At 62.1% G+C, this 57,671-nt stretch carries 29 protein-coding genes; 10 read left to right on the forward strand and 19 right to left on the reverse strand.

Annotation, left to right across the window (positions count from 1 at the left end; all coding sequences use genetic code 11):
* Both AC1D1S_RS04180 and AC1D1S_RS04185 read right to left on the reverse strand, forming a co-directional pair.
* The coding region (locus AC1D1S_RS04180) for a thiamine pyrophosphate-binding protein (RefSeq protein WP_476993799.1) at positions 1–336 on the reverse strand (336 nt) is incomplete at its 3' end.
* Between the two features lie 119 nt (positions 337–455).
* Entirely contained in the window at positions 456–959 is a 504-nt protein-coding gene (locus tag AC1D1S_RS04185; RefSeq protein ID WP_476993800.1) for an Lrp/AsnC family transcriptional regulator, read from the reverse strand.
* Positions 960–1,052: 93 nt separating this feature from the next.
* Between AC1D1S_RS04185 and hisC the strand changes: the two genes are divergently transcribed.
* On the forward strand, positions 1,053–2,150 hold the full coding sequence (gene hisC / locus AC1D1S_RS04190) for a histidinol-phosphate transaminase (protein ID WP_476993801.1): 1,098 nt from the start codon (positions 1,053–1,055) through the stop codon (positions 2,148–2,150).
* A gap of 55 nt (positions 2,151–2,205) precedes the next feature.
* On the forward strand, positions 2,206–3,618 hold the full coding sequence (locus AC1D1S_RS04195; RefSeq protein ID WP_476993802.1) for an amino acid permease: 1,413 nt from the start codon (positions 2,206–2,208) through the stop codon (positions 3,616–3,618).
* 271 nt (positions 3,619–3,889) lie between these two features.
* On the opposite strand, the gene AC1D1S_RS04200 is transcribed toward AC1D1S_RS04195, so the two are convergent.
* From AC1D1S_RS04200 to AC1D1S_RS04220, 5 genes are all read right to left on the reverse strand, one after another.
* Entirely contained in the window at positions 3,890–4,966 is a 1,077-nt protein-coding gene (locus tag AC1D1S_RS04200; protein ID WP_476993803.1) for a LacI family DNA-binding transcriptional regulator, read from the reverse strand.
* Positions 4,967–5,449: 483 nt separating this feature from the next.
* Complete coding sequence (locus AC1D1S_RS04205) at positions 5,450–6,349, reverse strand: toll/interleukin-1 receptor domain-containing protein (protein ID WP_476993804.1); 900 nt, start codon at positions 6,347–6,349, stop codon at positions 5,450–5,452.
* A 423-nt stretch (positions 6,350–6,772) separates the two neighbouring features.
* Complete coding sequence (locus tag AC1D1S_RS04210; protein ID WP_476993805.1) at positions 6,773–7,555, reverse strand: hypothetical protein; 783 nt, start codon at positions 7,553–7,555, stop codon at positions 6,773–6,775.
* A gap of 63 nt (positions 7,556–7,618) precedes the next feature.
* Positions 7,619–9,448 carry a GmrSD restriction endonuclease domain-containing protein gene (locus tag AC1D1S_RS04215; RefSeq protein ID WP_476993806.1) on the reverse strand — a complete coding sequence of 610 codons (1,830 nt, stop codon included), beginning with the start codon at positions 9,446–9,448 and terminating at the stop codon, positions 7,619–7,621.
* Positions 9,449–9,553: 105 nt separating this feature from the next.
* Positions 9,554–14,626 carry a DEAD/DEAH box helicase gene (locus AC1D1S_RS04220; protein ID WP_476993807.1) on the reverse strand — a complete coding sequence of 1,691 codons (5,073 nt, stop codon included), beginning with the start codon at positions 14,624–14,626 and terminating at the stop codon, positions 9,554–9,556.
* 256 nt (positions 14,627–14,882) lie between these two features.
* Here AC1D1S_RS04220 and AC1D1S_RS04225 point away from each other — a divergent pair, with 256 nt between their 5' ends.
* The 5 genes from AC1D1S_RS04225 (at position 14,883) to AC1D1S_RS04245 (ending at position 32,068) form a co-directional block, all read left to right on the forward strand.
* On the forward strand, positions 14,883–17,744 hold the full coding sequence (locus tag AC1D1S_RS04225; RefSeq protein ID WP_476993808.1) for a helicase-related protein: 2,862 nt from the start codon (positions 14,883–14,885) through the stop codon (positions 17,742–17,744).
* Positions 17,744–22,363, forward strand: coding sequence for an Eco57I restriction-modification methylase domain-containing protein (locus AC1D1S_RS04230; protein ID WP_476993809.1), 4,620 nt, complete (start codon positions 17,744–17,746; stop codon positions 22,361–22,363). The genes AC1D1S_RS04225 and AC1D1S_RS04230 overlap by 1 nt, the downstream gene beginning before the upstream one ends.
* Positions 22,363–28,728, forward strand: a complete 6,366-nt coding sequence (locus tag AC1D1S_RS04235; protein ID WP_476993810.1) for a DEAD/DEAH box helicase — start codon at positions 22,363–22,365, stop codon at positions 28,726–28,728. Before AC1D1S_RS04230 ends, AC1D1S_RS04235 begins: the two co-directional genes overlap by 1 nt.
* Position 28,729: 1 nt before the next feature.
* Positions 28,730–31,027: a 3'-5' exonuclease gene (locus AC1D1S_RS04240; protein ID WP_476993811.1), complete on the forward strand. Its 2,298-nt coding sequence runs from the start codon at positions 28,730–28,732 to the stop codon at positions 31,025–31,027.
* Positions 31,028–31,135: 108 nt separating this feature from the next.
* Complete coding sequence (locus AC1D1S_RS04245) at positions 31,136–32,068, forward strand: protein NO VEIN domain-containing protein (protein ID WP_476993812.1); 933 nt, start codon at positions 31,136–31,138, stop codon at positions 32,066–32,068.
* Between the two features lie 76 nt (positions 32,069–32,144).
* On the opposite strand, the gene drmB is transcribed toward AC1D1S_RS04245, so the two are convergent.
* The 6 genes from drmB to AC1D1S_RS04275 form a co-directional block, all read right to left on the reverse strand.
* Positions 32,145–34,238, reverse strand: coding sequence for a DrmB family protein (gene drmB, locus AC1D1S_RS04250; protein WP_476993813.1), 2,094 nt, complete (start codon positions 34,236–34,238; stop codon positions 32,145–32,147).
* The gene (locus AC1D1S_RS04255; RefSeq protein ID WP_476993814.1) at positions 34,231–37,434 is read right to left on the reverse strand and encodes a helicase-related protein; all 3,204 of its coding nucleotides are present in this window, start codon (positions 37,432–37,434) and stop codon (positions 34,231–34,233) included. The genes drmB and AC1D1S_RS04255 overlap by 8 nt, the downstream gene beginning before the upstream one ends.
* A gap of 4 nt (positions 37,435–37,438) precedes the next feature.
* Positions 37,439–39,244 (reverse strand): UvrD-helicase domain-containing protein, encoded by a 1,806-nt coding sequence (locus AC1D1S_RS04260; protein WP_476993815.1) that lies wholly within the window; start codon positions 39,242–39,244, stop codon positions 37,439–37,441.
* On the reverse strand, positions 39,234–43,880 hold the full coding sequence (locus AC1D1S_RS04265) for a DEAD/DEAH box helicase (RefSeq protein ID WP_476993816.1): 4,647 nt from the start codon (positions 43,878–43,880) through the stop codon (positions 39,234–39,236). Before AC1D1S_RS04265 ends, AC1D1S_RS04260 begins: the two co-directional genes overlap by 11 nt.
* A 116-nt stretch (positions 43,881–43,996) precedes the next feature.
* A complete protein-coding gene (locus AC1D1S_RS04270) occupies positions 43,997–45,070 on the reverse strand; it encodes a DNA cytosine methyltransferase (protein ID WP_476993817.1) in 1,074 nt (357 codons plus the stop codon).
* A gap of 306 nt (positions 45,071–45,376) precedes the next feature.
* Complete coding sequence (locus AC1D1S_RS04275; RefSeq protein ID WP_476993818.1) at positions 45,377–46,807, reverse strand: hypothetical protein; 1,431 nt, start codon at positions 46,805–46,807, stop codon at positions 45,377–45,379.
* Positions 46,808–47,206: 399 nt separating this feature from the next.
* Here AC1D1S_RS04275 and AC1D1S_RS04280 point away from each other — a divergent pair, with 399 nt between their 5' ends.
* Positions 47,207–48,031 carry a hypothetical protein gene (locus tag AC1D1S_RS04280; RefSeq protein ID WP_476993819.1) on the forward strand — a complete coding sequence of 275 codons (825 nt, stop codon included), beginning with the start codon at positions 47,207–47,209 and terminating at the stop codon, positions 48,029–48,031.
* Positions 48,032–48,052: 21 nt separating this feature from the next.
* Here the strand turns inward: AC1D1S_RS04280 and AC1D1S_RS04285 are convergent, their stop codons facing one another.
* A complete protein-coding gene (locus AC1D1S_RS04285) occupies positions 48,053–49,327 on the reverse strand; it encodes a flavin-containing monooxygenase (RefSeq protein ID WP_476993820.1) in 1,275 nt (424 codons plus the stop codon).
* A gap of 185 nt (positions 49,328–49,512) precedes the next feature.
* Between AC1D1S_RS04285 and AC1D1S_RS04290 the strand changes: the two genes are divergently transcribed.
* Together AC1D1S_RS04290 and AC1D1S_RS04295 are read left to right on the forward strand one after the other, a co-directional pair.
* Positions 49,513–49,716: an antitoxin MazE family protein gene (locus tag AC1D1S_RS04290; protein WP_091564276.1), complete on the forward strand. Its 204-nt coding sequence runs from the start codon at positions 49,513–49,515 to the stop codon at positions 49,714–49,716.
* Positions 49,713–50,039 (forward strand): type II toxin-antitoxin system PemK/MazF family toxin, encoded by a 327-nt coding sequence (locus AC1D1S_RS04295; RefSeq protein ID WP_476993821.1) that lies wholly within the window; start codon positions 49,713–49,715, stop codon positions 50,037–50,039. The genes AC1D1S_RS04290 and AC1D1S_RS04295 overlap by 4 nt, the downstream gene beginning before the upstream one ends.
* 5 nt (positions 50,040–50,044) lie before the next feature.
* Here the strand turns inward: AC1D1S_RS04295 and AC1D1S_RS04300 are convergent, their stop codons facing one another.
* The 5 genes from AC1D1S_RS04300 to AC1D1S_RS04320 form a co-directional block, all read right to left on the reverse strand.
* Positions 50,045–51,262: a Wadjet anti-phage system protein JetD domain-containing protein gene (locus AC1D1S_RS04300; protein ID WP_476993822.1), complete on the reverse strand. Its 1,218-nt coding sequence runs from the start codon at positions 51,260–51,262 to the stop codon at positions 50,045–50,047.
* A gap of 73 nt (positions 51,263–51,335) precedes the next feature.
* Entirely contained in the window at positions 51,336–54,740 is a 3,405-nt protein-coding gene (locus AC1D1S_RS04305; RefSeq protein ID WP_476993823.1) for an ATP-binding protein, read from the reverse strand.
* A complete protein-coding gene (locus AC1D1S_RS04310) occupies positions 54,737–55,387 on the reverse strand; it encodes a DUF4194 domain-containing protein (protein WP_476993824.1) in 651 nt (216 codons plus the stop codon). Before AC1D1S_RS04310 ends, AC1D1S_RS04305 begins: the two co-directional genes overlap by 4 nt.
* Positions 55,384–56,826, reverse strand: a complete 1,443-nt coding sequence (locus tag AC1D1S_RS04315; protein WP_476993825.1) for a DUF3375 domain-containing protein — start codon at positions 56,824–56,826, stop codon at positions 55,384–55,386. Before AC1D1S_RS04315 ends, AC1D1S_RS04310 begins: the two co-directional genes overlap by 4 nt.
* 129 nt (positions 56,827–56,955) lie before the next feature.
* Positions 56,956–57,534, reverse strand: a complete 579-nt coding sequence (locus AC1D1S_RS04320; RefSeq protein ID WP_476952234.1) for an HNH endonuclease — start codon at positions 57,532–57,534, stop codon at positions 56,956–56,958.
* Positions 57,535–57,671: the final 137 nt, after the last annotated feature.

The raw sequence follows: 57,671 nt of genomic DNA on the forward strand, positions 1-57,671 counted from the left end.
GTCCACGTCCCAGGGCCGGGCGCCACTGCTCGGAGCGTCCCCGGTGACCAGCACCACGGGGATTTGCGCCTGGACCGCCTCTGCGAGGGCGGTGAGGGCATTGGTGTAGCCGGGGCCGTAGGTGGTGGTGCCCGCGGCGAGGCGTCCTGACGTCCGGTAGTAGGCGTCGGCCGCGGCGATGGCGGCGCCTTCATGGCGAACGGGGGAGAAGCGGAGGCCCAGCTTTTCCGCGGCGTCCAGGAAGTAGACGTTTCCGTTGCCCATCACGCCGAACACATCGCTGAGGTAGCTGCTGAGAACCTGCGCCACGCGGCCGGAGACGGTAAGTGAAGTCATGCAGGAATCTTGTGGGCTGGTTCACAGATAGGCAAGAGAGCCGAGTTGGATTGGGATATTTGGCAGAAGTGGGCGGACGCAACTGAAAATATGCCACTTGTGGCGTGCGTCACCTGGATTTACCTCGAAGGGCGGGATTCCTGCTCGGAGAGCCGGCTCAGGAGGCCGTCGTAGCGGGGCGGCATGAGTTCCAGTACGGAAATGGCCGTGCTGGTCCGTTGGATCCCCTCGATTTCCAGGATCTCGTTGGTGATGCGGTAGAGATCGGCCGTACTGCGGGCCACCACCTTGGCCATGAGGTCCGCGTCCCCGGTGGTGGCGTGCACCTCGATGACCTCCGGGATCGCGGCGAGTCCGTCTTCCACCGCGCCTGTTCGCGTCTGGCTGATGGACAGTGAGAGGAAAGCCATCAGGTCATAGCCAAGCGCGGCGGGATCCAGCCTCCGGCTGAAGGAGCGGAGGGCGCCGCTGCGCTCGAGCCGTCCCAGCCGGGCGTGGACCGTGTTCCGTGCGACGCCGAGTGTCCGCGAGAGTGCCAAGGCACTGGCTTCCGGGTCCTTGTCGAGGGCCAGGATGATCCTGCCGTCGAGGGAATCCAGGGCGCGGGGGTTCGGGATGGTCATATTTTCACCACAGACTGTTAAAGTTGAGCAGAAGTCCCAATGCGTCGAGGGTATCTTGCAATGTGCGMGGGGTCACAATCATGATCGGTCTTCATGACCCGTGATCAGCTCCTAACCGCACCGGACACCGCGCTCCCCACCCTTCGTGGCGCGGTGGCCGGCCTCCCGCCCTACGTCCCGGGGCGGCGCAGCGCCGGCATGGACATTGCAGCCCTCGCCAGCAACGAAAGCCACTACGAGCCACTGCCCGCTGCCGCCGCAGCGGTGGCCGCAGCGGCCGGCACCATGAATCGCTACCCTGACAGTGCCGCCGTCGAACTCCGCGAACGGCTCGCCGGGCACCTGGGTGTCACGGCCGGAGAAGTGGCGGTGGGCCCCGGCAGCGTCGGCGTCCTCCAGCAGATCATCACCGGCCTGTGCGACGCCGGGGATGAAGTGATCTTCGCCTGGCGMTCCTTCGAGGCCTACCCCATCCTGGTGGAGCTGGCGGGCGCCCAGCCGGTCCGCATCCCGCTGGACGGCGCTGAGGGGCACGACCTTGACGCCATGGCCGCGGCCGTCACTGCCCGCACGAAGGTCATCCTGCTCTGCACCCCCAACAATCCCACCGGCGTACCGATCAGCCATGAACGTATCGAGGCCTTCCTGCGGTCCGTCCGCTCCGACATCCTTGTGGTGATCGACGAGGCCTACGTGGAATACGCCGAAGCGGGCAGCGGCCCCGATTCCCTGGCGCTCTACCGCCAGTACCCGAACGTCTGCGTCCTGCGCACCTTCTCGAAGGCGTACGGACTCGCCGGCCTGCGCGTGGGATACGCCGTGGCGGCGCCCGATATTGCTGAGGGACTGCGCCGGACCGCCCTTCCCTTTTCGGTGAGCGCGCTGGCCCAAAAGGCTGCCATCGCGTCGCTGGACGCCGGGGAGGAGATGGAAGCGCGGGTGACCGCCGTCAAACAGGAACGCGCCCGGATGGCCGCGCACCTGGAAGCCCAGGGCTGGAAACTGCAGCCGAGCCAGGGCAACTTCCTGTGGATCCGTGCGGATGAGCTGCTCCAGGCGAGGCTGGTGGCCGCGTTTGACCGCGCGGGCATCCTGGTCCGGGCTTACCAGGGGGACGGTGTGCGGATCACCGTTGCCGGCCCCGCCTCCAACGATCGCGTGCTCCGGGTTTTGGAAGCCCACGCAGCCTGAGAAACCGACTGACCTGAAACCCCATCCGTTCCACCAAGAAACCAGAGGACTCCTCATGGAACAACAGACAATGACGTCTGGCCGCCCACTGGGCGCCGCACTCAAACCCCGCCAGCTCACCATGATGGGGCTCGGAAGCGCCATCGGCGCGGGCCTGTTCATCGGCTCCGGCGCCGGCATCCAGGCTGCCGGCCCGGCCGTGCTGATCTCCTACCTCGTGGCCGGCACCCTTATCATCCTGGTGATGTGGGCCCTCGGCGAGATGGCCGCCGCTAATCCGGACAGCGGTGCCTTCTCCGTCTATACCGCCAAGGCTTACGGGCCGGTGGCCGGTGCCACGGTGGGCTGGCTCTGGTGGCTGCAGCTCGTGGTGGTCATCGCCGCGGAAGCGCTGGGTGCGGCAGGACTACTGGCCACCATCTTCCCGGCCCTGCCGGTGTGGCTGATGGCTTTCGTGTTCATCGTGGTGCTCACCGCGGTGAACCTCACCAGTGTGAAGAACTTCGGCGAGTTCGAGTTCTGGTTTGCGCTGCTCAAGGTGGCGGCAATCGTCGGGTTCCTCCTGGTGGGCGCTGCCCTGCTCTTCGGCTGGCTGCCGGGCGTCCAGTCGCCGGGCCTGGCCAACTTCACCGGAGCCGGCTTCGCACCCAGCGGTTTCGCCGGTATTGCCACGGCACTCTTCGTGGTGGCGTTCGCGTTCGGCGGCACCGAGATCGTTTCCGTGGCGGCAGCTGAGACCGCCGAGCCTGCCCGCAGCGTGAAGAAAGCGGTCCGCACGGTGCTGTGGCGCATCCTGGTCTTCTACATCGGTGCGATCTTCGTCATCGCGGCCGTGGTTCCCGTGGGTTCGGCGGGGCTGAAGAGCCCGTTCGCCGCGGTGCTGGATGCGGCCGGCATGCCCGGCGCCGCCACCGCCATCACCCTGGTGGCCGTGGCCGCACTGCTCTCCGCCCTCAATGCCAACCTCTACGGCGCCTCCCGGATGGCGTTCTCCCTCGCCGAGCGCGGCGAAGCGCCACGTCTGCTCGCTTCCGTGTCCAAGGCCCGGGTTCCGGTTGTCGCGGTCCTGGCCAGCGTTGCCTTCGGCGTTGTCACGGTTGTGCTGGAGCTGGCCTTCCCCGAGAAGGTCCTGCCCGTCCTGCTCAACATCGTGGGTTCGACGTGCCTGCTGGTGTGGACCTCCGCGCTCCTCGCCCAGCTGGCGCTGCGCCTCCGCGCCGACCGCGAGGGAACGGAGCTTCCCCTGCGGATGCCCGGCTTCCCGTGGCTCACGGGCATGGGTCTCCTGATCCTCGCGGCGATTTTCACGGTGGGCTTCATCGGCGAGGACTCCCGTCCCCAGCTCTTGAGTACTTTCGCCCTCGTGGCGCTCCTGGCGGTGGCGAACTGGCTTCACCACCGGAACGGGAAGGTTTTGCCCCGTGTCGACTCCTCGGAGCCTGCCAAGGCCCCGGTGCTCATCGACTGAATCAGGTGCTGTGGACCCACGTCGCGGGTGCACGCTGAGGGCGCGTCCGGCCTGGCCGGGCGCGCCCTTCGCAATGCTTTTGCCGATACCGCCAGCTTCACCACCCTGCAGATAGGCGGGCAGCCGTTCGGCGTGGTGTTCCTGGCCGGCCGATGCTGGTGCAGTTCGCCTCCGGCCACGCTGCGCAGGCCAGCGCCTCCATCCTGCTGTACGCGATGGGCCGCGACTCCGTCCTGCCCGAGGCAGTCTTCGGCATATTTCAAGGACACCGTCAGTCGTGGACCGAGGTCGGCGACGGCGCTGACCGTCGCTTCGAGCCCGGAGGAGCCCACGGACGATGCCGCGAAACGGGTAGGCAATGACGCGGTACCGGGGTGCCGGGCGGGGCGGTGGAGCCGCGCACGATCAGCCGGTGCGGCATGATCTTGCGGCCCAGGTCGCGGGAGCGGAGCAGCTTTCTCACGGCCATCCGTCCCATTTCCTCCAGCGGCTGGGCCACGGTGCTGAGCGGCGGGTTCACGTGCCGGGAGGTGGAGGTGTTGTCGAAGCCCAGGACGGAGACGTCCTCCGGCACCCGGAGCCCGCGCCGCTGCAGCTCGTTGACGACGGCGGCGCCCATCTCGTCGCTCATCGCGAAGATCGCGGCGAGGCCGGGTTCCTGCTGCAGCAGCTCGTCGGCCCCGGCGGCGCCGCTTTCGTAGAAGAAGCTGCCGGTGGCGGTGACCGGAGGGCAGCCGGCTTCGGTCATGGCGCGGAGGTAGCCGCGTTTCCGGGGCTGGGCGACGTGGATCGACGCCGGGTCGCCGGTCAGCAGGCCGATGCGGCGGTGGCCGAGCCGCAGCAGGTGACGGGTCGCGTCGTAGGCTGCCTGCTCGTCGTCGATCGCCACGCTGGGGGAGCCCGACTTGTCGCTGATGGCCACGKAGATGATGGGGACGTTGGTGCCGAGCAGTTGCCGGGTCTCCGGCGTGATCACCGCGGAGATGAGGATGACGCCGGCGGCCCGGTAGGTGCGCAGGGTCCGGAGGTAGCCGGCGATGTAGGCGGACTTGGCGCCGGTGCGGCCCAGCATCACGGCGTAGCCGCGCTCCTGGGCTTCCTCCTCCACACCCTGCATAACCTGCGAGGCGAGGGCGTCGGAGACTATGGGAGCGAGGAGCCCGATCACGGACGTCTGCCGGGTCTTCAGGCCGCGGGCGAGGTGGTCAGTTTCGTAGCTCAGGCTCTTGACCCCTGTTTCGACGCGCTCCCGTGTTTCGTCGGAATAGCCGACGGGCCCGTTGACGACCCGGGAGACGGTGGCAGGGGAGACGCCGGCGTGCTTGGCGACATCGCGGATGGTGACCACTGCTCATCCTCCCTCAGGGTGCCTTTGGTATCTGCTGCGCCGGTTACGTAATCGGTTTCGGAAAACGGTTTACGTAAACGGTTTCGTTAGGTGCAGGAACAACACTAAGGCGTGGGTGGGGGATCGCGTTGCGTTTCGTAAACGAAGGGGAAACGCGGTCCAGGTGGCGGAGACCGACAGGCATATCCGGCTCCGGCAACGGCGGTTCGCCCCTAAGACAGCGGTAGCTTCCCTAAGCCACCAACCCGGCTTTTCGCGATTACGACCTCCGTCGTCTCGCCTAGTTCCTCCTCGGACTCACCCCGACTGGCGGCAAGGGTGCGGGGTGTTTTGTTATCGTGTCCGATCGTGAGGATTCGGTTCGGACCCGGGGCGACACCGCCGTTGAAAATGAAGACGTCAACGCTGGCTGTCGGCGCGACAAGGGCGCAGGTATTGCTCAGTGGGCGAAGTGCGGCTGAACGAATTGCCCCTGTTGGTTCCTCAACGCTCGCCCTGTTCAAGAGACGACTCCAGAGCTCTTGCTTCTGCTTCAGCCTCATATTCGGCGTAAGTCTCAAGGTCGTAGTCGTCCATGGTTTCAAAGCTAAGATCTATTTCCGGAAAGATAACCCTAAGCTTTGTGGCGATACTGATAGCGACGTCAGTGGAAATCGATCGCTCGGTCTTAATGACGGCGCGATATCCTTGATGATACTCGTTCGATCGGTACCCAAAGTTATCACCGATAGCCTCTGCCGCGATTTTCGAGATGATGTTGTAGTCAGCTTCATGGAAACGCTTCATTGGTTTAGATGCGTTGTGATCCTGAGTTCGCTTTGCAATRTCACGGACGGTCTCCAGAACCTCTGCAACCATAGCGCCTTCACTCCTGGGCTCGGGCTCTCCCGGAGGTGACTTCTTGGCTGCCTCTTCCATCGGACTGCCCAGCTGTTCCCACCACATGTCCGAAACTAGATCAAGATCGGGCTTATCCCTCTTAATCTCGGAAACGTCGTTCAACGAGGTCGCGATCTTCTTAAAGCCAGCAGCGCCGAGCATGACCATATTCAGAGACGCGGCCGGCTGGCCAATCTCTTGAGTGCCACTAAATCCGATCAACAGTGGAATCACCCGGCTGTCGCCGTCTTTGACCTCTTTGGAGAGGGCGCCCATCTCATAGTTTATCCACTTGGCATCCTGGTTTTCAGGGGTCATGCAAATGATGCCCACCGTGGTGTTCGCCAGTTCCCTCTTGATACGCTCCGACCAGTTCGTGCCGGCCTTGATGTCCTGATCACTCATGAAGACCTCAGTACCTTGGAATACCTGCGACACCCACTGTTTTACGAGCCCCGCAACTTCTTTGCTGCGACTGCCGGACCAGCTAACAAAGACCTTCAAAACTTCTCCCCAAGTCGGCGTGATTGCTCACGTAACAGTATCAATGCAACAGCTCATTCCGGCTGGTTGGGTTCATGGCAGAACCAATCTCGTGATCGAAGGTGCAGGCCAGCTCGCCCAGTATTCAAGGCTCCCCCTCCTGTGGTTCGTGTTCAGTGTCGACCAGGAGCGTCTCCCGGCTCCGGCGGGGGGTGGCGTAAAGTCGGCCCCCGGTGCGTCACAACGCCGCAGCGGTTCAAATCGAGGCGCGCCTCGAGTCGAAGCGCGCCTCGAGCGCCCGCAGGGGCCGTTCTCCGCCCACACTTCATCAGGCAGATCGTAGAGGGCAGGCGGACAACGCCCTGAACACTTCGTTCGGGGTCAAAGGTCAAGTGGCCGGATAGTCGCATATCTGGAGCCGTCTACATCTGCGATCCATCCGGATTAGAAATATTTCCGCGGAACGGCATCGCTGAGGTGATCAAGGCTAGTTGGCATTGGAATCCCCATGTAGTTACAGAGATCCTGTAGACACGATCCAACCTGAAGACGCCCAAGCAAAAGAACGGAAACCTGGGCCCGGTCGAGTGCAATTGTAGTCGGAGTTCCCGCCCCTTGCGCGACCAGTGCGCTCAGTATGGCGTTACACGATTGGACTATGCCGTCGAGGTCCTTCCGTGCCCTCATGTCGCCAGAAAAATGAGCGTGGAGTGAAGTGGCCAATTTCTTTAGCTCTAGAAATGAGTCAGCCACCCATTGCATCACCTCGGCCCCGGGGTCATCCCGGAGCGCACGCATCCCCGCGCAGTGATCGGCAAGGGTCTGAACCTGGGCTGCTTTGGCTGTTTGCCCCTTCAACTTGTGGGCTAGTCGAAAATTGCCGGTGAGCGCCTCGCGGATGAGCTCATGATGAGCGGTCCGCCACCCTTGCAGCAAAGCGACTGAATGGTTCTTGCCACCATTCTTATCAATTAAACCGTGGCAGTTACGGCAAAGAAAAAGCGCATTATCGATAAGTGCTCGATATTGGTTATCCTTGTCCTCCTCCCATCTCGCCGTATTCTTGCGAGCATCAGAAATATGAGCTACCTCGCCAATGTAAGTCTTTCCGAGAGCGTATGGGTCAAGTGTTCCAGTGCAGAGTCTCAAGCATGCGGGATTGCTGCATATGTATCCAGCCATCTCTTTGGCCAGCTGTTTAGTTGAGTCGCTAAAATCCGGGTTCACCAAGGTTCCTAAGCTTCAGTTTTTTACCGCAAGTGGAGGATGAAAAGGCCAAGCGGCTCCACGTCAAATTTGAGAGGACTCTAAATACTCATCTTGAGTTAGGTGCTCAAACTCTTCCTCGGTCCGAAACTCAGTATTTAGAACCGGCTTCCCCATGGCCGCTTCAATCAAGTGAAGGAGTCGCACTCGCCGATTTTCGAAAAACCCGGGGAAGTCATCGTCAAGAAGATAGGAAACGTCTATGTGATGCGCTGTCAGTGATAATTGGATGTCTGCTTGGGTGATTTGCGCACGACTGGCTAATTCTTCGACATACCTACTTGGCGCCTTTGCCGAAATGAATCGGTTTGTGACACTTGAAATTGGTGTTTTGTTCACGATACTTTGAATAAGAGAGCTTTCGATCTTCTGACTTTCGCACCACTTCTGTGGAAAGATGTGGTGAATATCGATGGCAAAATCTTGGTACGTGCCTTGATTTATAGTCTGGTTGTAGACCCAGTCCTTTACGTCGCCGCGCATGGTGAGGGCGTAGATTCCCTTGTAGGCCGCCGAGTTCCGTGTCCTGAGCGTCAGAAGTCGGTCGGGATTGAAAGATGCGCCAGCGACTGTTCCTGGCTCACTGCCGCCGCGCACCCATGCCTCGACTTCTTCAAGGTCGCGGGCGAACCTAGTCTCCACTGCGCCACCATATAGCTCTCCCAGAACTCCGCTCCAGTACCAGCGAATGAGCAACCGGGCGATGCCCTGCAAGTCTGCCTCGCTTCCTAGTGCTACTCGTATCGCAGCCAATGGAACCAGCTGTGTGCGATAAGGCAAGTCCTGGTGCCTGAAGATGAATTGATTGTTGATGAACTGGCCCGCCCAAACAAAGGCATCAGTCAGCCGGTCTGCCCATTCGATGTAGTCCTCAAGTGAGAGCTTCAGGATGTCTTTTCTTTTGCACGTGATTCCCGGGAGCTTATCGGTGTCGCCCGGGTGATTCAGGCGCCGCTTGCGACTTGCAAGCAGGCTGATGCCCTGGAGGAAGTCTGTGTTTTCCACTCCGGACAAGACCGGTCGAAGTCCGGCCATCTTCTTCTTGCGGGCGGTCCAGTCATCGTTGAGTCGGAAGTCGGCGCTCCCCGCTGCAAAGGTTGCTGTCAGAAGTTCAAACACGTTGAGAGCCACACCGCCAGTGTTGACCTTCTCGAACACGGTGCACACGGCTTCGCGTTTCGTTGAGTTCGACAGCTCGATCACGGGCACCTTGTATTCAGAAAGCTGTTTGAGAGGCCCGTCGAAGAACTCGTCGAGTAGATCGCCTGAGTCGGGATGCCCACTGTCGAATTTACGGCTATATTTCCGGATGTACGGCGTATCGAAAATTCTGTTGAGCGGAAATACTCCAGCGGCTATTTCTTTGTTCAGGTCAGAGTAGTCCGCAACAATGTCGCGGTCGAAGTTGGTGCGGACCACGCGATCTTCCTTAACGAAAAAGATCGCTTCATCTTCCATGTCCAAGTCTGGATCCAGCGACTCCTTCACTCGAATGTAGAAGTACCCCCTCATCACTTTTCCGCGCGGATCGCAGGAGTCGACCGGATCCCGACTGAACAGGGACTGATATAGGGACGTCAGTCGCTGTTGGCCGTCCAGGAGGAGGAAGTCTGGTTCAGTGCCTGAGGCCCTTGCGCCTGAGAGGGGGCGCACGGCGAAGTTGACCTCATCTGACCCGGTCACCAGCGTCATGACCACACCAACGGGGAATCCCTTTGCAATGCTGGCGAGGAGACTCTGGATTCGATCGACCTCCCACTTCCAGGGCCGCTGAAAGTCAGGGAGCTGAATCTTGCCAGTGTCAATGTCCTTGAGTAGCGCCTCAAGGTCCCGGATAGGGCTATCAAACGACATTGGGTGCTTTTCTTGTCTCAGCCAGCGACTGTGCTCTAAGCACAGTACGCGGCGGTATGTATTTCGGCCCGCAGACGCGACGCGGGCGGCGGGGGATTTGCAAGCTCAGAAAACGTCGCGCTTTCTCGCAGACTTTGCCTCGGCTTGTGAGGTTGCATTTCGACGTGTTGAGCACCTGGTCCGCTCTTCCCGCGTCGCGTGCACCTTTGAGCATCCGGGGTGCTCGTATCCGCCAGCACGTGGTGCCGCCGTCGCGCGCGCGTGGTCCCGGCCCGAGCTGGTCTCAGACTGGGCTGCGGCATGCCTTCGGACGTTGCATTGGGACCGGGCATCTTTCGACTCGTGCACTATATTGCAGCCGTCATGGATATACATTCGATCCGAGCGGCGGCTTTGTCGGATTCTTCGCGGTTTAGAGTTCGTGCTTTCCATTGCCGCGACGGCCGGCTCTGGCTGTGACGTCAGGGCCGGTGGCACCGGAGGTTCTCGATCGCGGCTAGTCGAACGTGGTTGATCGCCGCCCCACAGAAAGTCGAGTTTCTTGAACGCCAGATCCTCACCGAACTCCCCAAAAGTGTCGGTGAAGTTCACGACCAAGCACTCTTCACTGCCTCCGTTGGCTGGCCCTCGTAGGCCCCGACCGACCATTTGCAGATAGGAATTAGGACTGAATGTTGGTCTGCCAACGTAGAGGGCGCGGACGTTGGGTGCATCAAAGCCGCGCGTGAGCAGATCGCAGTTCACCAGGACGCGAGTTTCGCCGCGGCGAAACTTCTCAACCTCCCTTCGGCGAACGGCCGGCGAAGACTCACCGCTCAACGCAACGGCCGATATGCCTCGAATTAGTAGCAGCGCGGCGAGGATTCGGGCCGATTGAACTGACGGAGTGAAGACTAACGCTGGCCACTCGTCGGGCAGCCCAACGATGTGTTCCAGAAGTGTCCGCATTCTGTTCTGATCCTGCGCGATACGACTCATCACGCTTTGAGGGATAAGGCCCTGTGATTTCAATCGGCTCAGTTCGTCGCCCAGCAATTCCACCCGGGACCCGGGAAGGATCTCGTGGATGACGGTCGACAATATTCCTCTCGATTGCAACTCCGCCAGGGGATCCGCCGCCCTCATGGCGAGCTTCCGGTGCCCAAAGAAGGCCGCCAGCTCGAAAGTTGCAGCCATGTTGTTTCCTCTAAAAGGCGTAGCTGTAAGACCTAATAGTGGCTGGGCGCACTCGTTCTCGTTGATGCCCAGCGCTCTTAGGAATACGTCGTAGTTCTTACCCATAGCTAAATGGGCCTCATCAACGATGACCAGGGATATCTCTCGTCGAAGCCACCGGCTGTAGCCCTCTCCGATTTGTTTGGCCAGCTTCGCGTCGGTCGCTATGACAATGCGGGATCCGCCCCCGGGGTCCTCGCCGAGATCGTTGACTCCCCAAAATCTGTGGATGTCCAAACGACGATCGTCACCAAGAGCCCTCCACAGTGACTCGAACGTTTGCAGTGCTTGCTCACACAGCTCATCAGATTGAGCAACCCAAAGTACCGCCGAGTTGATGTCGTGGGAGTTGATCATTTCGACGACGGCCTGGGCGGCCGTTCGAGTCTTGCCCGCGCCAGTGGGAAGGTGGAGCATACCCCTTCCATTGGACGCCACCAAGGCCTTGACCTCGTCGACCAGTTCGCGCTGGTAGTCATGAAGCGGTTCGATTTTGGTAAAGCCTGGAACGGAGATACGGGGTTCCCGCGGTTTGCCGGGCTCGCCAGCAAATTCCACAGGGAAACCGAGGTCGAGGACAAATCGCCGTGCCGTTGTGCTTCCGCTCCACCTATAGGGAGTCTCAAATCCAAGGGACGCGAGCTCGTTCGACAACTCCTCCAAGGCCGACTCTGCGAAGACGCTGCTGAATAGCTGAGGAATGCGCGACTCGCCTTCCGGGTCTGATGCCTCGATGAGATCGATGAGCCCCGCGGGCAGCATTCTCTTCATAGCTTCAATTGAAACGAGTGCGTTCAGCTTGGACGGGATGTCATCGACTTCTCTGCACCGGCGCCTGCGGCGTTCGGCTTCGATGCTCAACGACGACTGGAGTATGCCTTCCTGACTTCGCGCGTCCAGGTCAAGGTTCGTGGCACTAATGAGTCGCCGCAAAATTTCCGAGTCTGATAGATCTTCGGAAACGAAGAGGACATCGCTGTCCAGCGCTGAGTCCGCAGAGACTGACCGGGTGCCGGTTTTCGATTGCCACGAAAATTGTATTGTCTTGCATTGCACCAAACTGACTGACTTCAGGGCGTCCCGAGTCCTGGGATGAGTCCGAAGCCTGCCGAAGCGGTCGAAGACCGCCTCTGGTATGCCCGCGCCCTCTGTGAGGACTGTGAGTGCGAGACCCGCTCGAAGATCAGCAAACGCCTTGTGTCTGATCAGATCCTCGTGGTCTTGACTACGGTGGCAAGCGACAAATGGAACGCCAATTCCAGCCACTAGTTCCGCTTCTGCTTGAGAACGCACGACGAGGACTGTTTGATCACTGAGGCTCGTCGAACTGCGAGCTATTAACGCGGCAATATCGTAGTCGTCGATTTGGTTGCCTAGCGAACGGCATGCTGCCGCGAGGAATTCACCGAAAACCCACGCGTCGGATTCAACGGTCGTTCGAGCGAGGCTCTCACCGAACAAATCGGGCGGTACCTCGTTGAGGTCAGAAGGCATGGAGCTGGTGGAGAATTCCGGCTCCGTGGCGACCGGAAGAAGCGCCCCGTATCGCATCAAAGTATTAGCGACCGAACCCGTAAGCGGGCGTTCCCCCCACGTTGTTCGAGCCGAGCCGTACTTGCTGACAGCCCAAAGATGGGGCGCCTCGACAACTACGGACTTCGCACCGATCTCGTTGCGCGAGAAGTATGGTAAATAATGCCATACGTCCTTGGCCGAAATTGTTAGGAGGCTCCGCGTCCACCGTGCCAAGGATTCCCAGTCTTGTTCGTTTCTAAACGCGGTCAGCGGCCAAAGCGGCCCTACGGCCTCTTCTTGATCGAACTCCAGATATGGGCTTCTGCTTTTGTGTTGCTCCTCATACAGCCTGTCTGCAAGCTGGCGATATTCATCGAACACAATGTCGTCTGTGAGACGTTGGATGTCGATGATGCCCGGGCTCTCGGCGATGCCAATCCGTGGCAGTAACGACCCCCATTCCGCGGCAAAATGCGTTTCTACGGTAATGGAAACATTTCGGGGCGAAACCAGACCCGGTGCGATCACTCTCTTGGGAATCCGCCACGTTCCGTCGCCAGCAGGAACGCGTAGATCTGGGCGGATGCCCCAGTGCTCTGAGAGAGCCGTCACTGATTCTTCCTTTGGAAGCTGGCTGGCTGTTTGCCAGAAAGCGTTCCACTCCTTGTGCGTCCACGACCTTTTATTCCGTGCCAGCAGGAGGCCGAGCTGCCGCTGAATCGTGAGACGCTGGAAACCGAGAGTTCCGAGCGAATCTATCGCTCCGGGTAAGGCCAAGAAATCAGCATGGACACGGTGGACGCCTGACAGGGCCTCCGGCAGCTCGGCCGCAATAAAGACGTTGTCAGTGGAATCGGCTTTTGACAGCCGCCCGTCCGACGCCGGAACTGCGAGGACCTTGGATCCCTGGGACACCAACTTCTCGTCAGCAAAAGTAGTCAGAAGCAAAAGTACATCAAGGCAGGATTGGTGATCAGATCGCCGCACCATCAGGTCCAGCCACTCGGAAAGCCGTGTTTCGTTCTGCTGTTTGGCGCCGAAGCCTCGCACCAGGCCGCGGAGACGAGCGCGGCGAGTGTCATTGCGGTAGCAGGTCCAATGTGCGCAAGAGTCCGGTGTGTGCCGGCTGGCGGACCACGATTTCACGTGGTCTTCTGTCAGCTTCAAGTCCAAATTCGGTAGTCGGATACTCCCTGGCCTCTGCATGTGCCCCCTACAATCAGGCACGCAGGGATAGTCCTTGGCGATAGCTCGGATGTGCCGGGACAGCTCCCGGTCATAGTGGAATGTTGTGTCCGCCGGTTCCACTGGTAGGTACTCAAGTGACCGACCCGGATCCTCGGCTGTCCCCAAGAAAGAGAGCGTTTCAAGAACGAGCTCCGCGAAGGCCGAAATGATCTCGTCATTGAACTTGCTAACAAGAAGGCCGGTGCGGTCGTCGCTGATGTGCCACGGCGCACTGAGGATTCCTCGAGCGGTGGTCTGATCCTTGAGCGGAAACACGGCAGAGAAATGGCCGCGGCTGGTTGTCTCTTCCGGAGCAGCGTATGACAGGAGAATCTTCGGGCGCGCGATCGCTTTGGGAACGGTTGCCAGCGCCTCCTTAGACGGGTAAATGACTTTGGAGTGAACACGCCAGCGCGAATGCTGGTGATCATTGCGGCTGATAGTGGCCCACCCGTCAGCGCCAGTTGCCACCGCCAACACTTGCTCTGACTGTTCAAGCGCGGTGCGTCGGGTGACTGTAAGCGTGCGGACCATTGGCATAAACAAGAGGATGTTTGGCTCGAGTGCCGCGATGCCCTTTTCCGCCAGCTCGGGGCCAGCCTCCAATGGGAGTCTGATAATCGTAGAAGCCCAGTCAGCGAGTTGGGCAAGGTCAGGATCGTTTTCAAAGGCCAACATAGGATCCAAGGCCCATCCCAAGCGGAGCAAAGGGATGCGCTCGTCGTGGAGCCCAGTCGCGCCGAGTCGCTGCTTTGAGATTTCTCGGTCGAACGAGAAACTGACGGACCGGCTGATGACTTCCGGTTTGCTTGTCACTGCCAAAACGGACTTGAACCCTAAACCGAACCGCCCAAGGTCGTCATTACTCTTGCCGCTCATGTGGGAGTTCAGGATTGCGATCATTCCGTCTTCGTTGAGCGCATCGCCGTCGTTGGCGCAATAGAGATAGTTGTCGGTGAGAAGTAACTGAAGCCGCCCAGCTGAAGGCCCAGACATGGCATCGGCTGAATTCTGTATGAGTTCTGGAATGAGCCGTTGCCCATAGCTTCCGGCGCGGTAACCGTCCTCTTCATTGAAATGCTCCAGAAGTAACTTGGGTTTGGCGGCGTACGAGTTAATAGTTTCACTCTGCTCGCGTTCAAGCGACTCCCGAAGTTCGGGACTGCCGGCCCAATCAACAGCAAAGCGGGTCGCGACTTCGGATTCTGTCATTTCGGACATATGGCTTCCATTCCCCCTGAACGGCTAGCAACCGCGTTGGGCCAGACTATATAGTGCCGGGCTTCGCTGCGGGTAGCGCTGCTCAGATTGGGAGCTCCTGCCACTGTGCAACATCCGCTTTGGCTGCGACGTCGTAACCACCCTGAACCGGTGCCCAGTACATAATGGCTTGGGGGCCTTTCGTCGCGAGGTTGCAGCAAGCTGGCAAGTTCGACAAAGCTCCCGCTGGGGATCCACGAAGTACAGGAGCAAGGTCTTGACAGTTACAGCCACACACCGGGAACTCAACGTCGCACCCGGTTCGGTGGTCCGCGTCCGTGACGAGGACTGGCTCGTTGCCAGCGTCGAGAAATCCGTAGACGGCACCCTGATAAGGGTCCAGGGCCTCAGCGAGCTTGTTCGGGACACCACGGCCGCCTTTTACTCCGCGCTGGACACCATTGAAGTCGTGGACCCGGCCAAGTCCAAGGTCGTGGCCGATGACACCCCCAACTACCGCCGGGCCCGCCTTTTTCTGGAGACCACGCTTCGCAAGACGCCGACACCCCAGTCGGCGGAGTACCTGACTGTTTCCACCCGCATGCTGTCGCGAAACCTCAAGTACCAGCAGATCGCCGTCGCGAAGGCTCTGGACACCAAGAACATCCGCCCGCGCATCCTGATCGCCGACGCCGTGGGCCTCGGTAAGACCCTCGAGATCGGCATGATCCTCAGCGAGCTGGTCAAACGCGGCCGCGGCGAACGTATCCTCATCGTCACCCCGCGCCACGTGCTGGAGCAGATGCAGCACGAGCTCTGGTGCCGCTTCGCACTGCCATTCGTCCGCCTCGACTCCGCCGGCATCCAGAAGATCCGGCAGAAGCTCCCGGCCACCCGGAATCCCTTCACCTACTACAAGCGCGCCATCATCTCCATGGATACGCTGAAAAGCCCCCGCTACCGGGCCCAGCTCGGCAAACTGCACTGGGACGCGGTGGTCATCGACGAGGCCCACAACGTCACCAACACCCAGGCCATGAACAACGAACTCGCCCGGGTGCTCGCCCCGAACACCGAGGCGCTCATCCTGGCCTCCGCCACCCCGCACAACGGACGCAACGAGTCGTTCGCCGAGATTCTGCGGCTCCTGGACCCCACGGCCGTCCGTCCGGACGGCACCTTCGACCCCAAGCACGTGGAGAACCTCATCATCCGCCGACACCGGCACAGCCCCGAAGTCGCCCAGGAAGTCGGCGCGGACTGGGCCGAGCGGGAGGAACCCGACAACAGGCTCGTGTCCGCCTCCCCGGCGGAAAACGCCATCGCCGAGGAGCTCTCCGACGTCTGGCTCTACCCCGACGGCAAGCCGGCACCCTATTCGGGCCAGAACGGCGCGCTTTTTTCCTGGACCCTTGCCAAGGCGTTCCTCTCCAGCCCTGCTGCACTTCTCGAAACGGTCACCGAGCGCCTGAGGAAGCTCGACGCCGATTCCCCCTCCGAGGCCAAGGAAACCGAAGCCCTAAAACGCCTCAGCAAGCTCGCCGGGTCCGCTAACGACGGTGAATCCGCCAAGTACACCGAGCTCGTCAGTTATCTGAAGAAGATCGGCGTCGGCAAGGGGTCCTCGATGCGGGCGGTGGTCTTCGCCGAGCGCGTCGCCACGCTCAAATGGCTGCAGGAGTCGCTGCCGAAGGCCCTCGGCCTCAAGCCGGAGAACGTCGGCCTCCTGCACGGTGGCCTCAGCGACGTCGAACAGCAAAGCATCGTGGATCAGTTCAAGCGCGGTAACAGCCCGCTGCGCGTCCTGGTCACCGGCGACGTCGCGTCCGAAGGTGTGAACCTCCACGCCGAATGCCACCACCTGATCCACTTCGACATTCCCTGGAGCCTCATCCGTATTGAGCAGCGGAACGGCCGCATCGACCGGTTCGGCCAGCGTCAGAAACCGCAGATCACCACCTTGCTCCTGAACCCACACAACACACGGTTCTCCGGCGACATCAAGGTTCTGACGCGCCTGATGGAACGCGAGTACGAGGCCCACACGGTCCTCAATGACGTCGCCTCCCTGATGGGGCAGTACAGCGTCAAGCAAGAGGAAGACGCCATACGCGACGTTCTGCTAGGTAAGAAGGACTTCGAGGACGTTGTCGGAGAGCCCGACGCCGATCCGGACTCGGGCGATCTCTGGGACTTCCTCGACTTCGAGGCCCTGAAAGACGACGGGGAGATCGCGACCATCCCGGTCGAGAAACCGCTTGGGCTCTACTCCACGGACCTGGACTTCCTGGACGAGGCCCTCAACGAGGCCTTCGGTGATCCGCACAAGGTTCTCGGCTGGACCGTCCACGCCAGCCATGGCCTCGCCGAACTCAAGCCGCCCGTCGACCTACAGTACCGCCTCGGCTATCTCCCGCAGGACTACCTGTCCGAGAGGCGCGTCACCGAGCGCCTCAAACTCGCCACGACAGCCGACGCCGGCACCCGGGAACYGAACCGCGCCCGCGAATCTGACGACATGAGCTGGCCCGAGGCCCACTACCTCGGCCCGCTCCACCCCGTTCTGGACTGGGCCAGCGACAGGGCCCTGTCCTCGATGTCCCGCAGCGAAGTCCTCGTGGTCCGCGGCGATGTGGATGCCACCCAGATCCTGCTGATGGGGACGTTGATGAACCGCCGCGGTCAGGTGGTCTCCAAAGCCTTCATCGCGGTGGACTTCCCCGACCCCGCCAACCCGACGTTCTGTCTCTCCGAACCCCTCGAAGATCTGGGCGAGCACCTGCGCAGCGTCGGAGTCGACGCCAAGGCCACCAACCCCGGACCGGTCACGGTGAACGGGCTGCAGGCCCTGCTGCCGCAGGCGGTGGAGAGCGCCCGGCAGACCATGCAGCTGACCTTTGAAGCAGCCGCTAACTCTGCCAACCAGCGCCTGCAGGCCTGGAAGGACCGCGCCACGGGCTGGACCCAGCTGTCCTTCGACTTCGCGCAGCGGGCGGAAGTGAAAAAGCAACGCGAGCGTGTCAGCGAGGAGCAGCGCATCGCGGAGTCGCTCGCCCCGGCCCAACGCCTGGTCCGTTCCCTCCTGATCGTCGTTCCACGCGCAACCCCTGTCGCTGTCCCGGAAGGTGCTGACCAGTAATGCCGTCCTTTGATTCAATCGTTGTAGGCGAAGACTGGATTAGCGAACACTTCTTCACCACGGACTCCACTAAGGAATCCTTCCAGGCCGAGGTCGTCAAACTCCGCAAAAACTGGGACGAGGAAGGCAGGCAAGGGCACTCCACTACTCCGACCCGCTTCGCCGAGGTCCGCGGACGCCTTCAGATCCTGCTCGCCGGGCTGTCAGAAGACCCGGCGGGTGCGTCCGAGGCCTACGCACTCCTGCGCGGCGCCCTCGGTTTTAAGGGCACGACGGCGGCCGCCACCTTCGAGCGAAGCGGCACCGAAACGCTCGTCCCCGAAGTGTGGACTACGGAGAGCTCCGAAGTCCTGTTCGTCGAGGCCGCCCCGGCGGACGCCCTGGAAGACGTGCTGTCCACTGTGCTACCGCTTGGGCGGGTTCTGGTGGACGGCAAAGAGCCGTCCCCGGCACTGACGGTGGCGAAAGCCGTGTCCGAGGCCTACCTTTCGGACAAGGCCCCGAAGTTTGTGGTGATCATGGCTGGCCGCTGGCTGGTGCTGACCGAGCAGGAACGCTGGGCTGAGGGCCGCTACCTGGCCGCGGATGCGCTCCTGGTCGCGGACCGCAACGACACCAAGAAGAACGCCGAGACGGACCGTTTCCTGGCGATCTTCGGCCGCGACTCCCTTATGCCGACGCCGGACGGCTCCATCTGGTGGGACGGTGTCCTCGAGGCCTCCGTCAAACATACTGTGGGCGTCTCCCAGGACCTTCGCGAAGGCATCCGGCGCTCCATCGAAATCATCGCCAACGATGTCCTGGACCGCCGCCGCGCAGCAGGTCTGGCCCTCGAAGACGTGGACGGGCAGGTCCTGGCCCGCCAGTCTTTACGGTTCCTCTACCGGATCCTCTTCCTGCTCTACGCGGAGGCCTCCCCGGAGATGGGCGTCCTCCCGGTCGGTGCCGGCGAATACAACGAGGGCTACGGCCTGGACCGGCTGCGGGAACTGACCCTGGTCAACATCCAATCTCCGGAGTCCCGTCGTGGCACCCACATCTACGAATCGCTCGCGCAGCTCTTTCACCTGGTGGACAACGGGCACGCTCCGGCGGGGGCAAACCCCTCCGATGATGCCTCCGGCGAGAACGAAGGCCTGGTCTTTCAGCCGCTCAAGGCCGACCTCTTCCATGATGCCGCGACGTCGCTCATCAACGGCACCAAGCTAAGTAACGCAGAGCTGCAGCGAGTCCTCCAGCACCTATTGCTGAGCAAGGAAGCCAAGGGCAAGGACCGGGGTTTCATTTCCTACGCGGAACTGGGCATCAACCAGCTCGGGGCCGTCTATGAGGGCCTGATGTCCTACACGGGGTTCATCGCCGCTGAGTCCCTGCACGAGGTGGCCAAGGACGGGAACCCGGAAAAAGGTTCCTGGGTGGTCCCGGTGGACCGGTCCGAGTCCATTGACGCCAAACACTTCGTGGTGGAGGAGGACGAACGGACAGGGGAGCGGCGCCCGGTGCTGCACCCTGCAGGTTCGTTCGTTTTCCGGCTCGCCGGCCGCGAACGCCAGCAGTCGGCCTCCTATTACACCCCCGAGGTGCTGACCAAGTTCGTGGTGTCGCAGGCGCTCGAAGAGCTGCTGGACCAGAACGAGCAGAAGACCGCGGCAGACGACATCCTGAACCTGACCGTCTGCGAGCCGGCCCTGGGGTCCGGCGCGTTCGCCTTGGAAGCCGTCCGCCAGCTCGCGGACGAATACCTGAAGCGCAAGCAGGATGAGCTGGACGTCCGGATCCCCGCGGATGAATATCCGCAGGAGATTCAGAAGGTCAAGGCCCAGATCACCCTGCACCAGGTCCACGGCGTGGACCTGAATTCGACGGCGGTGGAACTCGCCGAGGTCTCCCTCTGGCTGGACACGATGGTGAAGGACCTGCAGGCGCCGTGGTTCGGGCTGCGTCTGCGCCGGGGCAATTCGCTGATCGGCGCCCGCCGGGCCACGTATTCGCGGCAGTCCGTGAATGACAAATCGTGGCTTAAGAGCGCCCCGCAGGATGCGCCCCTGACCGGGCTCGTCGAGGCYATGACTGGTGAGACGGACGATCCCAACGTGGTGGGCCGTATCCACCATTTCCTGCTCCCGGCCGAGGGCTGGGGCGCGGCCGCCGACGCCAAGGAAGTCAAGGACCTGGCAGGGGAGGCACAGCAGCAGCTCAAGGCGTGGCGTACCAAGATCAAGTCCAAGCCCAGCAAGAACCAGGTCGACCGGATGATGAGCCTCGGCCGCCGGGTTGAATCGCTGTGGAAGCTCACGCTGCGCCGTCTGCAGGTAGCCGAGTCGGAGGCCCGCAGGCACATCGACTACTTCGGAAAGCAGTCCTCGGCTGTTGAGCATGGCGAGGCAGGCACTCGGACCCAGGCCGTCACCCGCGAACAGATTGAGCAGACTCTCAACGACCAGAACGGCGCCTACCAGCGACTCCGCCGGGTGATGGATGCCTGGAACGCGCTGTGGTTCTGGCCGCTGACCGAGCGCGCGACCGGCGGGGCGACACCGCCGGCACTCGACGAATGGCTGGCAGCGCTGGAAGCGATTCTTGGCCTGCAGGGCAAGGAATCGAAGATGGCAGGGCAGCAGACCTTTGGTGCGGCATCGACATGGGAAGAACTTAACGACGCCGAACGGGCCGACCTTGCGTTTGCCCTGGTGTCCGACATCGAGGTCGCCAAGAAGCAACATGCATGGCTGCAGGTGTGCGAGAACATCGCCGCCGACCAGGGCTTCTTTCACTGGGAGCTGGACTTCGCTTCGGTGTTTGGACGCGGAGGATTCGATCTTCAGGTGGGTAACCCGCCGTGGGTTCGTCCGGACTGGGACGAGAATGCCGTCTATGCGGAGTTCGATCCATGGTGGCAGCTGAACGACAAACAGACCCAAGTGCAAAAAGCCGAAAAGCAGCGCCTAGCCAAGGTGGATCTTACTCAGGTTGACTTCATGTGTTCCCAAGCTGCCGGGATCGTGGCAGTTCGTGAGTTCCTGACTTCGCCGGCGTGCTACCCGATCGTGGCTGGCCTCCGTCCGGATCTTTATCGCTCCTTCATGGAGAGGACGTGGGCGTCCGCATCGAACACCGGAGTAATTGCTCTTGTTCACCCCGAATCGCATTTCACTGAAAAGAAAGCCGCACACCTTAGGGCAGAGACGTACCGCCGTCTCCGAAGGCATTGGCAGTTCATCAATGAATTGAAGTTGTTTGAAATTCATAATCTTGTCGTGTACGGCGTCCATGTCTATGGTCCTTGGCAGCAATCGCCACAGTTCACCATGGCAGCTTCGCTTTACCATCCCGACACCGTCGTGCGCTCATTAGTGCACGACGGTTCGGGAGAAATCCCTGGATTGAAGGACGGTAACGGTAAATGGGACCAGCGTCCCCATCTTGAGCGAATAGTTGACGTTGACGAATCCGTACTCCAGATTTGGGCGAGCATCTTGGACGAGCCCGGCACGCCGGCATCGAATGCAAGAATGGCGTATCCCGTTAATCGAACCAGCTCAATTGTCCTAGAAAAACTCAGTAAGGCGCCCCGAGTGCGTGAGCTGGGTCTCCAATACTCATCTGGCTGGAACGAGACGACAGACAGGAAGAAGGGGTACTTCGAGGTCGGCTCACGTGTAAACGCGTCATGGGAGGACGTTATCCTTCAGGGGCCTCACTTCACCGTCGCAAACCCTTTTGCTAAGCTGCCGAATCCGACCATGAAGAGCAACAAGGACTGGACCGAGGTTGATCTCGAAACTCTCCCATCTGAGTTTGTTCCGAGAACTAGTTACCAGCCAGTGGCAGACCACGCGAGCTACACATCGGATTACGGGAATTGGAGCCTGCCTGATGGGACGCTCGTTTCGGTTCGCAGTCAGTTCCGCGTGGCTTGGCGCCGGATGGCGGCTGTCACAGGACGGAGGACTCTACATCCGTCTCTTATCCCGCCAGGAGCCGCCCACGTGCACCCGGTTTATTCGGCAGGTCTATTCCCTAGCCCTGCGACGCTCCTTGGCCAGATTGGGTATTTGTCGTCACTGCCGCTTGACTTCATGGTGAAATCTTCCGGCTCTAGTGAGATTCAGTTCGCACTGATGGATCAGCTTCCTAGCTTCCAGCCGGGTACGGCTCTTGCCGACTCCATCGTTGAGACGGCTGCTCGGCTGACCTGCCTCACCCAGGCCTACTCCAGTGTCTGGGAGGCAACAATCGGATCGCCTTGGACTTTTGAATCGCCGCTCCGAAAGTCTGCGGAACGGCGCCACGCCGAGATTGAGCTAGATGCAATCGTTGCCATTGAAATGGGCATGACGGCGGATGAACTGTGCACGATTTATAGAACCCAGTTTGCGGTCCTCCGCGACTTCGAAAGAAATGACCTCTTTGACGCCAGCGGCCGCAAGGTTCCCGGCGACATGAACCGGCTATATCGCAAGGCAGGCGAGAATCTTACCGTTCAGGAACGCACCTGGACGCACCCGCAGAGCGGCGTCGAGTACGTCTTTGAGTTTCCATTCCAGAGTTTCGACCGTGAGGAAGACATGCGGAAGGCCTACGCTCACTTTTCCAGCATGCTGGAGGAAAAGTCCTGATGACGGAGCTTCTGCCCACCACCCAGGCCGGGGACCTTCGCCGCGGGCTCTCCGACTACCTCGCCACCACGTTTGCGCTCACGGATGGAAATGCACAGTCCGCCATCAAGGAGTTTCTAGCCGATCCGGATCAGGGGCTTTTCAAGGGAGCTTACGTCCGGCTGCGGCTGCCCTTCGAAACCGCGAAACCTGGCTGGCGAGACTGTCTGGACTGGTACGAGGGTTTCGAGCCTTACGGCCACCAGGCCAAGGCCTTCCAGCGGCTCAGCAGTAAAGGCACCGGTGGGGCATCCCGTCGCCCCGAACCCACACTGGTCACCACCGGCACCGGGTCGGGAAAAACTGAGGCCTTCCTCTACCCCATCCTGGACCACGTGCTGCGCGCCAAACGGGACGGCATCACCGGGATCAAAGCGCTCATCCTCTACCCGATGAACGCCCTCGCCAACGACCAGGCCAAACGCCTGGCCGAGCTGCTGACCACCCACGCGGAGCTGTCCGGGATCACAGCCGGCATCTACACCGGCCAGAAGGACACCAACCGCACCAGGGTGGCCCGGGACGGACTGATCAACGACCGCGACGTGTTCCATCAGGACCCGCCGGACATTCTGCTGACCAACTACAAAATGCTGGACATGCTCCTGCTCCGCCACACCGACGCGCCGCTCTGGCAGAAGTCCGCTACCAGCCTGCAGTACGTGGTTCTGGACGAATTCCACACCTACGACGGTGCCCAGGGCACCGACGTCGCCATGCTGTTGCGCCGGCTCGGCCTGACGCTAAAGAGCTACTGGCCGGACGACCTGACGGACGGCCACCACGTGCTGAGGGAGGAAGACCGTGCCCGGCCTCTCGGCCGGGCTACTCCTGTCGCCACGTCCGCAACCCTGGGGAGCAAAGGCGACCCGGACGCGATGCTCCACTTCGCAGAAACCGTCTTTGGCGAAGTGTTCCCGCCCGACTCCGTCGTCACCGAATCCCGGCTCACCCAGGAGGCATGGACAGAGACCGGCAACCGGATGGCACAGTGCCGGGACCTGCACGCCATCGCCCTCGACATCGCCGCCACCGTCAAGGCCGTCGCGGAACTCCGCGAGGCCGGCGGCGGCCCGGAAACCGCCGTCGGGCCCGTCCTGGACACTCTTTTCGGCGAACGCCCCGCAGACCTTCTGGACGCGATGCGCACCCACCCGCTGACCGCCGCCCTGCTCACGCACGCGAGCACCGCCGTCGCGCTTTCAGACCTTACCAACGCGATCTTCCCCACCCATTCACTGCCCGCCGGGGTGAGGCCGGACGCCGCCGAAGAATTTATCTCCCACGTCATCGCACTGCTCAGCCACATCCGCGCCCGCCACGGCAGGACCGCCCTGACCGTGGAGACGCACCTGTGGATCCGCGAGATGTCCCGTGTGGACGCCGCCGTCGACACCTCGCCGCGCTTCCGCTGGTCCGACGACGGTGTGGACCAGTCCCACGACATGTTCCTGCCGGCGCTCTATTGCCGGCACTGCGGCCGCTCAGGCTGGGGCGCCGTCCTGGCGCCCACGGGTCTGGACCTGGAGCTGGACGATTCCAAGATCCGGGAAGCACGCGTAACGAACAACCCGCGCTTCCGGACCCTTATCTCGGCCGCGGCCGAGGCGGACATCATTGAATTCCACCAGGACGGTTCGGAGCAGGTGCAGGGCCTGCACTGGCTCCACACCGTCAACCGTGGCCTCTCCACCATGCCGCCGAAAGAGGACAGCGCCGATCTCGCTGAAGGGCGGATTATTCCCGTCCTGATGCTCACCGGCCAGGACGCGGACGACCAGTCCAAGAAGGACGTCTGCCCGTCGTGCCTGGCCAAGGACGGCATCGCCTTCATGGGCAGCGCCATCGCCACCATGCTCTCCGTGAGTATCTCCAACCTGTTCGGCGCCGAGGGCCTAAACGACGAGGAAAAGAAAGCCCTCGTCTTCACCGACAGCGTCCAGGACGCCGCGCACCGGGCCGGATACGTCCAGTCCCGCTCCCACACTATGACGCTCCGTACCGCCCTGCGGCGCACCCTCGGCGAGCAGCCGGCCACGCTCTCGGAACTCGTCGACGCCGCGATTGCCCGCGCGGACACACCGGGGGCGCGGTACCAGCTGATCGCCCCCGAATTTGTGGACCGGCAAAGCTTCCGGCCCTTCTGGGACCCGAAGGCCTCCCCGGCGGAACGCGTCCGGGCCCGGCGTTTCGCCAAACGSCGGCTGCAGTTCGACGCCCTCCTGGAGCTCGGCCTTCAGTCCCGGACCGGCCGGACCCTGGAACTTACCGGCTCCCTGGCCGTCGAAACCGACGCCGGTAACCCAACCCGTATGCTCTCCGTAGCCCGGAAGGCCTACGACTCGGCCCTTCACCAGACCATGGTCGGGGAGACCTCGCCGACGCAGCAGCAGCTCCTGTATTGGATCCGCGGCACCGTGGAAAGGGTCCGCCTCCAGGGCGGCGTCCACCACGAATGGCTTAAAGGCTACATCGCAACTGACGGCAAGCGCTGGCAGATCTGGGGCGGGCGGCCCAAGGGTGAAGGCATGCCTGCGTTCCCCGCCGGCCGGCCCGCCCCGGCCTTCCCCCGGATCGGCAGTGCCGCCGCGGCCACCGACAACCTGGACGGCGTTACGTCCTCGGCGTCCTGGTACGCACGCTGGACGGCCCGCTGCCTCGGCGTCGCCCCCGCCGACAGCGGTTACCTGGCCAAGGCACTCATCACCGCCCTCGCAGAAGACGGAACCCTCGGCAGCTCGAAAACGAACTCCGGCGCCGATGTCTACTGGCTCGACCCGGAGAAAATCGTGCTCTCCGTCCCCGACGCCGAGGATCTGGCCGCAGGACGGCACGCCGTCCAGTGCAAGGTGTGCCAGGCCATCACCCCCGGAAGCCTCACTGTCATCGATCAGCTGGCTGGGGGCCCCTGTACCCTGGCCCGCTGCAGCGGGACCCTGCAGCGGCACGTCGCCGACGCCGGCAACTTCTACCGGGACCTGTACTCCTCACGCGAGAGCAAGCGAGTGGTGGCTCGGGAACACTCTTCTCTCCTCGACGCCCCCACGAGGATCCTCTACGAAACGCAATTCAAGTCCGGCGCCGACAATCCGCAGGCGCCCAATGTCCTGGTCGCCACCCCCACGCTGGAGATGGGCATCGACATCGGGGACCTCTCCTGCGTCATGCTGGCCTCGCTGCCGACATCCGTGGCCTCCTACCTGCAACGGATTGGCCGGGCCGGCCGCCTGACGGGCAACTCGCTGGTCCTCGCCTTCGTGCGGGGACGCGGCGAGCACCTGCCCAAACTCCACGAACCGCTCTCCGTCATCAACGGGGAGGTCCGGCCGCCGGCCACGTACCTGGACGCCGAGGAAATCCTGGGACGCCAGTACGTCGCCCACATCGCGGACCGCTTCGCCCGGGCTGTGGGACGGCCGCACCCGGTCGACGCCATCCAGGCCCTCGGGAGCGTCGCGCCGGGATCATTCATCGGGGAAATGATCGAGGACGCCACGGCGAACGCCACGGCGTATCTCACCGACTTCCTGGACCAGTTCGGCGAAAGGATTTCCGCAGAAAGTGCCGCCCGCCTGACAGCGTGGGCGTCGCGGCACGACGACGGCGAACCCAGCGGCCTCGCCCGTCACCTGATCCGGGCGGCGGGGGAGTGGAAGGCCGACGTCGACGAACTGGACACCCGCCGCAAGGAAATCGGCAACGCCCTGCCCGAGCTGGAGGAGGCCGCCGCCCTGGCGGAGCGTCTGGACGACAAAACCTCCGACGCGCATCAGGCCGTCCGGACCGCCAGGGCCACCCTAAAAATGATCCGGGACCAGCTCAAACAGCTCCGCGGCCAGTACTGGATTTCGGTCCTGGAGGCCTACGGAGTGCTCCCGAACTACACTCTCCTGGACGACTCGGTCAGCCTGGATGTGGGGCTGTCCTGGAAAGATGCGGACACCCAGGAATTCGTTACGGAGACTAGGACGTACAACCGTGGCGCCTCGGTAGCGCTCAGCGAATACGCCCCCGGCGCCACGTTCTACGCGCAGGGCATGGAAATCCTGATTGACGCCGTGGACCTTGGCCCGCAGCAGAGTCACATCCAAAAATGGCAGGCCTGCCCGCAGTGCGGCTGGATTAAGACCGACCTCGGCGCCGCCGCGGCCGTGCAGAACTGTGTGCGCTGCGGCACCTCGGCCATCGCGGACATGGGCCAGGTCCTCGACGTCGTGGTCATGAAGAAGGTCTCCGCCGAAGTGCGCCGGGACGAGGCTGCGATCAACGACCGCCGCGACAACCGCGTGCGGGAACGCTTCACCATCGTCGCGGCCGCGGACGTCGATCCGCAGCACCTGCAGAAGCGCTGGTTTGTGGAGGGCTACGACTTCGGCGCCGAATATTTTAACCGGGTGGACATCCGGTGGCTCAACACAGGCCGGACAGCCTCCAACGGCGGAGTGCGGACCATCGCCGGCGACGACGTCCGGACACCCATGTTCCGGCTATGCTCCTACTGCGGCCAGCTGGACCAGTCCTCCAAGGAGAATCTGCCCACCGAGCACCGGTTCTGGTGCAAATACCGCAAGGCAGCCCAAGAAAGCGTCAGGGAAGTTGTGCTGGCCCGGGAACTGAACACCCAGGGCGTGGTACTGCATCTGCCCCTCGACGTGACCTACGGCGACGACTTCTCCGTCCCCAGTCTCCAGGCAGCCCTGCTGCTGGGTCTCCAGAAAGTCCTGGGCGGAGCCCCGGACCACCTTGGTGTGCTGCGGATCAACGATCCGTCGCACGGCGGGAACCGGATTGCCCTCATGCTGCACGACAAAGTCCCCGGCGGCACCGGCTACCTGGCCGAGTTCGCCAATGCCGAGCGTGTGTGGGAACTGCTGCACGCCGCGTGGCAGACCGTGCGGGACTGCAGCTGCCGCTTCGAGGAGCGGCTGGCGTGCCATCACTGCCTGCTTCCCTTCGCCGATCCGTGGACGGTGGATAAGGTGGCGCGGGCCAGCGCCGAACGCCTGTTTGGCCTGCTCTTGCGCTCCGGCGAGGCGGCCATAGATGGCGCCGTTCCGCCGTCGTTCTCCGACTGGGCTGTCACCGAAGAGGCGCCCGACGCCGAGACCTCGATCGAGTCGCTGCTGGAAAAGCGGTTCCGGAAGGCCTGGATGGACCGGCTGAAAGCGGTGGGCGCACACACGAAGGTGACCCCCGGAGCGCTGGCGGACACCATCACTTTCCGGATCCCCGGGCAGCAGTTCCAATGGCAGCTCATCCCGCAGGTGGACGTCGCCGGAACCCGCCCCGATTTCCTGCTCAAGGGACCGCCTGACCCGAACTTCCCCGTGCTGGCGATCTACACGGACGGCTTCACTTTCCATGCGTCCCCGGAACACAACAGAATCGCGGACGACGCTACCAAGCGCGACAAGCTCCGGCACACGTCAGAGCTGTCTGGGGCCGTAGTGCCGTGGGCCGTGACATGGCAGGACGTCGAGGCGTTCGAAGCCGGCCGCGACGCCCCAGTTGCACTGCCTTCCTGGGCCAATGCGAGGCTCAACGCTCAGCTCATGGCTAACTACCCCGTGAATGCCGCGATCATGGACCTGCTAGGCAGGGACGCGATGACCATGCTTTGGGAATGGGTCAACCGGCCCGATCCCGAGGCCTGGGCGAACTTCTCGGAGCTGGTGCCGCTCATGCTGATGGYGCAGCGGCCCGAACCCGGCGACGCCGACGCGATGTACGCGCACGCCGCGGCGCTGTCCCAGGGAACGAATCCGTCTCTACCTACTGGCACGGTCACGGCCTGGACGTACAATTCGGGGAGCCTGGGGTTCGCGGCGGCCGGGTCGCCCAAGAGCCTGTCCACGATCGCCGTCGGGCTGTGCCTGGACGACCGGGAGCATGCGGTCGGTTCTCCTTCGCATGAGGCATCCTGGCGCGAGTGGCTGATGCTTTCCAACCTGCTGGCGTTCAAGCCGATAGGTCTAACGATCGGGTCCGTGGTGTCCACGGTGAGCTCCGGCGGATCGGTCGAGGAAGAGGCTGCGCGGCTGGAGATGTCGGACGGCCTCAGCCCTGCCTGGAGCGAGCTTCTGGAACAGGCCGCCGAGTCTGAAAAGATTCCTCTGCTGGCCATGGCCAATGCGGACATCAGTGTCATGCCGGAACTCGGGTTCGAGGTGGACGGGCTGCCGGTCTCGATCGCCTGGCCGGACTACCGGATCGCCGTCGTGCTGGACGGTGACGACGGGCGTGCTGAACTTGAGGCCGCTGGCTGGGCCACCGTGGGAACGGACGTTGACGATATTCGCGAACTGCTGAAGACGAAGGGAGCTTGATGTGGCGCTGGTGACATGGATCAAGCAGAAGGACAAGATCGACGGCACCATGAAGAACAAGGTGTACTCCTTCTTCGAGAAGCTCCAGAAGGACGACACCGCGCCCGGGCTCCACATCGAACCTATGCATACGCCGGCGGACCCCCGCGTGCGGACGGGCCGAATCGACCTGAACTACCGGGCCGTGCTCTTCAAGGTCGCCTTCGACACCATCCCGCACTACTTCTATTACGGCGCCTGGCCGCACGACGAGGCGATCGACATCGCCCGCTCTAGCGTGCTTCAGGTGAACTCCGTCAACGGCGTCCTCGAAGTCATCCGGGCCTCCACGCGCGACGGCGAGCAGCCTCCTGTCCCGCCGGTTCCTCCCGTAACGCCAGTTGTTCCTGATGCTCCGACGCCGGAACCCGACGTCGAAGGTCAGGTGCCTGGGGAGGAGCCGGAGTCACCTCGCGAGGAAGCCCCCGAAGCCTGGGTCAACCCGCTGCTGGGATGCGGCATGGATCCGGCTGAGTTGGTTTCAGAACTTGGCCTCGCCACGGATCTTGTGGGCCGGGCATTCGCCGCGTCCTCGGACGAAGACCTCCTGGACGTACTGGACGAGGCGCCGGAGTGGCAGGCAACTGCTCTCCTTGAACTAGCTGCCGGCACGTCCATCCAGGAGGTCCAGGACAAGCTCGCGCTGAGCCGCTACGTGGATGACCCGCAGGCGACGGAAGAGGAGAAGATCCGGAAGTCACTGGAGCATCCCGCCACGAAGATGCAATTCACGTTCGTGGGTGACAATTCCGACGAGCTCAAAAAGGTCATCGAAGGTGGAGACTTCGATTCCTGGCGCACGTTCCTGCACCCGGAACAGCGTGTCTATTCCGAACGCCATTACAACGGTTCCTTCCGCCTCTCTGGAGGTGCCGGAACGGGCAAGACCGTGGTCCTTCTCCACCGCGCGAGGATGCTTGCCACGGCTGAACCGGCATCCCGAATTGTCCTGACCACCTACACAACGACCCTTGCTAATTCGCTGGAAAACGGATTGTCGAAGCTGGATGCTGACCTTCCCCGGGCGGCAAAGCCAGGAGCACCCGGCATCCATGTCTCTGGTGTTGATTCACTCGTCAACAAGGTCTTTCGCGGTGCTCAGGAGACGGAGCAGCGCCGTGCCATGAAGGATCTTTTCGGGCTGGAGGTCTCCGCGCCGGGGAAAATCCTGGACACAGATGGTGCCCGCCAGCAATGGGAGTCCGCCCTGGCCGACGTCGATCATCAGCTGGAACTCGAGCTCGCCAATCCGACATTCCTCCAACAGGAGTACGAGACGGTGATCCTGCCCAACTTCATCAGCGGCAAGGACGAATATCTTAAGGTGCCCCGCGCTGGTCGCKGCACGGCCTTGAACCGGGCGAAACGGCTTGCAGTCTGGAAGGTCGTGGAATCCTACCGGTACTACAACCGGATCGAAATGCACGCCTCGTTCGTGGAGCTGGCGCACCTCGCTGCTCTGGTGCTTCGCCAGCGTGCAGAGGCCAGCGGAGCACGTCTTCTTGATCATGTACTGATCGATGAGGCGCAGGACTTGCACGCCGGCCACTGGCTGTTTCTCCGCGAGCTGGTCCAGCAGGGACCGGATGACCTGTTCATCGCGGAGGATTCGCACCAGCGCATCTACGGCCAGAAGGTCCCGTTGTCCCGATTCGGAATTGGCATCGTCGGCCGATCGCGCCGGCTAACTCTCAATTACCGCACCACCCGGCAGAACCTGGCATACGCCGTCGGACTTCTCAGCGGAGCCTCGGTGTCGGATATTGAGGGCGATCAGGAGTCAATTAATGGCTATACCTCTTCGCGGGTAGGGCCACGGCCGAAAGAAGTAGCTTCCGCTTCCATCGCTGAGGAACTGGACAACCTTGCTGACTATCTGCGGAAGTGGAAAGACGAAGGGGTGCCGCTGGAGACCGTCGGAATCCTGGTCCGCTCCAATTTCCAAGTCGGCAAAGTCATCAACGGGCTGAACGAACGCGATCTTGAAGCCAGGACAGCGGGTGCGGCGACGATGCCCGGTGTGCCGTCAGTAATGACGATGCACCGGTCCAAGGGCATGGAGTTCACTAGGGTTGTTCTTTTCGGGATTTCGGACCAAACCCTGCCGGCTTCCTATCAGGTGAGGGACCTGGCGCCGGCTGAGCAGGCCGACGCCATTCTCCGTGAGCGATCGCTGCTGTATGTCGCGGCAACGCGTGCCCGCGACGGCTTGATCGTGTCCTGGAGTGGAAAACCGTCAGAGCTGCTTGGTAAAAAGTAGTTCAATACTTACCTATGTCAGCCACAACCATTTGGGGGAGTAATGGCGGGTAGCACCGTTGGGAATAAGGTGCGTTGGTGGGACGGCGATGCCTCTCAGCGTTACTGGATGGAACTGGTCACCGTGAACACCTGGGGGAGCGAGCTCATCGCCCCGGATACGTACCGATATGACCTGATGCACGACGTGCGAGTAGGTGATGTCGTTCTACATTGGGTGGGAAAGAACAACCCCATGGGATTCAAATCGGGCATGTACGGCGCATCGATTGTGGCGGGGCAATTGCAGCCTCGGGCCGGGGACTGGCTTGGTATTCTGGCGAACACAATCCCGCTGACGAACTACACGCCGCTGCCGCGCCCGTACCTCCTGACGGATCTTCGTGCTGACCATCAGTCGGACATCCTTGGCATTAAGAGGGACCTGGAAACCGAGTATCCTACTGGGCGCGGTAAATTCACGATTTACTTCCCCTTCCAGAAACACCCCACCAGCGGCCTAAAACCGAACCAAGGATACCTATTCAAGCTTCCTGCGGAAGTCCTCCAAGCGGCCCCGGATTTGCTTCCTGACAGCGACTGGGGCGGATTCGACCGGCCACTCGTCGCACCGCCCATAAGCGGACAAAATGGCACGCGGCAGCGCTACGCCGGATTCTGCGCCGATCCGGTCCTCAAGAAAGCTATCGAGATGCGGGCCGTCCGGCAGGCGATTGCCCACTACGAAGGAGCCGGGTACCACGTCGAAGACGTCGGCGCCTTCCGGTCCTACGATTTGCTGGCAAAGCGCGGTGACGAGGAGCGTCACATCGAAGTCAAGGGTTCTCAGGGATACGTCCAGAAGGTCATTCTGACGCGCAACGAGGTGACACACGCGAATGACTATCGCCTGACGGACCTGGTTGTGGTGGCGGATATCCAGTGGGAGCGCCACCTCGATGGTTCTATCGCAACAGAAGACGGCACCATCAGCGTCTACCCCGATTGGAGGCCGTCGCCGGAGAACCTGAAGCCGCTGAGTTACGAGTACTTCCTGGACTAAGCAATAAATTCAAGGCGACATCGACTGGGGCTCAACTTGTTTAGGGGGTCGGAGGTCCGACCCCCTAAACAAGAGGTTAGTAAACCCTGTCGGCAAGCTTGTCTGCGAGGTCCGCAGGCGCAAAATCGTGCGTGTGGTAGGTAGTCCACCCCTGCTCCGCGAGCCAGTCATCACGTTCGTCATCCCGCTCGACAAGTACTGCCACGCGCGAAGTCGCCCAGCATAGATCGACTTGCCACTGGTTGTCGGGGCCGATATCCGCGCCCCAATCCCCGAGCTCTACATCGACCTCAACGAGCTCGGCAATGAGTTCCTGGAGCTCGGGACCGGATTCGGAGAATACCGCCAGCCACGGGCTTTGACGCACGCTGAGGGGGATATTGTCGTCGAGGACTACGTCAGAAACGCCACCCGGTTTCTCAACGCCAGTAGTGGCAATGGGGTTCAGTGCTGCCCAATCTTTGAAGCCAAGCCCGATCTGACCATGGACGCCAAACAAGGACCCCCGGTCGAGATTGGAATTGAATAGCTCGCAGCTTGTTTCCGGCACAAGGACGCAGCAGTGGCAGGCGGCCAGGTTACGTGCATCGGTACCAGAACCGCGCGACTCGATGCAGACAGGATCCGCTGAACACCAAGAGGTGCGGAACAGTCCTTCGTCCAAGGAAGGCCCCAGGCGTTTTGGGCTCGCCTGTGCAGCTATGCCGCCCAGGCTGCCTGCAGAGTCGGACGATGCCGTATACAAGAGCACTCCGACTTGATCCGGACCTACATAGAGGCGTTCCCGAATAGACGAGGCGGGGTACCCAGCGTCCAGCGAGAGCTGGTCGATGATGATGTGAGAGAGCGTGTGGATCAGGATTTCCACGATGCTGACGGGAATCGGGTCCTGGCCGCGCTGCTCAGCTGCGCGTTTCGCGTTCAGGCGGAGCGCTTTCTCCCTGCCGGCTGCGAAGTCCGTTTCAGCCCAAGCCTCGACCTGTGATCGGTCCAGAGCCACAAAGAGTCCCTCACCCAGCGTYTCAATTGCGGGCAGCCAATTCTGGCGGTTGTCGTCAGGTGAAAGCGGCGACAACTTGGCGTCAGGCTTGTCTTCACTCCTAGGGTGCAAACGGCTAAAGCCGTACAGTGCGCGGACCTCCCTTAGCCGGGTGACTTTCCGTGCGGCCTTGATCCAGTGTTGGTGGGCCTCAGGAACAGCCACTTTCTCAGCGACGAAGTCTGTGTCCGGGCTGTCACGGCGGCCGTTCATCAGCGCGAGGAACTCCTGCTCCCGGAGCTGGTCCTCGGAAAGCTCAGTTTCCTCAGTGCCATGGAATTGGCGCTTTATTTCAGCGCGAAGTTCGTCGACGGAGAAGCGTCGGTCAAATTCCTGGACCACGCCCTCCAGAACCCATGTGGAACCGGGCTCCAGAGCCTGCGGTTGACTGAGCTGGGAGGCTTTTGACGTCACTACCTTGGCGAGAAATTCAGAATATGGCGGGATAGAGATTGCGGACCTCACCACCGGGAACCAGACATTAGACGCACCGCGCTGAACTGTCTTGGGGGGCTTGCCGCATTCGCGCTCTCGGTATCCCCGGCCGAGCCACGGGCGATTGCCCTGGCACTTCATTTCCTTGAGCGCTACGGAGTTGAATGCATCGGCCATGGTTCGAGACTTGCCGCAGGAGCAGCGAACAACCATGTCGGCGAGGGACGAGGTACGGCCTTCCGAGGTAAGAGTCAGCAGATGGCCGCCATCAGCAGTCGGCCAGAAGCCATGCACCCAGTACGAATACGGGAAGTCATCGATGTGCCCGTCCTCGCAAGCCAACACAAACCGGGAGGGCGTAAGCGGTGCTAGGGACTTGCATAGGCCGCACTGTGGGTCTTCGTACGAAGCCTGTAGATGCTTGGTATTTCCTAGTCGATTGCACTTTGGGCATATCAGCATCTGAGGGAAACGGACAACAGGAATTCTGCCGCGGGCACCTGCTGGCGGTAGCAGAAGCTCGTGCACTCCCAAGCTTCGTGCCAGCCGCGGCTCACTGACCGGCTTCAGTTGCTTCCTGTCCCATTGGTCGATGCTTGTGATCATGAAGCTGTTGTTTTCTGCCGGGAATAGGCTGCCCACGCCGAACGTGGAGATCAGCTGACTTCGCCGGGCAGCGTACGTTTTTCTAGCCATTTGCGTTCTCCCTCGGGTACTCGGGTCGGAGGACGGTTTCAGCGTCCACGTCGCGCATACTCCGTGGAGTTGGCCACGGAATTACGCTTGTGCTGTAGACGAAGTCTGGGTCTTCGAGCGCTTTGCTGGAATCGATTAGGAGCGACCTGGGCGAGTTCCTCTTGCCCTCATACGGGAGATCAGCATCGGAAAGTGCAGCCTTCCGCCAGATGTTCAGAAGTCGTTCGAGTTCTTCCTGCGTCGCTGACGCCTCGTCGGGGTCCACCGCGGCGACGCGGTTGCCAATCCACGACATGATCTCATCAACGGCGGGGGATTCGTTCCTGATCGAACCAGCATCTCGTCGTAATTCCGGTACAAGCATGCGGAGCGCGGAGACGAGCGTGGCATGCAAGCCTCGGTCGCGCGAGCGGGCCGCGAATGGCGTGGCACTGGTTGCTTCCACGGCACGGTACAGAGCACCGTGAAAGTCGTTGAACGACTCGTAGTGCGACMGGTCCCGTGTTCGCGCCGCATTGAAGATCGTTACTACGAGGCCCGGGTGCTGACGCCCGACCCGGCTGGTCGCCTGGATGTATTCAGCGCTCGACTGCGGCTGACCCATGACGGCCATCAGTCCTAGGCGATCCACATCCAGGCCGACCGAGATCATGTTGGTGGCCAGCACCACGTCTTCGGGCTTTTGGTTACTCATCAAGCTCTTCTCCAGGGACTTGAGTGCCTCCGGAATTTTGTGGTTTTCCACGCGGCTGGTGAGCTCACTCAGTTGGATCCCGCGCCCCTCCAGCCTGCCGTCTCRCTTGGCCAGCAGATTCAAGCGGGCCCGGACGTCGTCGTACACCTGAAGGTATGCCGAGCCAAGCACGCGCAGACTGTTGAAGTAGCCGACCAGTGTCCAGTAGGGGTCGCGGTCCTCGGTTGCGGCCCCTTCGATGACGTTGGATGAGTGAAGTAAGGATGCGTAGGTGCGAACCATGAGCGTGGCGTGGCTTGTACCTGATGCAAGAACGCCGACATATTGCCGCGTTCCGAACTGGTCGGACGGCGCTTTGTTCGCGAAGAAGGAATCGTCGGGGTCAAGCCCTGGCGGCGGGAACAGCCTGGAGTCGCGGTTGAAGACCGAACGGATCTGATCCTTGGCTCGTCGGATCGTTGCCGTTGAGGCAATGATCTTGGGCTTTCGGTTGGCGCAGCCATCTTCACGTCCGATCCCGCTGGCCGCCAGGTCGACCGCTGTTTCAAAGAGGCCAACGGTTGAACCGAGTGGTCCCGAGATGAGGTGCAGTTCGTCCTGGATGATGAGGTCGGGGCCGAGCTCGGCGGAAGACAGACGTCCGAATAGGGTTGCGATTTCACCTCGCCATGACATACCGGCGAACTTGTCCACGGTCCCGATCACGAGTTCTGGACGTTCCCGGTAGACGTCTGTGTCGATGATGTGAACGGGTAGGCCGTCCGCAAAATTGCAAGCCTTGTTGGAGCAGCTGATGAGCATTCGGTCGGAGGGCACTTTGACGATCCGATAGTCGTCGACCGTGAGCCGAGTGCCGCACCAAGGGCAGGCTTCGATCTGCTTGGGGTTTCCTTCGACGACTTCCTGGTTGTTCCGAAGCTTTCCGAGGTTCGTTCGTGCAGTTGCGATGTCGTTCGGCGTCGCGCCTCCGCCCACCCAGAGTCCGATGCCGAAGGGTGCACCGCCGACCCGGTCCTCATTCGCCAATCGAACAGATTCCAGGGAGCAAATGAGCATGGCAGCACGCTCAAATTGTTGGATTGTCAGAAGCCGGAGGGTGTAGCGCATGATCACGGCCACGCCCCGGACGCTTGTGTTCCGCAGGCGTCGGAGCAGCAGGAGGTATGCGACAAGCCCCAGATAGGCTTCTGTCTTTCCTCCACCTGTGGGGAACCAGAGGAGATCAGCAATGTCGCGTTCCGAGTGCTGATCGTCGGTCACTGACGGCAAGTTAATGAGGATGAACGCAATCTGGAAGGGGCGCCACGCCTGGGCGCCAAGTTCAAAGTCGCCCTTGGCTCCTTTTCGCACCCAATCCTGACGCGAACGCTGCATGTGCATGGCCTGATTCGCCAGCTGGAATGCCTCGAAGGCCTTCTCGTCGTTGATCAGCAGCTGGATGCCCGCTCTAATGCGGTCATGAGCCGCCCCGGCCTGCTTCATGTGTTCGGCCGCGACATCCCGCAAGTGCGGCGGGACCTGGGCCGCGCCGTCTGCTGTCACAGAGTCACTGGAAGCAGTGATCCACGAAGAGTAGTCCTGCGCGAGCAAGTTCAGCTGCGTGACGACATCATCGCGGGTAGCCGAACCCATGAAGGACAGCGATAGGTCGGCATTGCTGGCGCCGGCCATGGAGCGGTGGACGTCCTGCCGGGGAACAAACGTCGTGGTCACTCGACGACAGCGCCGGCCTTCGACGTCGGACGCGTCCACTTCGACGGCGCAGCCGTGCCCGGCGCCGAAAACCATGTGGTTTCGGTAGAGGAGTTCGGAAGAGGCCAGGTCGGGGTCCGACGGAATGCTGGTACGCAGCTTAGAACGATCCACAAGAGCGGGCTTATCGGTGCGAACGGAAAGGCCAGCCTGGAACCAGCACGCCACGTCTTTGTCTGACGTAGGGTCAGGTTTGGGCTGCGTGTTCCGCAGCACCACGGTCACCGTGACGACGGCCTCTTCTGGAGTGCGTACCAAGGCGTAAAGTTCCAGGGCCCCGCCCTCCAGCAGATGCCGCTGGGGCCCGGCTGAAGCCAGGTCGATCGGGGTTTCGGGGAGTTCCGCGGGAATACGCTGCCAGTCATAAACGTCGCGGCGCTTACTACCGCTCTCCCGGACGGTGGCGATTGGGGCATATCTGGCGGCAGTAGGCGAGACGTGCAGAACTGTAGAAAGCGTTGTGTCAACGGAAACAGTTAAGCCCACACTGCTCGGATAAGTTAGTCGGGCGTTAGCAACCGGGCTGTCGACGGAGGCCTCGCCTGAGGTGGCAGCTACGGATTCGGGCTCGTCGGGTGCCTCCGAGTAGGTGTCGTCCGCCGCCGGCCAGAGCACCCCTGTGACATAGCGCTCAAGAGGGCGCTCGGTGATGAGCTCGTCGGAAGCGCCAGGCCCGTACAGGTCCGTGACAAGGCGGTCCACCATTTCGCGGCGGAATGCGTATTTGCTGTCTAGGGTCGACAAGGTCATTCTCCTAATCCTTGATCCGGCTGATCAGCCCGGTAAGCCGGGGTACCAGCCACATACCGGAGGAACCGAGCCCTGCGAGCTTCGTTTCCTCTGGATGGCCGGTGGCGCACTCGATGGATGTGACCCTGGCGCCGGTAAAAGCCATGGGCCACTCTTGGCCGCGGTTTCCCTTGAAGCCGAGATTCTTCTTTAGCGCGAACGCAAAAGAGTGACTGGTTCGGCCAAGCGCAAGGCCGTTACTCGTAGTCAGCTCGTAGCGGGGAACTTCACGGGGCTCCGGTTGGGACTCAATGCGGCCGGAAACGACTTCACCCAGAAGATCATCCAGGACAAAGCTGTTCTGCACCGCCCGAGCGTCTCCGTCTGCCGGGTAATATGGCGAAACGTCGTCAATGTCGGAGTTCAAGAACTCCATCCGCGCCGTATATTGACCGAATTTCCCATAAGCCTTCTCCAGCCATCGTCCCGTGGACCCGTCGGCGCGCTTGAGGATTTTTTTCGGCAGCTTGGTGGAGACGATCTCTTCTCGAGCCCGGCTCAGGGCTACGTACTTCTGCTTCAAGGTGGCTGCGTTCTGTTCTGCGGCGGGAGATCCGAACTCCGGTTGCAGATAAAGGACATTGGTGAACTCGAGCCCTTTGGCCCGATGTACTGTCGAAACGATCAACGGAGCGACGTCGGCCACCGTGAGGGTCAACGGGATCGATCTGCTGCGCAGTCGTTGGCTGAGCTGGGGGACATTTAGTGAGTCGTACGCGGAGAAGTTGCCCTCGGCCGTCTTCAACGCGAGCCAACGGTCGGCCGCTGCCTCACCGAAGAGTTGGTGCAGGCGTGACTTTATCTCGTCGGCGTCATAGGTCCTGTCCTCCAGATCCTTGAAGACCTGATGGACCCACGGCGCCACACTCATGTCCTGTGCTTTCCGCCGGATCAGGTGCGGATACCCGTTTTCCCACAGAAGTTCACTCGCGATGAGGACTTCGTAATTGGTCGAACAAAGTAGGGCTGTTGTGTCGCCTTCATAGGGGCTGAGCGCCCCGGACTCATTTAGCACAGAGGTGCTGGAAACTTCTCTGCGGAAGTCGTCGAGCAGGCTATGTGCGGCTTCGCACGCTGGGTTGTCGAGCGCTCCCAGGCTGCGGATCTCGTCGCCAACGGAGATGAGCTCCCTCGTGCGATCGGTCACCGCCCTGTAGTGCTTTGACAGCGTCTGCTGCTCGGCGCCAAACTCTTTGACGAGGGTCTCGATGAGTTCCGCGGAGGTGAGTTTGGACTCGGATTCTTCCAATTGAAAGTCGTAAATGCCCTGCAATGGGTCGCCGAGCACTGTGAAACCGAAGTCGTCACCGAGGACGGAGAACAACGCCAAGACTAGCTCCGCGCGGTCTCCCACGAGGTCCTGAGCTTCGTCGACCAGGATGTGCCTCAGGTACGTGATCCGGTCGGGGGTATCCTCGCCCGCGATGTATTTCGTGGCCTTTCGGATCCGGGCGTCGAAGCTGTCGCCTAGAGTCTCCTCGTCCGTGTCGATCAGAATCTGCGCCGCAAAGGAGTCGAAAGTGCGGATTTGAAGTCCATCGAGATCATGGATGCGCGCCCGTTTTCTGACCGCCTCGACTGCGGCCCGGGAAAAGCTCAACACCAGAATTTCGTCGGCAGGGTTCAGGCCATCTGCTACCAGGGTCTTCACCCGGGCAAGAAGGACCTCAGTCTTACCTTGGCCGGCCGCAGCCGTGACGAACATCCGTGCATCAGGCTCCGCTTCCGCGACCGCTCGCTGACTTTCGTCGAGCTCAACCTCAGCGAGCACTTATCGCCTCGTTCTTCCACAAGTAGTCCAACTGGGTAAACGCCAGCTTCTGACCGTACTGATCCAAATTGTCCTTAACGTTGACGATCAGGACTTCTTCGCTTCCTCCGTTGAGTGGTCCGCGGAGACCTCGGCCGATCATCTGAATGTATTTGTTGGGAGAAAACGTCGGCCGGCAAACGTACACGGCGTCGACCTTGGGTGCGTCGAAGCCTTGGGTAAGCACATCGAAGTTGGTCAGCACGCGGATCTTTCCGTTGCGGAAGTCCTCGATGATTGAACGCCGGTGGCCCAGATCGGTCTTGCCGGAGATGGCGGCTGCTGGAATGCCTTCAACGGACAGGACAGCTGCGAGAGCCTCGGCATGCTCAACCGAAGCGGCGAAGACGAGAGTCGGCCCCTTCGTTTCCGAAGCTTTGATGTGGTCCAGAATGGCTTCGTTTCGTTGGGTGCTGTCCGCTACCTGCTGCAGGTCGATCCGGGCCTCAAGCATGGCGCTTTGAGAATCCTCGCCCGTGGCAGAGCGCATGTCTTTCAGCTTGAGCTCGATACCTTTCAGCTCTTCGTGGTTCACCTTGGCTAGAACGCCCATGCCTTGGAGATACTCGTGGGCGTTCCCCGCGCTGAACTCATCTGGCTCGATGAGATTACGTCCGAATCTGGCAACCAGTCGCTCGGTCTCCTTCTCGTTCGTACCCCGATACGGTGTCGCCGAAAGACCAAGCAGCGACCGGGACTTCTCGGTGAATGAGCGGCCGAACCAGGAAAGCACCGGGGTGTAAGAAGTTGCGGTCGCCCCATGGGCTTCATCGATGATGACCAGGTCGGGATCAGACATCCATTCGTACATGGAACGACGGTTCTGTTGGATGCTGGCCAGCGTCTGAATGGTTGCAACGACGAGGTGGAGTTTGGTTTCTTCTCGAATGGCGCTGTTCCCACCCCAAAGCCGGCTCACCGCCATTCGTTCGCCGGGTGCTCCCGCCGCCTGCCAGACGTACGTCCAAGTTTCGATGGCCTGCTCGCAGAGTTCTTCAGATTGGGCGATCCAGATGACCAGGCGGTGGTCATCCTTCGGCGTGGCTTTGATATCTCGGATCACGGATTCCACGGCTACGCGTGTCTTGCCGGCGCCTGTGGGCAACTGCACCAAGCCGCGGCTGTGCTTGGTATGCCCCGCGAGGAGGTCGCCGATCTTCTTGCTGGTTGTCTCCTGATATTGATGAAGTGGGTTCAAACCCACTGGTCCAACAAACTCCTCGCGTTCCGGCTTCTTCTTGATTGATTCGCCAGCCATGGCCGGGGAGAACCCGAGCTCCTTCACGAACTCCTGGGCTGTACGGCCGCCACGGAACTGGTCGGGTGCTTCGATGCCTGCCTCGAAAAGCGCAGGCTTAAGGACCTTGAGAAGGCTACTGCCGTGCAATCTACTGACGATTTCGAACATACGCTCGTCTGTCAGCTCCAGGTCTCGTGCGTCCAACATCTTCATAACTGCGTCCGGAATTAGCTTCCGAAGGGTGTCGCGACCGACCAATTCAGCGATCTTACCTGCGTCTGTCTTTTGCTTGTTTGCATTGATGATGCGTGTGTTTGCCGCATCATCCTTCTTAAGCTGGCGCATCGTCTGCATGACTTGCGAGGCGGCCTTCTTGCTTCCAAAGGCGCCGAGAATGGTTGTCAGCAATGCCTGTTCGCCCTGGGGCGCACGGTAATACAGCACCCCGTCTTGGAGATAAGACGCCTTTGGCGTGGCTTCGGAACGTGAGTCGAAGCTATTCGTGCGGACTTCATCTACGGAGCCGCAAGGAACACACAAGGTCTGAACCGTAACTTCACTAGCTGCGCGCTTGAGGAACGGAAAGCGCGATTTGATACTTTCGGGGGCTTCGCCTTCCACTGGTACGGCGCGGGCTGAGGTGAAGAACTCGACGGTAACGGGTTTAAGTCCCCAATTCTCGGTCAAGGCCTCATCGAGATCTGGATGACCGGTGTATATGACGGGCACGTCTGCCGTATCAACGAGATAGTCTCGGGACTTGATGTCGCCTGCGAGTATCAAATCGCTGGTTCGATACCGTGAGTTTCGTCCTCCACTAAGCGGGGTCAAGAGCTCTCTGGGTGCCCGCACGCCTTGGGCAGCAAGCGCCCCGTATAGTTCATGGAGCTGCAGCATCGGCAGGCGCTGCTCAGCAAGCGAAAGAGTAAGACTCCATTCAGTCTTCTGGGCGTCCGTGGCCAAACCCAAGGATTCCGCGGCTTCCTCTCCAGGAAACGGCAAATAGTCGGTCGGTATCCCGTCGATTTTTCCCACGCAGTGTTTGGTATCCACTAGCCCAAGCGAAGTTTCGAAGGCGCCATAGTTCCTAACCCACCACAAGTCGGGCCCCTCGATGCTCTCCGAGGCACGGAATCCACTGGTGAAATCGATCTTTGTCGGATAATGGGTCCGGCTAAGCAGCATCCGAGTGACCCTGGCCCGCGTCGGCGCTGAAGCTTCCGTCAAGAGATGGAGCCCCTCTGTGGCTAATGCCTGATTGAATCGAATTCCCCCACCTGACAACCCAACTGACCCGGAGATGCGGTTGGTTTGGTGGGCCTTCCATAGGTCATAGGTTTCACCACCACGGGTCATCTGGGCATCCGCGAGAGTCGTCCGAGCGCCGAGGTTTCTCAGCAAGGCGACGTCATGGGCATGAAACTGATCATCCACAAGAAGATGCTCGTCCCCGATATTAGTCTGGGGAATCAAAGTGCCAGCCAGCCACACATTACCCAGCTGGCGCCATTTTCGATCCCGGCATCGAACCAATATTTTGGCGGGCTCCGTCCGCTCATTGATTATGGAGAGACTTTCCGGAACAGCGAGCGAGCGAGTGAGCTTCCAGAGCGATTGCGCCAGCTCTTGGTCCGAGTAGTCGCGAGCGACGTCGCTGGCCACGCGGCTGACGATTCCCCGGCCGTCCTGTGCTTGTAGGTCGAGGGCTCGAAGATAAGTGTTCGCATTCCCATGATGCATCAGGTCGTAGGACACAACGTTGGCCGACTCGTCGTCGGCCTTCATGGGGAGGAAAACCCTTGAAGTAATTGGCGGTTCGACGCTGCCGTCCGACATCAGCACGATTCGGCTTCGTCGCATTGCGGGCTGGTAATCGGTGTAGGACTTGTCGATCATGGCGGCGAGCTGCAGAGCATTCTCGTAATCCTGAAGTTCTCCTCCTGCGACAACTTCTTCCAGCCATTCCTCTATGGAGGCGCGTTTCAGGTTCGCTTCCTTCAGAATGCGTACGACCTGGGATTCCCGTCGCAAGGCTGACGGGTGTAGCCAGTGCCGGTCCACTGGCACCCATGACTCCCACAGAGCGATGAGTCGTGTGGCTTCTTCCAGTGCAGGTTGCACTTTGATCTCCCTGGGGAGCCTGAGTACGCCCGCTCTGTCCGGCAGGCACGGTGCGAATGGCAAGATCTCAAAGATGGGTCTGTTGATCACGGAGTCGGCCCACGAACTTGACTCCTTGTCACGGGACGGCAGGATATCCAGAAACAGCGCCGGATCTTCGGGTGTCCTGAGGTCTTTCAGGGCGCTCGCAACCATACGAGGAAGCGTCCGCGTGAGAATCTCCCGGTTATAGAGGGTCTCCAGCATGCTGTGGCGGTCTTCGTTCATTTTGAAGGCCGCGTTAACGATGCCGCGAAGCGAAGTCTCGTGCTGAGTCGGGAAGTAGTTCCAGAATCGGCCCATCTTGCGCCGTTGGTTGCCTGTCAACGGAACAGCCCAAGTTACATCAACATGCTGGCGTGCAACGATACTTCCGGCCTCGACTGCAGCCTGTGTGCTGACTTCGTGCTTGTGTCGGAAAATGAGCCAGTCGCTGTTTGAGACACCGTTGTCGAGGCTGACACGGTTTTCATCCCGGTTGGCTGTCCAGGTGACTGAGTGGTTTTGGACCCTATCCTCGAATTCCAACGAGCCAATTTTGTCGGAGAAGAGGAGGAACTCTTCAGGGAATTTCTTCATTTCATCTGACAGCCAGCTGACGCTACCCATCAGTGGAAGCTTGACGACAGTTGAGGCCCATTGAAAAAGTTCCTGGAGGACGTCGTCGCTTGCCGCCTCCACATAGGGGTCGACGGGTCTCGCCAGGCGCAGTATGGGGTAGGTCTCCAGCCCAGGGTAAAGATTCTGGAGTGCTTCGCGGCTGTTTTCCTGACTCCATGATACGGATCCGCTCTTGCTGAAGATCTGGGGGCTGTCAGTTACCTGGATAACTGACTTGAATCCCAACCCGAAGCGGCCGATCTCTTCATCCCTTTTCTCCGAGGAGTGGGAGAGCATTAGGGTGCGGAACCCAGCCTCGGTGAAGGGCTTGCCTTCATTCGCGCAGTACAGCGCGTCCTTCGTCAGGACGGCTCGGATTCGGCCCCCTGGCGCGTTGATAGCGTCGGCCGCGTTCTGAATCAGCTCGTTCAGCTGTTTGCGACCGTACCCACCCTGCGAGATGGCGGCCTCGATGTTGCTGTGTTCGCGAATGAGGTCCGGGCGGACCCGATACGCGTTGAGTGCGCTCTCAGTTTCTGCTGCAACGAACTGGCTCAGCGGCGAAGCCGTCCCCGCCCATGATTGCTGAACCATCATCGGTTCCGTCCCCCAAATCGAGATAAGTGCTCTCGGCCCCCGCCGAAGTCTTCACGACAATATTTACCATTGAGAGGCGACTTTTCTGCGAAGCTCGGTCTGCGAAACGAAGTGTTCTACAAATGTTGCACTAGTTGGCCTGCTATGGCTCTACCCAAAGCCGTCGGAACAGCGTTGCCGATTTGCTTGGCGATGGCCGTTTTAGACCCGACCCACATGCGGTCGTCCGGGAAGCCTTGCAGCTTGGCCGCCTCGAGATGGGTGATTGCCCGATGCTCTGTCGGGTGGAGGTAGCGACCCTTCTCGGGCTTGAAGAACTCGGTTCGCACGGTTACCGAGGGGCGGTCCCAATGCATGCGCCCCATGACGTCGCCGGAGCCCGACTTATGATTTATCCAGCATGGCGCTTTGAGCCTGTCAGGAAGATTGAATCTGTTTCCGCCTTCAGGGATCCACCCGAACCGTTCAAGAGATTCCCGGGCGTAGTCACGCCCGAGATGCAGCTCGGAAGTACGGAAAGCGCCAGCAAAGATCCTCCCAGCGAACTCTGTCGTTCGTTCCGGGAGCGTTGTCGCTGACACCTGGGAATTTAGGCCCTTCAGCGCTTGCCGCACCGTACGGTGACGACCTAGGTGCGTCGGCATGGGGAATCCGGGGAAGGGCAGATCTCGGTGATGCCCAATAAGGATGGCCCTTTTGCGTGCTTGCGGAGCCCCGTAATCAGCCGCGTTCAGAACATGCCACTGAAATGAGTAATCACCGATGATGCCATCCTTGCCAGTGGCGTCTCGGAAGTCCTGGAGCTGCTGCGACTTACTGAAAGCGGGAACGTTTTCGACGATGAAGTATTTCGGTTTGGCCCTGCGAAGCGCTTCAGCGTACGGCCGCCAAAGCTGATTCCTGACATCGTCCGGGTCCTGCTTGCCTAGCTGAGAGAAGCCCTGGCACGGCGGTCCACCGATCACGACGTCAACTTCGGGGACTGCTTCCTTGATGAGCCAGTCCTGGATCGGGCCGCCGTATACCTTATCCCCGAACGTTGCCGCGAACGACGCAGCGGCCGCTGGCTCGAACTCCACAGCACGCTCCGTCACGAATCGGGACGAAGCGGCGTAGAATCCCTGGGTCAATCCGCCAGCTCCGGCAAAGAGATCCAATACGGTGACGGATCTCGAGGTCTTCTTGCGCACGTAAGGTGCGGCTACGGCGACGGATTCTATAGTCATGATGGACTAAGAATATCGGCTCTTCCACGATCGCCAGCCCAACGGCGCGTCAGCTGCTGGGAACTGAAAGAGATGGTCAGGCCGAGCCAGTGGTTGGCCGCCATGGCGGACCAACTTGGCGCACCGAGGATCAAACCTGGCCCGAGGTGATGCTTTGTCGCCGTCCTACCGCACTCGCTACCGTGCAAAGTGGTCTACGCATCCTCTGCTGCATCGATGGCACCTACAAGTAGCGCTGGGACTGCAGCCGGACAACCGGAAGCCCGTCGGTCACCTGTCTCGTGCCGACCTGCTTCTTGCGGCGTCACGGATTTCAGCCAGTTCCGTTCGAAGGCCATCCAGGACACCGCCGTTGACGAATTCCTCCAGATAGAGCATTCCGTTCAGAGCTGCGTCGAACGCCAGCGTCTCCTCCATGGCCGCGGCATTCGAGGCGTAGATGTCCAGAAAGGCATCGAGGATTCCTGCCCGTTCCTGCCCGACCTGTGACTGTCGGGAAATCACGAAGCGCCGGAAGTGCTCAATGACGCTGGCGTCGTCCGGTTCGGGCAGCGGTCGACGGAGAGCCTCGACGTCGTCAGGCAGTGCCGTCCGAATGTCCAGATCAAGCACGGTGCGGAAGAGCGCCAGTGACTGGGGTCCGTATGGAAGTTTCGCAGGCTGGTCGTACTCCCTCCGCTCCCATTCGCCTGACAGGACCTTTTCGGCCCCCCGGCTGATCTGGTTCACGATGTATCCGGCTCGGGACGAGAGGCCCATCGTGGTTCGGTAGGACGTCAGGTCGGCTGTCGCACGAAAGGCCGTCCAGACGATGTTGTAAAGCATTCCGAGATTGAGGGGCCCCCAGCTTGCGGCGACGGTGGCTCGTACCCGTTCGACTTGAGAGTCATCTAAGTACGCCCACCTACGCTCCGAGAGATTGTGGTTGACGTAGTTGATGACCTCGTCTTGGATGCGGGACCTCGCGGACCCGACAAGATCCCCGGACAACAGTGACGGCGAGGCGCTCGAGGCGGAAATCAGGGCCTCGAAATCTTTCCGCCTGTCTTCGGGCGTTCCTGACAAGCCAGCGAACTCCCACACCATCCGGGCGGGAAAATACTCCGCCCCGTTGTCGACGGCCTTGACCGCTTCCCAATCGGAAACGGCGACAGGCATCAGAACAGTATCGGCCAGCGCCACCAAGGCGTCGAACGACAAGCTGCCCACCACATCGAAGCCGTTCATACGGGCGGCGTATACGGACGATTCACGTAGTGCCTGGGCGGCGAGCAGCTCATCCAGCCCCAGCACGCCTGCAGGATTCCTTTGCTGCGAGGTTAGCCAAGCGGCAACTTCGGTTTGGCAGGACATGCACACTATTCCGGCGTGGCGATGCTGCAGTCGTTGATCATCCCAGAGCGCTTTTGCATCCTTCCGACTATGAACCGGCTTGGGTGGGAGGGGCTGGCCGCACCTGCGACAGGGAAGCCCGAGGATCTCTGCAGTGGCGGCGCAGGCGATGTGGTCTGCTGTCAGCGCAGGGTTAGCGCGCACGACTTCGTCATCCACGAGGTCTTTGATTTTGGCGGTGAAGACCAGCTCGCCGCGCCGGCCCGTCATGTTTTCCCAGTAGGCAGATGCTTTGTCGGATTCCGTTCCTGGCTCGCCCACGGGAGTCAGCAGGATAACGCCCACTTGTGTCTGGTTCAAAGCCGCCATCGTTTCTCCCTGCCTCCAACGTCCCCAGTGACCGTACACCAGAGGGCGAACGGGACGCATGGGATTGGCGCTGAAGTCAAAATTATTGTGCATCCTGCCATGGCCGACCGAGAAGTCGAGTGGTCACAGCGGGTCCGCAGACAATGTACCGAGCGTCCACTAGGGATGCCAGCGGATCGAGCCAGTGCCTCCGGGCCCGCCACATTCGGCCTTCCACGGTCCGACGGCTGCCCCGATTGACCGCAGGCGGACTCTTTACGGCAGAGAACATTGCTTCGGGAATTGCACGTATGGCCTCGCGCCGAAGCGGCGCGGGCTGGCAGGCTCCATCTAGCGCCGAAGGTCCGGTTCCCCCACAGTGCGGGACACTGGAAGTCCCGACCATGAAAGCGGGCCACCTTGATTAGTCTCCAGCACGATGCCGACGGCTCCATCAGGCTTCACCCGGCTGACTCCATGGGACTGAGCAGGGCCGGCGGCGCCGGCCAGCTCGACCCGCTGCTGTATCCGTGGGACCCGCCCGTGGCCTCGGGTGTCATGGACGGCAATGAATTCCGGCCCCTTGAGATTTCAGCCGGACTGGAGGAAGCCCTCGCGCAAGCCGGCGCGGCACCCCTGGAGGCCCGTTCCCTGGTGGTCTCCATCGGCTCGAATTCAAGCGCCGACGTGATGCGGCGGAAATTCGCCAACTACCGCCAGCCGGTCAGCGCGGTCCTGCCGCTGGTCCGGGGGCAGCTGCACAACATCGCCGTTGGCCACTCCGCCCACGTGAGCAAGGCCGGCTACAACGCCGCCGCCCCGTATCCGCTGATGGGAGAGTGCACAGCGGTCTGGCTTTCGTGGCTGGACGATGTCCAACTGATGGCCCTCGACGAAACGGAGCCCAACTACCGGCGGATCCGGCTCGACGGCGAAGCCTGCCCGCTCCTAGCGGACCACGGGGAACGTCCGGAGGAGTTTTCGCTGTTCACCTCGCGCTGGGGCGTCCTGACCGACGGCGACGGCGGGAGGCTTCCGTTCCTCGACCAGCCTGCCCTCTTCGGGCTCCTCGCCGGCAGCGGCACCGGGGACCTCCTGGCGGAGGGGAAGTCCGTGTTCGGCGGCCCGCCGGCGCTTGTTGCCGAGCAACTCGCGATACCCTCGGTCCAGGCCTGGGCCAAGGAATGGTTCAGCTCGGCCGGCCTCGCCGCGCCGGTTGACTTCGACGGGCCTTGCGCGGGGTAGCCACCCCTCTGGACGGCGCCTTCACCGGGCGGCGATGTTCCCGGCGATGTGCTGCGCGATGTACTCGGCGTCGCGGCCCACGCCCGCCACGATGGACGAGCCGTGCCCGGTCAGCCACGGCAGCCCGACGGCGTACAAGCCCGGGTGTTCGGTGACGCCGCGGTGGTGCCGGGGGTAGTTCCATTCGTCCAGCACCGCGATGTCCAGGATGCTGAAGTCCAGCCGGTACCCCGTGGCCCAGAGGACCGACGTGACGTTGGCGGCTTCGAGGTTCAGCCGCGCCGGCTCCGAAGGAAGCCAGCCGTCCGTGCGCGGCGGCTCCGGCTCCGGTGCCGACATGCCGGTGGCGGCAATATAGCTGTCGAACATCGGCTTCATCCGCTGGTAGAACGCCGCCTCCACCACGTCCAGGCGTTCCGGAAGGTCATCACTGAAGACGAGGTCGCCGTCGTGGGCTGCTTCCAAATGGCCGTGCAGCCGGACGCCGCGCCGGCCGAGGTCCCGCAGGTGGATGTCGTGGCCGCCGTCGGCGCCGGACACCAGCGGGTTGCAGGCGAACCTCGCCGCGGGGGAGGGCAACTGACCCACGGTGAGGCCGTCCAGTCCATAGTCGGGGCCGAATTGTGCAAGCTGCATCATCCAATAGAGAAGGTCCTGGCCGCGGTACCGGCGCGGCGCTTCCGGGCACGTGGACACCGCCAGGTGGATTTCGCGGCCGACGGCGAGCAGTTCCTCGGCGATCTGGCCGCCGGACTGGCCGGTGCCCACGATGAGCACGGCTCCCTCGGGCAGTTGGCCCGGGTTGCGGTAGCTGTCGGTGTGAAGTTGCAGGATGCGGCTGGGCAGTTGCGCCGACACTGCGGGGATTTTCGGCGTCTGGTAGCCGCCGGTAGCGAGCACCACGTTCCGGGCCCGCCAGCTGCCCTGGGTGGTGGCCACGTTGAAGCCGCCGCCATCCGCGGGCGCGATACGGGTGACATCCGCACCTGTTCGGACGGGAGCGTCGATGCTCTCCGCATAGTGCCGGAAATGGCCGATGAGGTCATCCCGCATGAATGCCTCCGGGGCGGGGCCGACGTACGGCATGCCGGGCAGCGCGAGCGAGAAGTTCGGCGTGTTCAGGCAAAACGCGTCCCACCGGTCCTGCCACGCCCCGCCAAGCGTTTCGCGCAACTGATGTTCGACGCCGGCCCGGCTTAGCCAGTAGCTGGTGGCCAAACCTGCCTGCCCGGCGCCGACGACGAGGGTGTCGACACTTTGCGGAGCCGCAGGTCGGGCGGCCGTCGGGGTCTCCATGGTTCTTCTCCCGTAGCCAGGGTTCAGGCGGGAATGTGGGCAGGGTATGCCCACAGCGTCGCTAAGAACAGGTGCCCGACGACGGCGTCGGCCCGCACTGCAGCCGGAGCCGTAGGAGCGCGGGATGGACTTGAACATTGTCCACGACGCGTGCCGTCGGTCGGTGTTACATGTAACATTGACCTATGAGCGTCAGGGATCGTGTAGCTCGGCACCGAGCTGCCATGCGGGAGCGAGGCTTCCGGCAGATTCAGATGTGGGTCCCGGATACGCGGACAGAGGAGTTTAGGCGTGAAGCCCGGCGGCAAGCGCTGGCGGTCGCGGCCTCCGACCATGCCAGCGACGACCAAGATTTCATCGAACAGATCGCGGAAGACTGGCCGGAGTGAATCGCGGTGAGCTGTGGACGGTTTCGGGGGGAACATATGCGCAGAAACCACGGCCAGCACTCATAATCCAGGACGACCTGTTTGCGGCCTCGGAGTCGGTCACGCTTCTGCCCCTGACGACTCAGTTGACGGATGCCCCGCTGCTGAGGCTGACCGTTGACCCCGGACAGCTCACCGGCTTGACGCAACACAGCCATATCATGGTGGACAAGCTCACAACTGTGAGGCGGGCCAACCTTGGGCAGCGGATAGGCCGAATAGATGCCAAGACCATGGTTGCCGTTGAGCAGTCCCTTGCGGTCTTTCTTGGGCTAGGGCGCTGACCTGTTCAGCCACAAAGCCGTTCCCGAGCCCAATCCCAGCGGATCAGCTCCTGTTCCAGGCGGACGGCCGGTCCGTAGGTGTCGTCGCCGAGCGCTTGGTAGAGCGTAGCCTCGTCCGGCGTCAGCCTGGTCAGCGCAGCCCGCGACGGTGACGGCTCGTTGCCCCAGGCATCCCTGTGCGAGAGGAGTGTTTTCGTATCCATCAGCACGCTCTCCACATGCGGGTGCACGGCACGGAGCTGGTCCAGGATCCGGAAGCCGTGGGTGTCAATGTCGCCCCAGTAGAAGATCGTGCAATCACGCAGCCACGCCGCATCCCGCAGGGACGAAAAGCCGTAGCCGGCTCCATAGAGGGCCAGCGTTCCGGGACGCTCCGGCAGGGCAAGGAAATTGACCTGGTTCTCCGTCGCAATCACGGTGTGCACCGGCAGCTGCAGCGTTCTGAAGGCTTCAGCTGTGACCGTGATGTCCCGGGCGCCGCCCAGAGTGGGCATCCTGGGATCCAGGACGCGGAACCGGACGAGCTCGGGCGGATGCAGGAATCCGTGCCGGCGGGCGAACCGTGCCGCCGGGGTACGGCCGGCCCCGTCGTCCAGGGCAACTTCCGGCTCGGCCGGCTCCACGGCTGCCTCGGCCTCGGCTTCCAGGTCGCCAACCTTGGAGAGGGGAGCGAGGGCGGCGAGCAGCTGGTCGATAACCTGCCGGTGGCCCTCTACGAATTTCGTGTGCACGCCGGGCAGCCCCAGCTGCCGGACGTAGATTCCCGGCGCGGGATTGTCCCGAAGCCACAGCGCGGCCCGAGCCGCCGTCAGGGAATCAGAACCCAGTTCGAGCAGTTTCAACGGGCGCCGCGCAGCCCAGTCCAACAGCAGCGGATCCAGCTCCCCGAGACCGGCGGTCAGCTCCCGGAACCGCGCCGCCTCCCGGGACTTGCCGACAAAGCCGATCTCGTCTTCCACGGTCGCGAACACGGCCGCGGCCGGAATCCGGTTGGAGCCCACCGTGCGGCGGCCCACCTCCACTGTTTCCAGCTCGTACGGGCCGGCCCCGGCGAACAGCTCAGCAGCCCACCGATGGGCCGCAGCGTAATCGCTCAACAGGGCTGCCGCCGTCGGACGTTTCAGCGAACGGCGGCGCGGGTAGGCTCCGGATGGTTCCAGCAGCTCCCGTAGCAGGGCACCGCTGTTCCACGCCTTCAGTGACTGCGCCCGGAGTCCTGCCAAGGTAGTCCAAGACTCCGCGGGGAAGTCCCTTCCCAAACCTCGCAAGCTCGGCTCGGTGCCCTCGGGACGCCGCTTAGGCACGCCGGTCCCGTTCGTCGCGGTATTCCTGGATGGTCATGTTGCGCAGCTGGGAGTCGTCGCCGTTGGTGTTCGCCACGAATCCCACGTGCGAGACGAACGGCTCGATCACGTGGATCTTCTGCAGCGGTGTGACGATCAGCAGCTGCAGGTTCATGCGCTGGAACAGCTGCAGGCCGTAGCGCGCGGACTCGTCGGATCCGCGGCCGAACGCTTCGTCGATCACCACGAACCGGAAACTCCGGCCGGGCTTCTTCCCGGCCGCAGCCGCCGACGTACCCCCGGCCGCCGACCCCAGCCCGAACTGGAAGACCAGCGCCGCGGCGAGGATCGTGTACGCCAGCTTTTCCTTCTGGCCGCCGGACTTGCCGCCGGAATCGGTGAAGTGCTCGAACTCCTCGCCGGTCTCGGTCCACTTTTCCGAGGCGGAGAACGTGAACCAGTTCCGCACGTCGGTTACCTTGGCCGTCCACCGCTCATCCAGCGTGGTCAGGCCTTCACGCCCGCGGAAGCGCTCGATCAGGCGCTCCACCTGCAGATACTTCTGCTCCGAGTACTGGTCCTCGTCGCCGATGGTCCCCTCCGAGCACGCCCGCAGGTCCGACATGAACTCGCGCACGTCCTGGTCCGAGGTGTTCTGGTGCTCCAGCTGGATGTGCCGGCCCGGGTTGTACTCGATCCCGGCCAGCGAATGGTTGATCTCGCCGATCCGGGTCACGATGTCCTGCCGCCGGCTGTCCAGGAAGGCGTTGAACGCGACCACCTCGTGGATGGTGTTCTGGTTCAGCGACTCCTTGAAATGGGCCTCGAAGCGGGGAAGATCGTTGCTGACCAGCTGCTCCAGCAGCCGGGTGTAGTCCGGGGCGGCCTCGAGGGCGGCGTCGATGTCCGTGGTCTCGTTGGGGTACTTGTTGCGGAAGTCGGCCATCAGCCGGACTGTGCTTTCCGCGGCCCGGGCAATGCGCTTGGACAGGGCATCAATCATGTCCGTCAGCCCGGAACGGACAGAGCTCTCCGCCGTGCCGGTGTTCTTGTACGTCAGGGTCTTGTCGCCGAGCGCCGCGGTGGTGAGCTGTTCGACGGCGGCCAGCACCCCGCCGTCGTGCGTCAGCGGTGTCTCCGCGAGAATGCCGCGGCATTCCTCGATCGCCTCCGCGATGTCCCTGCCGTCCTTCTCGTTGGCGCCCAGGCGTTCACGCAGCTTGCCGGCCTTTTCCTCGAGCCGCTCCAGCTCGGCGGTCACCGCGGATTCCTTGGCCGTGAGCTGCTTCAGTACGTCGCTGGCGGTCTCCAGTTCGAGCTTCTCGGCCTTGAGCTCTTCGATCCGCCGGGCCGTGAGCTGCCAGCTGATCTCGCCGAAGTCGGCCACCCCGCGTACGATACCGAGCTGCTGGTTTTGCCTGCCCAGATCGCCCAGGGAGGCGTTGACCTTTTTCAGCTGGGTCTCCGTCACCCCGAGCTGGCCCTTGACCTCGTCCTGTTCGGCGAGGAAGCGGCTGATCTTGTCGTGGTTGTCCCAGCCGAGCACATAGTTGCGCCGGTCCGTCAGCTCCCGCCGGTCGTCCTTTTCGTGCCTGCCGCGGACGCCCTTGAGCTGGCCGTTGACGGTCAGCGCCTTCGGGTAGCGGCGGAAGTCCTCGAGGGTGTCGCAGCAGACATGGTCGAACCGGGTGGCGAGTTCATCCAGCAGGAAGTTGCGGAACGGCGTGCCCGGCTTGATGGCGATCTTCGTGGCCAGCGTGCCCGGCTCCGCCGTCCTGGCCGCCGGGGATTCCCCGATCCGCAGGTAGACCAGCCGGCCGCGCAGATTGTTGGCATCCACCCAGCTGCTGACCGCCGCGTAGTGATCGGCCGGGACCAGCAGGGACAGCGCGAAACCGTGCAGCGTGCGTTCCGCGGCGCCCTCCCACGCGCCCTCGCCGTCGCGGACCCGCAGCAGTTCCCCGGCGTACGGCAGCGCCGCTTCCGTGATTCCGGTGCCGTCGCACAGCCGACGGCGGAGCTCCAGCTGGGGGAGCGGCAGCAGGTTGGGGCGGGACTGCAGGCTGCGCAGTTCGGCGCCGATCTCAGTGAGCCGGGCCGTCTGTTCGGTGCGGGTGATGGCCCACCGGGTGCGGCCGTCCTGGAGCTCATCGGACTGGGCGCCGAGCTGCGATTCGACCTCACCGAGCCGGGCCCGGTTCGCGTCGAACAACACCCGATCTTCCGGGGGCCGGAGTCCGAGATCCTTCGCTGCTGCACCGTAGGTTTCGAAGCGCTGCCGCTGGGTCCGGAACTGGTCAGTCAGCCGTGCAACGTCAGCGTCGATGGCCGCCAGCCGGCCGCCGCCGTTGGTGCGGATGTCCTCCTGGATGGCGGAAAGCTCGTGCCGCTTCCCGGTGATTTCGGTGCGCTGTTTTGTGCTGTCCTCCTGGAGTCGCTCTCCGGTGCGTTCCAGCTCCGACTGGTGTTCCAGGCTCAGCTGCAGCTTCCGGTCCGTGAACCAGGGATGCAGCTGGCGGCGCTGTTCGCTGGCCTGGTCGTACTCGTGGCTCAGATTCGCGTGCTGGGCGGCACCCTCCCTGATCGGCGTCAGCAGGGTGATCTGGTCCTTGGCCCGGAGCACCGCGTCGTGGGCCATCTTCAGGTCGTCGAAGTGGTGGATGAGGTTGCCGATACGCTCGCCGACCTTGTCTTCCTCCAGCATGTTGGTGCGCACGAAGGAGGTGATGTTCTCCACCTGCTTCATGGACACCGTGCGGTGGAACAGTTCCATGGCCTGGTTGCCGCTGATCCCGAACTGCCGCTTGAACGCTGCGGCGTAGGGCTCAAAGCTGTCATGGACGGCGACACCAGCGGCGCGGAGTTTCTTCTTCAACTTCGCGGGGTCCTGCCCGAAGTTTGAGAAGTCCGCAGCGATGGACTGGTCCGCCTCAGCCAACGAGTAGAAGCGGCTGGGTTGACCCGCTTCCTGGGTGGCCCACAGCGTGATGGCCAGGGTGACCGACTTGTCCAGCACGGCATTGTGGAAGACGGCGAGCACCACGGTCAGGGCGCCGGTCCCACGCAGTGCCACCGGCTTGGAGTACTCGCCGCCCGTGCTGCGCGTGCTCTTGTGGAAGCCGCGCACGTACGACGTCAGTGAGCGCTCCTTCTTCTGCGCGCCGGCCGCCTTGTTGTACTCGATCCGGTTCGCGGGCAGCAGCAGGGTGGTGATGGCATCGACCACCGTCGACTTACCGGAGCCGATGTCACCTGTGAGCAGGCTGTTGGCACCGTCCAGCCGGAACGTCCGCACGCCCTGGTGGAACGTGCCCCAGTTCAGCAGCTCCAGACGGTGCAGCCGGAAACCGGGGGGAGTGCCGCCGTCGTCCGTCGTTTCCTCCAGGCTGAACAAGGTGTCCTGCAGGTCAGCGGTCACTTGGTGTCCTCCTCCGCTGCGGTTGACCCGCTAACCGGCGTCCCAGCGAGAGTGGCACGGTAGTCTGCCAGCCGCGCGTCGAACTCCTCCAGCCACTGGGCGTCCACGAACGCCTTGAGGATGCGGACCACCTCGTACGTACCCGGCTGGCCCTTCAGCCGCCGCAGGAAGCCGAGTTCCACCACCTTCTTGATGTCGGTGGCGAGTCGGTCCATGGTCTTGGCTTCGTTGCTGGATTCGGGCAGGAAGACGGCGACCATGTCCGCGATGTCCTGCTCGGTCATGATGAGCCGGAGCTCGCTGCTGTTGGTGTCGAATTCCAGCATCCGGCCGCGCAGGAGGGCCAGCAACAGGCTGACGTTGAAGGTCAGCTGCCGCCGCGGAATCAGCCGGGGGAGATTGCTATCGGGGTCCTCGCGCGACTTCAGGAATGCGTAGCCCTCGGATTCGTCCAGGATCAGGTCCAGACCCAGCACGGAAACGTAGTCGCGGACCTGGGAGGACAAGCCCAGCAGCGACTGCCAGAGCTTCTCGTCCCCTTCGGCGTAGAGGACACCTTTGAACAGCCGTGTGACGACGCCGGGAAGTTCCTCGCGTGTGCGGAGTTCCGTTTCTGCAGTGGCTGGGGAATTCGCTGCCGGGTTCATGCTGGCCTTCCGAAGATGATCTGTTCGAGGGTCGCTTCGCGAATGCTGCCGTCGGACAGCTGCCAAGCGATTTGTTGGGAGGCCTCCGGGTTGATGCTCGCCCAGTCCGACTCCGTGGCCAGCTGGTAGTAGGTCACAATTTCCGCCAGGCCCTGCGAGACGGGGTAGGCGGCGGTGACCTCCGCGAGGGTGGTCTGTTCCGCTTCGGCGAGGACTGCGTCGATATTGGCCTTGAGCCGTTCCTTGTCCACGTGGAACTGGCTGAACAGGGCGCCGGCGTCCACGTCCGCGTCGTCGGCCGTGAGGACGTCGTCGTCCACCATCACCCGCCGAGTCGGCTCATACAGCGGCCGTTCGAAGGGCAGCGTAATGTCCACTGACGGGGCCGAAATGGTCATGAAGTCCCCCGACGGCGGCTGCTCCCGGGTGGCGAGGGCGCCAGACTCGATCCTCCGGATGAGCTGCATGATGCGCTTGTTCTCAAGGAACACCTTGTCGTCGAGCAGCCGGCGCATCTGCTGGGACAGCTGGCGGACGGTGCCCTGGGTCTGTTCGACGGCGGGCAGCCAGTCCTGGTGCAGGTTCACCACGGAGTGGAGGTTGTCCGCGTGGGCGAGAGCCTCGATCTGGGTGGCGCGCTGGAGGAGTTCCTGCAGTCTTGTTCGGGATTCCGGGGACATGAGGTAGTCCCAGAAGSCCTGGAAAGTACGCCCCTGCAGGGAGCTGCTGATGTCCTGCTGGTTGGCGAAGATCGATTCCAGGAGCTCGCCCTGGGTGCCGTCCCAGGTGGCGATCTGCTCGCGGACCTGGCGGTCCAGCTTCCGGAAGTTCTGTTCGACCTCGCGGAAATCCGAGAGGAGGTCCTTGGCCAGGGCGGTCAGCTGCTGGAAATGGTCCAGTGCTTCCGGGCCTGTCATGACGCGTATGTTGCCGTCCCGGATCCGCTGCATCTCGGCGTCGATCCCGTCGCGCTGCCGCTGCAGTTCGGCGAGCCGCACTTCGGGATCGGTCTCCGACTGCTGGACCAGCCGCTCCAGGACGGCAAAGATGCTGGTGAGCCGGGACTGGGTGGCCACGAAGTCGCGTCCGCGCAGGCCCTCCACCCAGCGGACAACGTCTTCCGCGGCCGCGGTGAGATCGTAGCGCGGCTCGTCCTGGCCTTGGATGTAGTACTTCCGCAGCCAGGCCCTCTCGGGGGCGGCCCAGTCGTCGAGGTACTCCGAGGCCTGACGCGGAAACTTGTCCTCGCCGTAGGCATCCCGCAAGCCGAAGAGCACATCGTCCAGGCTGTCGATGAGCTGCTGGCGGCCTAGGTTCCGCTGGTTGGGGCCAGTGAAGGCGGCCATGAAAAACGAGATGGCGAGAGGCGCGTTCTGGGCGCGCAGCAGGGACCAGCCTGCATGGCTTTCGCGCAGGGCGTTGATTGCGTAATAGTCCATCCGGTCCTCGTGGTGTTGCCCGCCTCACGTCCTACGTTCACTCTAAAGGGCGCCGCGGACATTTTCTGCGGACAAGGAGTTGCAACGTGGGCCGGCAGATAGCAGATGGCGGAAGACAGCAGGATGTCGCTACGGGAGAGACTGCCGTTCCCCGACGGCGACCGCATCCTCAGCCGTTACGTACGTCCGCCGTCGTCGTTCCAGTCTTTCCTGCTGGCCTGGCGACGGGATGTGGGCGGCTTTCGCGCGGTTGCAGCTGCTGCACGCGGCGACGAAGTTCCGCAGGCTGGTGGATCCGCCCTTGGACCACGGGTAGAAATGGTCACCATGTTCCGCAGGACGGGAACAACGGCGCCGGAAACCGGCCTCCATCTCGCACTGGCCCTCTGCCCGCGACATGCCTTCGCGGCGCTGCTGGCGGCTGAAGCGCCGGACCGGATCGCGGCGCTTCACGTCCCTCGCCCGGATTACCGACGCGCTAATGGTCAGGACGACGGCGAGTACGCCGGGAAGCGCGACGGCCGCCAGCACGCCGTCGAACATCCCAGTAAAGATGGCCGTGACGGTCGTGGGTGGTCGTACCGCAGTTGCTTTCCCGGAACGCGCCACGAGCGACAGGATGGCAGCGGCGAAGATCCACACCGTCAAGGCGGCCATGGCCAACCGGAGTAATTGGCGCGTCCAGTAGATGCGTTTCAATTCAAGCATTTGGTCTCCCCCATAAAGACTCCGGAAAAATGAAGACGGGCGTCCCGCTCGCTGAGACAGATCGTACCTTCGCTGGCGCTACGGGGAGCCGGTGCCTCTTCAAGCGGGGCGTTTCGCCGAGGGTGTTCTGGTTCAGT

The sequence above is a fragment of the Arthrobacter sp. P1_A5 genome (assembly GCF_056406825.1).

What these genes read in the sequence shown, in the direction of transcription:
- AC1D1S_RS04245 (WP_476993812.1), top strand. Translation starts at nt 31,136, where the DNA reads ATGGAACTGGTCACCGTGAACACCTGGGGGAGCGAGCTCATCGCCCCG.
- AC1D1S_RS04195 (WP_476993802.1), top strand. Translation starts at nt 2,206, where the DNA reads ATGGAACAACAGACAATGACGTCTGGCCGCCCACTGGGCGCCGCACTC.
- AC1D1S_RS04310 (WP_476993824.1), bottom strand. Translation starts at nt 55,387, where the DNA reads ATGAACCCGGCAGCGAATTCCCCAGCCACTGCAGAAACGGAACTCCGC.
- AC1D1S_RS04265 (WP_476993816.1), bottom strand. Translation starts at nt 43,880, where the DNA reads ATGATGGTTCAGCAATCATGGGCGGGGACGGCTTCGCCGCTGAGCCAG.
- AC1D1S_RS04285 (WP_476993820.1), bottom strand. Translation starts at nt 49,327, where the DNA reads ATGGAGACCCCGACGGCCGCCCGACCTGCGGCTCCGCAAAGTGTCGAC.
- AC1D1S_RS04275 (WP_476993818.1), bottom strand. Translation starts at nt 46,807, where the DNA reads ATGGCGGCTTTGAACCAGACACAAGTGGGCGTTATCCTGCTGACTCCC.
- AC1D1S_RS04290 (WP_091564276.1), top strand. Translation starts at nt 49,513, where the DNA reads ATGAGCGTCAGGGATCGTGTAGCTCGGCACCGAGCTGCCATGCGGGAG.
- AC1D1S_RS04220 (WP_476993807.1), bottom strand. Translation starts at nt 14,626, where the DNA reads ATGTCCGAAATGACAGAATCCGAAGTCGCGACCCGCTTTGCTGTTGAT.
- AC1D1S_RS04320 (WP_476952234.1), bottom strand. Translation starts at nt 57,534, where the DNA reads ATGCTTGAATTGAAACGCATCTACTGGACGCGCCAATTACTCCGGTTG.
- AC1D1S_RS04215 (WP_476993806.1), bottom strand. Translation starts at nt 9,448, where the DNA reads ATGTCGTTTGATAGCCCTATCCGGGACCTTGAGGCGCTACTCAAGGAC.
- AC1D1S_RS04185 (WP_476993800.1), bottom strand. Translation starts at nt 959, where the DNA reads ATGACCATCCCGAACCCCCGCGCCCTGGATTCCCTCGACGGCAGGATC.